Genomic DNA, 52,010 nt, shown 5'->3' with positions numbered 1-52,010 from the left:
GGGCGTCCGTCAGTACGAATCGTTCCATCCGAAGCTTGAATCATGTTCAAGCCGCGGGTGGAATCCTGAATCTCAACAGGCCTTAGCGCGTGGGGTCGGTGAGGAAGGGCATGATGTCCACGCCGTCTCCCGGAAAGACAGAGAAATGCGGATGGTTCTCGAAGAGGCGGGCGGCGGCCTCGACGGTCTCGGCCTCAACGACGATGTAGCCGCAGAAGGGGTTCACGGCATCGGCGATGCCGTCCTTAGTCACGCGCGTCGTCTTGCCGACCATGCCGCCACGATCTAGGAACGCTGCGGCATTCCTCTCCTCCCAGTCCGTCCACTGCTTTAACCCGACGGTGTCGATCGCGTCCTGCTCGGGCTTGGGCAGGCTGCGAAAGCGGGCGAGGTCTTCGGGCTTCATGGTGTAGACGGCGAGAAAGCGGGGCATGCGGCGCGCTCTTTGTACTGGCAGAAAGGCATTCGAGCCTAGACTCCCTACTGGCCGAAGTCACTCCGCATTCGCGCCCTGTAAGTGCCCGCCGCCTATCTGCATCAGACCGGGATGTCCGCTTCGGAGGCGCGAAGCGCTCAAGCTGGGCGCGCGGTTTTGACGAAGCTCAGGCCAATCAGGAGTTTGAAAGACTAGCCATTCCAGGAGAAGCGGAACAGGTTTGAGCGATCTTGTCCGCGACCACGAGTACCTCTGTGACCGAGGAATAGTGACGAGATGTTTCCGAGTCAGCTTAACCGTTAGGTGCATCCGTTTTGCTAATGGTGACGTCGTACTGTCTCATTGTGAATCACCCTTTCAAATGCCTTGGAAACCGGCTCTCGCCATCCAGTAGTTCCACGCCCGCGTCAATGGCATCTCGCCGAGCAACATTGCGGCTGTCTTCCGGATCTCGCCGGGTGAAAGGTACTTCGGCTCCCCGAAGGGTAGGGTGTCGAGGATGAGCTGCGCGTTGTCACGCATATAGATGGATATCATGCAGATGGCCCTCAAATCGTGTGCTGCGCATACCGCACCATGGCCGCGGAGAAGGGCGGTCTGGCCGCTCCTAAGCGTGCGCGCCAGGGAATGCCCCATTTCGAGCGTGTCGACGAGCATGTTCGTGTCATCGAATTCAGGCCGGCTATCCCACACGGGCACGTCGGCTCCCATGACGGAGCCCATGTGGAATGCAGGTCGCAGCGCAATGTCCGTCAGCGAGAACGGAATAACGGAATGTGCGTGATGATGCGAAACCGCATTCACATCAGGCCTGGCCATATATATTGCGCCGTGGATATAGCGCTCGGCATAGGGTTTGCGCTGGTCGTCGGCAACCGGTGCGCCGTCAAGTTCGAACTCCATGATGTCGTCGTGCACGACGATTTCCGGGCTGCAAGAGCGTGACAGTAGGAAACGACCGGGATTGGTGGGGTGACGCACGCTGACGTGTCCGAAGCCGTCGATCACATTTTCCCTGGCCAAGATCCGATTTGCCAAGACCAAATCCCGTACGGCGTATTCCCGCAGTGTATTTTCGCTCATATCGTTCTTCTCCCTCGGCAATGATCCATGGTCCACAATCACACGGTGCAGGCCGCATGCATGATGGCTCGCGTCACGATCGAAAGGCCGAACGACGCCGACATGTCTCGTCCAGCAGCTTCAGGTCCAGAAACTGTCCTCCCGAGAACGCGTCGAGAGCCTGCTTCGGCGTTTCATCAACTTGTGCTCGAAACAGAGATTAGCAATCTAATGATTTGCGATATATCCCGGTTTCTAAGGAGTGTCGAGGGTGCTCGGACAGAAGGCTCCTTTGTTGACAAGGCCTCGGCTCAACCTTAGTGTCAAGAAAGTTAGTAATCTAATGATTACTCTGGGAGGAGTTCATGAAGAGATTGATCACTGGCGCCTTCGCAGGCGCAGCCTTCGTTTTGGCTACGCTGACGCCGGCATCGGCGCAAACCTACAATCTGACTTTGTGCGGTGCGAGCCCGGGCGGCCTGTGGAGCCTTCTCGGGGCGGGCATCGATGCGGCCGTAAAGAAATCGTTCCCGGGTTCGACGGTGACTTACCAAACCTCGGGCGGGGGGCTCGCCAATGTCGGGCTGCTCGACCAGAAGACTTGCGATCTTGCGATCATCCATGACGCCGAGGCGAAGCTGGCGCTTGGCGGCAAGCCGCCGTTCAAGCAGCCCATCGACAGCATGGCGACGATTGCCCAGATCTACACCTGGGCGCCGATGCAGGCGATCATCAACGCTGACTACGCCAAGGAGCATAATGTCAAAACGCTGGAGGACATTGCGGACCAGAAACTGCCGATCCGCATCGCCCTCAACCGGCGAGGCAACGTCGTCAGCTCGGTGGGCGAATCCATGCTCAATGCAATCGATGCCAGCCCCGATCAGATCAAGTCGTGGGGCGGCGACGTGCAGTTCGCGGCTTCCAGCGAGCAGGGCGACTTGATGCGCGACCGTCGCATCGACATGATCCTCAATTCGTTGTTCGTGAACCACAGCTCGATCCGCGAACTCGCGTCGTCGATCGATGTCGATCTGCTTCCGATCAGCGAGGAAAACGCCCAGAAGGTGATCGATGAATGGGACATCAAGCCTTACACGATCAAGAACGAAGCCTATGACTGGACCAGTCAGGACGTGCTGACGGTGACCGTCTCGGCACAGCTTTTCGTGCGCAAGGACGCCGACGAGCAGATGGTGCACGACATCACCAAGGCGCTCGTCGACAATGTCGAACAACTGCAGGACGTTCACAAGGCGATGGCCCCGCTCACTGTCGAGCTGATGGCCGGTGCCGAGACCGTTCCGTACCATCAGGCCGCCCAGAAGATCTACGAGGGTGCCGGCTACTGACGGCTGCGAGTGCCGGCCCGGGCGGGTGACCGCCCGCCGGCCCAGTTTCAAGAAATTGCAGAACTGCAAGGGATCGGCATCGCGCCCATGATAAATATCTTCTTCGACACCGGGGTACGCCGCTCTCCCGATGGACTGATTGGTCACCTCGTCAAGGCCTTTGCGGCCGCCACCGCCGTCTGGACGGTCTATGCGGCCGCGTTCTCTCGCGCCGACTCGCTGACCCTCATCATGACGTTCCTGTCGTTGATGCTCGTCCTAACCTTCGTGCTCGTCGGGCCGACGGCAAATTCCGACCGGGACCATATCCCGTTCCACGACTGGATCCTGGCACTGCTTGCCGCGGTGACCGGCATTTATTTCGTCTCGCAGGCCGGTGTCATCGCCCAGCGCATTACCTTGCTAGACCCACTGTCGACCTACGACATCATCTTCGCCACGCTGATCCTTGCGCTGACGATCGAGGCGATGCGGCGCACGGTCGGTGTCGGGTTGACGCTGATCGTCATCATATTCCTTACCTATAATCTGTTCGGCGACCGCATCGGCGGGGTGCTCGGACATGGTCTGATCACCTATCGGCACTTCCTCGACATCACGGTCTTCACGACCGACGGGCTGTTCGGCGTTCCGCTGCGCGTGGCTGCGACATATGCATTCCTCTTCGTCCTGTTCGGGACGACGCTGGCTAAAGCGGGCGGATCGGCCTTCTTCTTCAACATCGCGGCCTATCTGACCGGGCGCTCGCCGGGTGGTCCGGCCAAGATCGCCGTCATCTCTTCGGGACTCTACGGAACCATCTCGGGCAGTCCTACCTCCGACGTCGTGACGACGGGCGCGGTGACCATCCCAATGATGAAGCGGATGGGATATCGGCCGGCATTCGCCGGTGCCGTGGAAGTCGCGGCCTCGACCGGCGGCAGTCTGCTTCCGCCGGTGATGGGCGCAGCGGCGTTCATCATGGCCGAATATACCGGCATCGATTATGTCGACATCGCGTTTGCAGCCCTTATTCCGGCGCTGCTCTACTACGTGCCGATCTACCTGCAGGTGCATCTGCGCGCCAAGCGCAACAACCTCGCGCCGGTCGACCGCTCGCAGATACCGACACTTGGCACCACGCTGCGCGAGGGAGGGCTCTTCATCGTGCCGCTTGCCGCGATCACCTGGGCACTCATGGATGGCTACACGCCGACCTATGCGGCCGTCTACGGCGTCGCAGCGGTTCTGCTTGTATCGATGTTTCGCAAGTCGACGCGACTCGGCCCGCGCGCGATTTACGACATCCTGGCCGAGACGAGCCTTCGCACCGTTCCTGTCGCAGGCGCCTGCGCGGCGGCCGGCCTCGTCATCGGTGGCATCACGATGACGGGTCTCGCGTCGAAATTCTCGGCCCTCGTCTTCCTGCTGTCGGGTGCCGACCTGTTCTCATCGCTCACCATCGCGGCGATCCTGACGACACTGCTGGGCATGGGCATGCCAACGCCGAGCGCCTATATCCTGGCGGCAGTTCTGATCTCGCCGGTCATGCGCTCTCTCGGGGTGGAGGACCTGCCCGGACACCTGTTCCTGCTCTATTTCGCCGTCATGTCGGCGCTGACGCCGCCGGTCGCGGTCGCAGCCTACGCGGCAAGCGCGATTGCGGACGCCAATCCGCTGAAGATTGCGGCGCAGTCGGTAAAGATCGCAATCGGTGCCTTCCTGATCCCGTTCTGTTTTGTCTACAATCATGGGCTCCTATTGGAGGGGAGCGTGTGGGAGATCGTCTTCGCCACGGTCAACGCGGTTTGCGGTCTCGTCATGGTAGCAATCGCGGCGGAAGGGTACTGGAACACTCATATTCCGGCCCTGCCTCGGCTTGCATTTCTTGCGTCGGGCCTGCTGTTCCTCGTAGTCGGCTACGTCCCTCTGGCAGCGGCGCTCGCAGTGGCGGCGATGGGCGTCGCAATTATGAAGTTCCAGGGGAATGGCCAGACCAACGGCCATGCACTGCCGGGCAAGGCAGAGGCTGGCGAATAGTCGAGCCCGCAGTTACGCTCGGCAAGGAGTCGAGATGCAATTCAAGGGTGAAGGGGTGGCGTAGCGATGGGCGCGACGGAATCCCGCAAGGAGAGGGACGCAGTGCTCCCGTTCGACGAGAGTGTCGGCTACCAGATCCGACAGACCCACCGCCTGTTGCAGCGCTATCTCCAAGAGAAGATCGGGCCGCATGGCGTGACGCCTGGAATGTGGTACTTCCTGCGTGCACTGTGGCACCAAGACGGAATGACCCAGAGCGAACTATCCCTTGTGGTCGGCACAATGGAGCCGACCACGCTGACGGCAATCAAGTCGATGGAACGTTCCGGCCTCGTCACGCGGATCAAGAACGTCGACGACAGGCGCAAGATCAATGTTTACCTGACTGAAAAGGGGAAGGCACTCAGGGCCGAGCTGATGCCGCTCGCAAAGGAAGTCGTCGAGGATTCCGTGCAGGGGTTTTCGGAGCGGGAGAGACTGGCGTTTCTTGAGTTCCTCAAGGCGATCCAGGACAATCTGATGACCCGCATGAGTGAACAGGTCGGGAGACCCGAATAGGCAGGCAGGGCGTCAGGCGAGCTTCTTGAGAAAAGCCTCGACTGACATCACCTCGCGCATTGGGTATTTCTCGGCGTCCGCGTCGGGTTCCGTGCTGTAGCGCAGGCCCTGTCCGTCCCAGAACCACCAATAGGCGACCCCGCCCTGTTTGTCGTGGATCGGCATGCGGAACGTCGGGAAGGCGGCGTGTTCCTCTGGAATGCTGGTCCTGGCGACCCGCTCGCCTTCGATCCTCCTCTTCTCGATCGCTCCGCCGAGCGGGATCATGGCGACGAAGGCGCTTTGCGAACGTGCCAGCATGTCGAACTCGGTGGGTCGTTTGCCGTGCAGGCCGGGCAGGGCGCGCACGACCTCCGGGTAGGAGGGGTGATTGTGCGTCACCTGCACGTAGGAGAACCCGCCGGGGGTGCGGATTTCGACGATATCGCCTGGGGAGAACTTCATCGGATATTATTCCTTCGCCTGACGGCTCAAAGGCTGTAGGCCTCGACCGTCGCCGGGTGGAACAGTTCGTCGACCTCCACCTTGCGCGGCGAGAGACCTTGTTTGGCGTGGTAGCCGAGGAAGGTCTCGATGACATGGCGATTGAGCGCCAGCCCGTAGGGCCAGAAGTCGGTGCCCATCAGCGCGCGTGTCCGGGCGAGGTTGTCTTCCACGAAAGGCATTGTGACCTTGGTGGCCGATGTGTCCGATAGCGCCGTTTCGGCGAGAGTCTTTGCATGCGCAAAGGCCTTCAGGAGTGCACCCGGCAGCCAGGGATGCTGCGTTGCGAGCGAACGGCGCACGCCTAGCACATGCATGATCGGGAAAATCTTCGTCTTTCGGTAATAGGCCTCGGCTTCAGCGATCGTGTCGGCAAACAGGCGGCCAATTTGTGGATGGCCCTCGTCGAAACAGCGCGGTGCGCGCGGCCCGACGAAGCCGTCGATCTCGCCGTCGATGAGCATCTGATTGAGCGTTTTACCTTCCGGTGCTTCGGAGACGTGGATTTCCGGCGGAAGCTCGACCTTGATCTTCTCCGGTCGACCGGGCGTGTCCATGCCGCCGCGTACCCATTCGATCTGCGACGGCTTCACGCCGAATTCGTCCTCGAGAATACCCCGGAACCAGACATTGGCCGAGAGCTGGTATTCAGCGATGCCGATGCGCCGCCCCACAAGATCGGCCGGTGCATCGATGCCGTGATCCTTTCGCACGTAGATCGAGGTGTGGCGGAAGGCACGTGACAGGAACACGGGGATGGCGATGTAATGCGGCTCTCCGCGAGCAACCGAGATCGAGTAGGACGAGAGCGACAATTCGCTGATGTCGAACGCTTGGTGGCGGAAGGCGCGGAAAAACATCTCCTCCGGCGACATGAGCAGGCAGGTCGGGTCGACACCGTCGATGTGCACCCGGCCGTCGCTGATCGCGCGCGTGCGGTCGTAATCGCCCATTGCCAGCGATAGCTTCAGTTCACTCATCGCGTCGTTTCCTTCAGTCCGGTCTGGTGTTTCAGCGCGACTGGCTGGCCACTCTTCGCAGCGGACAGGATCGCGAGGCAGAGTTCGATGCTGGCGAGGCCCCATGCCCCGGTCTGCGGCGGCGATACGTCGCCGCGAACGGTGGCGACGATCGCGTCCGTGACGGCTGCACGGGGAAACTTCATGTCCGGTGCCGCAACGAATCCGCGCTGTGTGTCGCCATAAACATGCACGCCCTTCGGGCTGAGCCTGAGATCGGCCTTGTCACATGAAACGATAATCGGCCCGAAATGCTCATGGCGCGTCGCCGTCTTCGGTGTGTCGCCGGAGCCGTAGGTGCGCGTCGATTTCAGCCGCGCCTCCTCTTCGGGCGAGGCGACTGTGGCGAGCTTGCGGCGCGCGTCGCCGTAGGCATTCGGATCTTTCTCGTTGCCGAGTTCCCCGGTCCAGCCCATCCATTCGTCGCTGTCGAAATGGGCGTAGCCCGAATAGGTGAGCGAGGCGAAGGTGCCCCCGGAAAACGAGACCAGCGCCGAATAGGCACCCTCGGTCGGGCGGTCGGGATCCCATTTGCCGGTCATCGCTAAGACGCTTGTGCCCATGCCGCCGGCCAGCAGGCGTACGATGTCGATCTGATGGATGCCCTGTGAGAAAAGCACGCCGCCGCCCAACTCGGTACGCAGTTCCTCTGGGCGCCGGGGCCTGTAGAGGAAGTCGGTATAGTTCAGGGCATGGATCATGCGCACCGCGCCGTACTCTCCGCTTTCAATCAGGCGGCGCGCCACGCCGACCGGCGCGTCGAAACTGTGGCTCGGCCCGACGATGAGATGTACGCCAGCCTCGCGGCAGGCCGCGACCATGCGAACGCCGTCCTCGAGCGTTATGGCCAGCGGTTTGTCGACGATGACGTGCTTGCCGGCTTTTGCCGCAGCAATCACATGCTCGCAATGAAGTTGATGGGGTGTGGCCACGTAGACGATTTCTACGGCCGGATCCCGGCACAGGCGTTCGACGTCCTCGTAGACGTTGCCGCCGAACTCGTTGCGAAACGCCGAACGGGACGTCTCGCGCGGGGCGCAGGCGGCGACAAGGCGCAGGCGCGGATCGGACCTGAACGCCGGCAGCATCAGAACGAATCCGCGTCCGAGACCGATGACGCCGACACCGACAGGGGCAGTGTCACAGGTCAATGACAAGGTCTCCGCTGCGCGCGCGCGAAACGCAGATCATGATGTGGGCGTCCTTCTCCTCGTTCATCAGCACCATGTCGCGATGGTCTGCATCGCCGGAAACGAGACGGGTCTTGCATGTGCCGCAGGTGCCGCTTTCGCACGAACTGACCGTTGGCACACCGCTGTCGCGCACGGCCTCCAGAATCGAGCGGTTGGCAGGAACGGTGACAGTCGTACCGGATTTTGCCAGTTTCACGTCGAAGGCCACATCGTCGGAGCGAACCACGTCGATCGGCTTGAAATCCTCGAAATTGACTCGGCCCTCGGGCCAGTGGCCCGAGATCGCCTTGATCTCTTCCATAAGCGGCTTCGGCCCGCAGCAATAGACGTGCATGTTCTGCGGTTCGGCGAAATGATCCCAGAAGTCGTAGATCTTTTCGGGATCGCCGTCGTCGTGATGAACGAGGAGACGATCACCATATTCCGCCGTCATCTCGCCCAGATAGGCCGCATCTTCGGCGCTGCGCGTGCAGTAGATGAGCTCGAAGGGCTTGCCCCGATCCGCAAGATGGCGGGCCATGGCGTAGATCGGCGTGACTCCGATGCCGCCGGCGATCAGCAGGTATTTCTGCGCGTCCTTGAGCGGGAATTCGTTTTCCGGCGTTTCAACGAGGAGCTCGATGCCTTCCATGGCCCCGTCATGCATCGACTGCGATCCGCCACGCGATTGAGGCTCCTTTTTGACCGCGATTACATAGCGCCCGGGCTGTTCGCCAGGTCCGACAAGGGAATAGCGCCGTTTTGCGCCAGATGGCGTCTGCACCGTCACATGTGCGCCGGGATCGTAGGACGGCAACGTCCTGCCGTCCTTCGGCACGAGAGTGAATTCGGTGATTGTCGGGGTCAGCTTGCGGCGCCCTTCGACCGTCAACCTAATCGTTTCTCTGGTTTCGTTCATCGACTGCGCTGCGCTCCTCCTCGTGTCGCAGGTGTGTACTTAGAAAACTAACTATTTTGTGTCAACGGCTGGACGCATCTCGGAAGATGCCTTAATCATGCTTAGATTGCTAATTATACGGCCTCGAGGAGGAATCATGCTTACGCCAGAAGAGAATGACATTCTCACGCGTGTCGGCCCCGACAGGCCAATGGGGCGATTGATGCGCCAGCACTGGACGCCTGTCTGTCTCGTAGAGGAGGTCGCGGAGCCCGACTGCAAGCCGCTGCGGGTTGAGATTCTTGGTGAAAGCTACGTGGCCTTTCGGGATACGAAGGGGCGTGTCGGACTACTCGACGAACTCTGCCCGCATCGTCGTGCCTCGCTCGTGTTCGGCAGAAATGAAGAATGCGGGCTGCGCTGCCTCTATCATGGCTGGAAGATGGACGTGGACGGCAACGTAGTGGCAATGTCATCGGAGCCCGAAGGCAGTCCACTGATGAACAAGGTCAAGGCACGCGCCTATTCCGTTCGCGAATGGGGTGGCTTCGTTTGGGCGTGGCTCGGAGACAAGGAGCGGATGCCTGAATTTGATCCGCCTGCCTTCGCTCCGGCGGCAGACACGCCGGTTTCAATCCTCAAGATCCGTGTGCCGGCCAATTGGGCGCAGATCCACGAGGGGCAGATCGACAGCGCACACTCCTCGTCTCTACATTCCTCTGATATGAAGCCGGCCCGCGTTGAGGGAGCATCGGCCGATGACAAGGCTTGGTACAGACCGTCTACGGACAAGGCGCCGAGAATGCAGACCGAAACCACCAGCTATGGTTTCCACTATGCGGCCATCCGAAAGCCGATCAAGAATGCCGGCACGCATCATTATCTTCGGATCACGGAATACGTGGCGCCCTACTATTCGCTGATACCGCCCAACAACAACTACAGGGTCGCCAGCGTCATTGTGCCAATCAACGATGTGGAGACAGCCTTTCATTTCATTGCCTGGGGCGGTCCGAACGTACCGAGCACCGAGGAGTGGCGTCGCTTCAACCACGCCGTGCCGGGCGAGGACGTCGACCACAAATGGCGACCCAAACGCAATCTCGATAATGACTTCCTGCAGGACAGGGAGGCCATGAAAGCGGGAAATTTTACAGGTGTGAAGGGGATTCCGAACCAGGACATCGTTATGTGGGTAAGCATGGGTCCGATTGTCGATCGGACGAGCGATGTTCTTGGCGCATCGGATCTGGCAATCGTCGAGTTTCGACGTCTCATGGTTGATGCCGCACGCAAGGTAGCAGAAGGCGGTAGGGCGATCGGCACCGAGGAGCGTCGCGTTCCGCAGGCACACATTGCTTCACGCGAAGGAGTCTATTCCAAGGAGATAGACTGGCGCACGCTGGTGGACGCCTCGAGGCCGATTGCTGCCGAGTAGCCGGGAGGGCTGGCAGTCAATTGGGGGCGCTCTTCCTTGTGCATTTGATGTCAAGCTCGGCACATCGTTCGTGCCAGGGACTTCCCGATTTCGGAAGGCGCGTCACGTTCGGGCGATGCGCGACGGCAAGAGTGGGGCTCCTCGATGCGGCAGATAAACTTCGAGAGGAAGTTGGAATGGGGTGTTTGCGGAATGAAGGCGACCCTACTTTGCACGGCTCCCGAGCTTGGGCGCATCTCAAATGTGAGCACATCGGTTCCCTGAACTTGCACTCGAAATTCCCTGTTCAAATCGAAAGGGAATTTTTGGCTAATTACTTGAATTTAAATCGATAATCGTAGAATCGTTCCCGATTGTTTCACTTAAATGCTGATTGGTTTCCTTGTTTTTGGGGCTCTATCAGGGAATTTGACCGGAGACGGGCTTGCTCCAGACTGCCTGCACCACCAATAAATTCTCCTTTACTTCATAAATAAAATCAAAGACTTAACGATATATGGAAATGTGGCTACAGGAAATGTAGCCGCCATGTAGCCACCAGATTGAGCAGGCTGACCTTCGGCCCGAAAATCGGAATCGATTTTTCGGCAAGCACGATGCATGGATTCAAAGAGTTAGAACTTCATGCTGAACCGGGCGCCCAGAGTTTGCTCGCGCTCGGTGTTCTCCAGCAGGTCTGTCGACAGATTGTAGCTGGTGGCAAGCGTCGCCTCGTCGCTCACTGTCCAGTCGACCCCGGCGGTAAGGTTGAGCCGCGCCGCCGTCTCGGCGATTGCGCCATGGCCATCGCCGATGTCGTCTGCCCCGGCAAGGCGGGCCCCGAACCTTGTCCGGGCCCGCGACCATTCCATTCGCGCATCGGCATGGGGGCGGAAGCGTCCGGCGGAATGGGTGAACGGGCGCTCGCCGCTCACACCGGCCGTGATGCTCGCCCGGTAGGTTTGGCGCGCGGGACCGGCGCAGCCATCGGCAACGCTCCGTGTGGAGCGGTCGAATGCGGACCATGACAGGCGCGACTGGCCATAGGGCCTGATCGTCAGGCGGCGGTGCCGGAAGCTGCGACTGTAGCCGGTCCCGGCGAAAACCTGCTTGCCGCCGCGCCGGCCGCCGCCGGTCGCGCCGTCATAGGCGGTCGAATGATCCATCGTCGCCGCTCCGAGCGCCAGGTCGAGATAGCTGTCGCGGCCGGTGAAGATCGTGCCGTAGGCGGTATCGGAAAGATAGCGCGTGCCGAGCGAGCCGGTCTCGCCGAACGCCGTGCGTCCGAACCCGAAACCGACGGCGTTGCCGAGAAGAAGATGCGGTCCGACCCGGACATCGCTGCCGGCGAGCACCCCGTTGGAATACAGCGTCGAGGCGCGGGCATTCTCGTGCCGCGCGCCGTCGACCGTCAGATCGCCGGCAAACCAGACCGCCAGGCGATCGGTTCTGCGTTCCTTCTCCGGGGCGATATGGTTTGCCGTGTCGAACACGGCGCCATCGCCGGCACCGGTGAAACGCACCGCGAGCGAGCTGGCATGGGCGTTGCGGCCGTTGGGGCGCGCGCTGCGCGTTTGTCTGAGGCGCGCCGCGACCAGGCCGAGCTGGCGCGTCCGGGCGTTCGCGGCATCATCTTTCTGGCGGGTGAAGGCGGCGATGCGGTCGGCTGCAAGCGGCTCGATGGACGCCACGTCCTGGGCCGCGGCCTGGCCGGCCTGCGCCAGCACGCCGAGGGCCGCGCCAAGCGCGAGAGCGTAATGTCGGAGCACGTTCGATCGGCACATGTTGCGGCACGTTGCGGAAAGGAAACCCCGCGCGGCCAAGCCCCCGCCCGGGCACCATTCCGTCACTGGAAGGAGAACAGAACTGATTTCCGCTCAATAACAGAAGATATCCGTGTGTTACAATCAATTGATTGTAACATTTGCCCGACCATCCGCCGGTGCGCTCGCGCCGTGCCGGATCACTCGTACCCCGGCAGCACGCGCTTGTATTCGAACCCGCCGAACTGAATGGTCGAGGGGTCCGGAGCCGCCATTTCGCGTTCGCGCTCGTCACTGCACCAGAAGCTTGGCCATCCCGCGTCCAGGCAGTCGATCGAGACGAACAGGTTGCCCAGCCGATCGGAGGACGTGATGCGGAATATGCCGTGGTCGACGCGCCGAACGGTGGATCCGTCGTTGGCGGCCCAGGTCCAGGTCGTGCCGGGATCGGGCAAAGAGGAGGTAATGAGACGGTGTGCGAACGGCGTCGGTCCGGTGCTGCCGATCTGTTCGGCCCGGTAGCGCATCATGGCGGTAACGTAGTGGCCGATGACCGTCGTCTTGCCGGAGTAAAGGGCGGGGATTCCCTGTTGCCGCCCGTCCAGCATCGAGATGCGGACTGCGTCCAGCGCCTCTGTTGCGCCCAACATTGGTGTTGCGGCCATTGCGAACAAGGCCGCCAAGACAAGCCGTCGCACCCGGTCCCTCCCGACGCGCTCACGAAGCGAAGCCATATTATGCCGCCAGCATGTCCCGCTCAAACGGAATCGTTTGAGCGAAAGGCACATGCTCAAACTTAATGATCTGGCGCGCATATCCTTGCTTCAAACATTTCCATTTGAAGCGAACGCGCGCCAGGCAGCGCAACATCAATGTCGCCGACGTATCGGCCGTTCGTTCCTGATCTGCCACTTTCCACGGTCGGGCGACATCGGAAGCGATCCGGGACAGGCGGCACGGTTGGCGGTTGCCTGGTCGGCGCATGCCTGATATGCGGCAGTCCGTCATTATCGACCACGTCACGCAGGCTCGACACATGGAACCGAAGCAGTCAGACCGATAGGCCGCAACAACCCTTGCCTTTGTTGTTGCGGCAGTCTGCACGGTTCCGATCTCATTTCATGAGGGCGCAGACCGCCGCCAAATGTCATTCATTTGAGCGGATGCTTTGTCATGCCTACTTACAATCCACGACCGTGGACCTGCAGCCTGCCGGCGGCCTTGATGCTTCTGGCACCCTTCAACATTCTCGCCTCGCTCGGCATGGACATATACCTGCCGGTTGTTCCCGCGATGCCGGCAATCCTCCAGACCACGCCGACCGTGGTCCAGTTGACCCTTAGCCTCTACATGATCATGCTCGGTGCCGGGCAGGTCCTGTTCGGCCCGCTCTCCGACAGGGTCGGCCGTCGCCCTGTGCTGATCGGCGGCGCACTGCTGTTTGCGCTGTCCTCGTTTGCCCTGGCAGCGACCTCGTCGGCACATTTGTTCGTGGTGCTGCGGCTGGTCCAGGCGGCAGGCGCCTCGGCAACACTGGTCGCCCTGTTTGCAGCCATACGCGATGTTTACGCGGAAAGGCCGGAGAGCACCGTCATCTACAGCCTGATGAACGCGATGTTGGCATTTGTGCCAGCGCTCGGTCCGATTGCCGGCGCGCTCATTGCCGATGCGTTCGGATGGCGCTTCATCTTCATCGCTCTGGGCGTTCCGGCTTTGGTGTCGCTCGGCTTCGCGCTGCCCGCTTGGCACGAAACGCGGCAGGTCAATGAAACACGTCGCGGAGCGTCGTTCGCTCCGATGCTGAAGAGCCTTTCCTTCTGGACCTACACTTTGGGCTTCGGCGCGGCCATGGGGACGTTCTTCGTGTTCTTCTCGACGGCGCCGCGCATCCTGATCGGCGGCGCCGGCTTCTCGCAACTCGGCTTCAGCCTGGCATTCGCGACCGTCGCTTTGGTCATGATCGCCACGACACGCTTTGCAAAGCGCTTTGTGGAGTGTTGGGGTATTGCCGGAAGCCTCGTGCGCGGCATGGCGCTCCTCATCCTGGGTGCCTGCGTGCTGTTGTTCGGCCAGTTCTGGCTTACGCCATCGTTCTGGTCGTTCATCGTGCCGATGTGGCCGATGGCGGTGGGTATCGTGTTCGCGGTCTCCGTCACGGCCAACGGCGCCCTGCGGGAGTTCGGCGACATCGCCGGGACCGCCGTGGCCCTGCATTTTTGCGTCCAGAGCATCATCGTCGGTGCTGTCGGCACCGGCTTCGTTCTGGCACTCGGCGGCGATACGGCCTGGCCGCTGATCGCCTATTCTGCCGTCATGGCGACATTTACGCTTGCAGCCCTGTGGTGGCTTCGTGCCCGAGCGACGCGCCTGCAGGCAGCATAGCAACGCGGCTTGGCAGAGCGGCCCGCAATGCCCGGGCCATTTTCTCTGCAGCACGAAAGGTGGACGCGACGGCAACGTTGCCTGAGCCCGCCGCCCCGTTGCCTGGACGGTCGGCGCCGTCGCGTCCGGTCTGCCGCTTAGGGGAAGGGCCACGCTGGACCAAATGAAAAAACATGTCGATGTGAAATAGAACCCCGGCGCGGCGGAGAAGCAGGTTCGATATGCCGCATAAACAAGGAGATGACTCCCCTTTTCGGCGCTTTCCGGACAAAAAAAGGCCGGGCGATGAGCCCGGCCAGGTTGAAGGTACAAACCTCCAGAGGGGAACACGCCGAGCGCAATGGGAGGAGCGCGCCCGACGCATTATTGAAATAGGTATCCCGGCCGCCCGCTTCAACATGCCGGGTGATGGCAAAGACGGCGATTTGGTTGGTCCAGATCTTGCCTGCCGTGACGCCGATGTCAGTCCGACTTGCGGAACTGCTGTATGCCCCAGGCCAGATAGCCGGCATCGGCCGCCTTCACCCAGTTCTCCAGCCCGATCACCATCTTGTCGAGATACTCGGCCGAGGCGCCGGAGTCGCGCAGCTTCTGATAGTTGGCGAGGAGTTCCTGGCGCACCCGGTCGTAGTGCTGGCGCAACTGCTTGGTCATCTCGTCCTGCGCCACGATCTCGAAGCCCTGCGCACGAGCAGCTTCGCGATAGAAGCGGAAGGAGCCGAGGCTGTTGAGCTGGAGACGGTCGTAGACCGGCTGCAGTACGCCGGTCGGCACGTCGTCGGCCTGCATCGGGTCGGTGAAGATGAAGTGGCCGCCCGGCTTGAGCACCCGCATGACCTCGCCCAGCACGCGTTCGCGCTGGTCGGAGTGCAGGATGGCATCCTGGCTCCACACCACGTCATAGCTGCCGTCGGGCTCGGGAATGTCCTCGAACACGCCGTGAATGACACGGATCTTGTCGGCCAGCCCGGCACGGCGGTTCCTGTGCCGGTTGGTGTCGTTCTGGATCTCGGAAATGTTGAGGCAGGCCGCCGAGCAGCCGTATTTCTGCACCATGCGGCGCATCGAGCCGCCGTAACCGGCGCCGATGTCGAGCACGCTGGCATTCGCGTCGAGAGCGGGCAGCATCGAAATCATGCGCTCGACCGTTTCGGCGCTGGCAGCGCGAATATCGGAGGTCTCGTCGTAGATGCCGATATGCAGGTCTTCGCCGCCCCAGATGGTGCTGTAGAAGGTGTCGGCGTCGTCACCGTCATAATAGTCCTCGGTGACGTCGCGGATATCGTTGTCGCCCTCGTTGCGGGTGCCGCCCCAGCGCTCCATGTGCATCGCCGACTTTTCGGCAACGTGAACGAAGAAGTCTGGGTCGTCGTCGGCATAGGTTTCCTGGAAGTCGCCATAGGTGCGCACGCGCTGGAAGCCGGCTTCCGAAAGCAGCTGACGCACATAGTTCCTGCGGATCGGGCACATGTTGAGCGTATAGCTCGACCCGTCCGGGAAGGAATATTTGAAGCGCACGAGGCTGTCGTCGATATGTTCCGGCTCGGCGGTGACCTGATCGCCGCAATAGTAATACATGTGCTTCGACTTGAAGCCCTCGTCGAGCATCGTGTCGTAGTTGCGCTGGTCGAGGATCAGGATGCCGTCATGCTTGAGCGCGGCGTAGAACTCGGCGAGCGCGCGCCGCCGGTCGGCCTCGGTGTGCAGATGGGTGAACGAATTGCCCAGGCAGATGATCGCGTCGTACTTGCCCTGAATGTCGCGATTGAGCCAGCGCCAGTCGGTCTGAACGGTCTTCAGGATGAGGCCGCGCGACTGGCCGTTCTGAAAGGCCTGCGTCAGCATGGCGGCCGAACCGTCGGCCGAGGTGACGTTGAAGCCGGCCTCATTCAGCCTCACCGAGTGGAAGCCGGTGCCGCAGGCGACATCGAGCACGGTCTCCTTGCCGCGCGCCCGCAGAACGTCGATGAAGAACTGGCCTTCGCTTTCGGCGCGGGCGGCCCAGTCGATCAGTTCGTCCCATTTCTCCGCAAAGGACGTGATGTATTCACCGCGGTAGAGGTCCGTTTCCCGGTCCGCGAGCGGATCATCACCGTAGGCCTGCCTTTCAAGTTCGAGTTCAGGATTGGCCTGTTTGAGTGCTGCTTCTGACATGTCGCTCTCCGGTTTCCCCTATTCTTTGAACGTCAATTGACTGCAGCGCGAGCGCAGCCGCGATATGCGCGGTCCCCGGTGGGGCCGCGGCAAATAAATCTTTGCTACTGAACCGATTGCGCTTGAGCGTGCCATCAATGGCTGTGCGCACCGGCGCCAACTCGTTCGGCTTCGCCGAGCGGCGGCGATCGATTTCAGGACGCCGCGAGTTGGCAGGCCGCAAATGATCCGCCCGAAAGGTCTTGCCCCTCGAGGGCGGTGCGGCCGTTTTGATGCGGTGCAGGATATCGTTCAAAAGCGACATTGCAAGGTGAATATACGACATTGATCATCGACCCGCCCCTCATTGCGCCGTATCCCGCTGGTATGGTTTGGAAAATCAGGTCGGTCCGGATGCGTGATTCGCTCCTGTCGGCATCGTCGGCGCGATCTGCGCCTGTCGCGGGTGCGAACGCCGGCGTGCCCTTTTCGGCAATGCGGCGCTCAGAGGCTGCGCGCATTCAAACGATGCCGAACACCCGGCCGCTGCCCGCCTCGCGGTAGAGATCGATTCGCGCGCCGTTCCAGTGATAGTCGAGATGGCGGCCCTGCACCTGGTTGGCGGCGAAGCGGACACGCTTGACAAGCCGCCCGCGTTGGCTGCACCTTGACGGCTCACCTGGGGGGTCCCGTCAAGGGGCTGAGATATTGCTGGGTGTGGCCAAAGCACGATGCGAGGCCATGCAGCGCAGTGACCCGATGAACCTGATCCAGTTCATACTGGCGTAGGGATGGTGTTGCTTCGCGGGCCCAGAAGCCCAAGTCAGATCAAATCAGCGAAGCTCTTCCTCCTTCAGACCACAGGAACTGGGTCTCCATTGCCAATGAAGCAAAAGGAGGCTCTGACCCATGGATGCTTTTGCCCCGACCGTGACCACCGGTCCCCTTCCCGCATCGCGTAAAACCTACAAGCAGGGGACACTGCACCCCGATATCCGCGTGCCCATGCGCGAGATCGCGGTGCATCCGAGCGCCGGCGAACCGCCCGTCACCGTCTATGATTCGTCCGGTCCCTACACCGATCCCGATGCGCTGATCCAGATCGACAAGGGTCTGCCGCGCCTGCGCGAGGCCTGGATCAGGGCGCGCGGAGATGTGGAAGACTATCAGGGCCGGGATGTGAAACCCGCCGACAACGGTTTTGTCTCCGGCGATCGCCTGACGCCGGAATTTCCCGCACGCAACCGGCCATTGAAAGCCAGGAACGGCAAGGCCGTCACGCAGCTTGCCTATGCCCGCGCCGGCATCGTCACGCCGGAAATGGAATTCATCGCCATCCGCGAAAATCTCGGCCGCGCGGCCGCAAATGCCGAGCTGGAGCGCGATGGCGAGAGCTTCGGCGCTGTTATCCCCGACTTCGTGACGCCGGAATTCGTGCGCGACGAGGTGGCGCGCGGTCGCGCCATCATCCCCGCCAACATCAACCACCCGGAGAGCGAGCCGATGATCATTGGCCGCAATTTCCTGGTCAAGATCAACGCCAATATCGGCAATTCCGCCGTCACCTCCTCCATGGCCGAGGAGGTGGAAAAGATGGTGTGGGCGACGCGCTGGGGCGGCGATACGGTGATGGACCTGTCCACCGGCCGCAACATTCACAACATCCGCGAATGGATCATCCGCAATTCGCCCGTGCCCATTGGCACCGTGCCGATCTACCAGGCGCTGGAGAAGGTGAACGGCATCGCCGAGGACCTTAACTGGGAGGTTTTCCGCGACACGCTGATCGAGCAGGCCGAGCAGGGCGTCGATTATTTCACCATCCATGCCGGCGTGCGCCTGCATTACATCCCGCTCACCGTCGACCGGGTGACCGGCATCGTCTCACGCGGCGGCTCGATCATGGCCAAATGGTGCCTGCACCACCACAAGGAAAGCTTCCTCTACGAGCATTTCGAGGAAATCTGCGACATCTGTCGCGCCTATGACGTCTCCTTCTCGCTCGGCGACGGCTTGCGCCCCGGCTCCATCGCTGACGCCAACGACGCGGCGCAGTTTGCCGAACTTGAGACGCTGGGGGAGCTGACGCAGATCGCCTGGAAGAAGGATTGCCAGGTGATGATCGAGGGCCCCGGCCATGTGCCGATGCACAAGATCATGGAGAACATGGACAAGCAGCTCGAGATCTGCGGCGAAGCGCCCTTCTACACGCTCGGACCGCTGACGACGGACATCGCGCCCGGCTACGACCACATCACGAGCGGTATCGGCGCGGCGATGATTGGCTGGTTCGGCACGGCGATGCTCTGCTATGTCACGCCGAAGGAGCATCTCGGCCTGCCCGACCGCGACGACGTGAAGACCGGCGTCATCACCTACAAGATCGCCGCCCACGCGGCTGACCTCGCCAAGGGGCACCCGGCGGCAAAGATCAGGGACGATGCGTTGTCGCGGGCGCGCTTCGAGTTTCGCTGGGAGGACCAGTTCAATCTGTCGCTCGACCCCGAGACGGCGCGCAACTTCCACGACCAAACCCTGCCCAAGGAGGCGCACAAGGTTGCGCATTTCTGCTCCATGTGCGGCCCGAAATTCTGCTCCATGCGCATTTCCCACGACATCCGCGCCGAGGCACAGAAGGAGGGCATGGAAAAGATGGCGCAGAAGTTCCGCGAGGGCGGCGATCTCTATGTGCCGGTGGAAGAAGCGCGGGAAGACGCGGGCTGAGCCATGCAGGTCTTCATTCGCGGCGCGGGCGTGGCTGGGCTCACGCTCGCCCATGAACTGACTGTGCGGGGCGCAAGCGTAACCGTCGCCGACATTCGGACCGCCATTGCCGGCAACGCTTCGTGGTTGGCCGGCGGCATGCTGGCGCCGTGGTGCGAGCGCGAAAGTGCCGAGGAAGCTGTGCTGACGCTCGGCCGCGCGGCAGCGGACTGGTGGGACGGCGCCCTGCCGGGTCATGTCGTGCGCAACGGCACGCTGATGGTGGCTCCGGCGCGCGATGCGGCCGAGCTTTCGCGCTTCGCCGCGCGCACCGGCGGCTTCCAATGGCTGGAGGGCACGCAGGTGGCGGAACTGGAGCCCGATCTTGCCGGCCGTTTCCGCCAAGCCCTGTTCTTTGCCGGCGAAGCGCATCTCGACCCGCGCGTGGCCTTGCTTGCCCTTTATGACAGGCTGGAAGCCGCCGGCGTGCGTTTCGCCTCCGGGCGTCAGGCCGCAGACGTGCTGGAAAGAGACGGTAACTGGGACATCGTGGCCGACTGCACGGGGATGGCATCCAGGCAGGCGGGTTTGCGCGGCGTGCGCGGGGAAATGCTGATCCTGCACGCACCCGATGTCACTCTCTCGCGGCCTGTCAGGCTCCTGCATCCGCGCTTTCCCGTCTATGTCGTGCCGCGCGCCGATCACCATTTCATGGTTGGCGCGACGATGATCGAGAGCGAGGATCGCGGACCGGTCACGGCGCGCTCGATGATGGAACTCCTGAACGCCGCCTACAGCCTGCATCCGGCCTTTGGCGAGGCCAGGATCGTGGAGACGGGCGTCGGCATCCGCCCCGCCTATGCCGACAATCTGCCGCGTATGAGGCGCGATGGACGCCGGCTGACGATCAATGGGCTCTACCGGCACGGTTTTCTGCTGGCGCCGGCCATGGCCAGGCAGGCAGCCGCGACGATCTTGCGGGATAGACTGGAGGTTCTTCATGAAACTCACCGTTAATGGCGAGGAACGCGCCGTTTCGGCCGACACGCTGGCCGCGCTGCTCGAGGAACTCGACTACGAAGGCGGCTGGCTGGCCACGGCGCGCAATGGCGAGGTCGTGCATCGCGATGCACGCGGCCGTTGCCGCCTTGCCGAAGGCGACCGCGTCGAAATCCTTTCGCCGATGCAGGGAGGCTGAGCGATGCTGACGCTCTACGGCAAGGACTATTCATCACGTCTGCTGCTCGGCACGGCGCAATATCCCTCGCCAACGATCATGGCCGAGGCGGTCGCGGCGGCCGGGCCTGCAATGGTCACTGTATCGCTGCGCCGGGAGACGGCGGGCGGCAAGACGGGCGGGGAATTCTGGTCGCTGATCAATGGGCTGGGCGTTGATGTCCTGCCCAATACAGCCGGCTGCCACACGGCCAAGGAAGCGGTCACCACCGCGCAGATGGCGCGCGAGATCTTCGCCACAAACCGCATCAAGCTCGAGGTGATCGGCAATCCCGACACGCTCCAGCCCGATGTCTTCGGCCTCGTCGAGGCGGCGGAAATCCTGGCCGCAGACGGCTTCGAGGTCTTTCCCTATACGACGGAGGACCTCGTCGTGGCCGAGCGGCTGCTCGACGCCGGCTGCCGCGTCCTCATGCCCTGGTGCGCGCCGATCGGCTCGGCCAGGGGGCCGCTCAGTATCGACGCGCTGCGCTCCCTGCGCGGCTATTTTCCCGACACGCCGCTGATCGTCGATGCCGGTATTGGGCGCCCCTCGCATGCGGCGATCGTCATGGAACTGGGCTTTGACGCGGTGCTTCTCAACACGGCGGTCGCCAAGGCCGGCGATCCGGTGAAGATGGCTGCTGCCTTTGCCGATGCCGTCAGGGCGGGCCATTCGGCCTTCGAGGCCGGCATGCTGGAGCCGCGCGACATGGCGGTTCCCTCCACTCCGGTATTCGGAAAGGCGGTGTTTTCGTGAAGCTCGACCCCTTCTATCTCATCGTCGACAGCGCCGACTGGATCGCGCGGCTCGTCCCGCTCGGTGTCAGGCTCGTGCAGCTTCGCATCAAGGAAGCGCCGGAGGCGGCGCTGCGCGAGGAAATCCGGCGCGCCAACGCGATCTGCGCGGAGCATCGCTGCCAGCTCATCGTCAACGACCATTGGCGGCTGGCGATCGAGGAAGGCTGCGACTTCGTTCATCTCGGTCAGCAGGATCTCGCCGCGGCCGACCTGTCCGCGATCCGCGATGCCGGTTTGAAGCTCGGCCTGAGCACCCATGACGAGGCGGAACTCGAAACGGCGCTGGCGGCCAAGCCCGACTATGTCGCGCTCGGCCCGATCTACCCGACCATCCTGAAGACAATGAAATGGGCGCCGCAGGGGCTGAAACGCCTCGCAGCCTGGCGCGAGACGGTCGGCGCACTGCCGCTGGTCGCAATCGGCGGGCTTAACCCCGAGCGCCTGCCCGGTGTCTTCCAACACGGGGCGGACAGCGCCGCGGTGGTGACCGACATCACGCTCAACGACGATCCGGAGGCGCGCACACGTGAGTGGATCGCCGCGAGCGCGCAATGGCGATGATCGAAGACACCCATGTGCTTGTCGTCGCCGGCTCGGATTCCTCGGGCGGCGCCGGCATTGCGCGCGACATCGAGACGATCGCGGCCTTCGGCCTGCGCGCCTGTTTGTCCGTAACCGCGCTCACCGTGCAGACACATGAGCGTATCGAGCGCATCGAGCTCGCCCCACCCGACCTGGTGACCGCGCAGATGCGCGCCGCGCTCGGCGCCAATCGCATCGGGGCGGTCAAGATCGGCATGCTGGGCTCCGGCGGCACGGTGAAGGCCGTTGCCGCCACGCTGGCCGAGCACCCCCATATTCCGGTCGTCCTCGACCCGGTCCTTGCCGCCACTTCCGGCCGGCCGCTTCTGCCGGAGCGCGATATCGTGCTCATGCGCCAGCGCCTGATGCCGCTGTGCACGCTGGTGACGCCGAACCTTCCCGAACTCGCTCTATTGACTGGCTCTGCCATTCCATCCGATCGGGCGGACGTGGAGGCGCAGGCGCGCCGCCTGCTCGAGACGGGCTGCGTCGGCGTTCTGGTCAAGGGCGGGCACGCCGACGATGCCGAAGCCGCCGACCTGCTCGTACGCCCCGGCCGGCCTGCCCAATGGTTCAAGGCACCGCGGGTCGCATCCGGCCTGCGCGGCACGGGCTGCATGCTGGCCAGCGCCATCGCCGCCGGCCTGGCGGATGGCGCGTCGCTGGAAGACGGCGTCCGGCAGGCCAAGGCGCACGTCCTGCAGCGCCTGCGCGAAGCGGCGGCCTAACCCGCCCTGCCGGCCGCCGGGTCCGGTTGCGCGGACCCGCCATGCGGACTGTCCGGCTCTTCGATGCGATGCCAGGCGACATAGAGTGCGGGCAGGAAAAGCAGCGTCAGAAGCGTCGCTCCGGCGAGCCCGCCGGCGATCGTGAAGGCCATCGGACCCCAGAACACGTCCTGCATGATCGGCACCATGCCGAGAATCGCAGCCGCTGCCGTCAGCAGGATCGGCCGCAGGCGATGCATCGTCGCGTCGATGACGGCTGTCCAGTCATCATCGCCGGCCGCCCGGTCGCGCTCGATCTGGTCGACGAGGATGACCGAGTTGCGGATGATCATCCCGGCGAGCGCGATCAGACCGAGGATCGCCACGAAGCCGAGCGGCGAACCGGTCAGGAGCAATATGGCGACGACGCCGATCAACCCGAAAGGCGCGACCGAAATGACCATGAACAGCCCCTGGAAACTCTGGAGCTGGATCATCAGAACGATCAGCATCAGCCCGACCATCAGCGGCATCTTGTCGAGCAGCGACTGATTGCTCTGGGCGCTCTTTTCCACCGTGCCGCCTTCCTCGATCGCCGCGCCCGCCGGCAGGTCCTGGCGGATTGCGTCGATGTCGTTTGACAGCAGCCGGAAAACGGTCGGCGCCTCGAGGCCCGGCGCCGGATCGGCCTGCACCGTGATCGTCGGCAGCCGGTCACGGCGCCACAGATAGGCGTCGTCGAGCGTATATTCGAGGTCGGCGAGCTCGGCCAGCGGCACTGACGCGCCGGTCGCCAGGCTGATCTGGAGATTGCGCAACGTATCGAGCGACAGGCGTTCGCTCGCTCCGGCGCGTGCAACCACGTCGATGAGATAGATCGAGTCGCGCAGCTGCGTCACCGTCGTGCCGCTGAAGACCGAATAGAGCAATTGCGACAGCGCTTGCGAACTCAGTCCGAGCTGTCTTGCACGGTCCTGGTCGACGACCAGGCGCACGGTCTTGTTCTTCTCGCTCCAGTCGAGATTGACCCCTTGGGCGGCGGGCGACTGGCGCAGGAGATCGGCCACGCGCGCCGCGGCCGCGCGCGTTTCCTCGGGCGTGGCCGCACTTACCCGGTACTGAACGGGCCAGCCGACCGGCGGCCCGAGTTCGAGCAGCGAGACGCGCGAGACGACGTCGTCGAAGCCGTCGGCAAAGGCCTTTTCCAGCTTGGCCTTGAGGCGGTCGCGCGCGTCGAGATCCTTTGCCACGACGACGAACTGGGTGAGAAAATCATTGTCGAGCTGGATGTCGAGCGGCAGGTAGAAGCGCACCGTGCCGCCGCCGATCGTCGCCGAGTAGCGTTCGACGTCCGCGTCGCCGTCGAGCAGTTTTTCCACCGCATCGGCCTGCGTCGCCGAAGCCTCGATGGAGGCGTTTTTCGGCAGCGTCAGGGTAACCAGCAGCTCCGGTCGGTCGGATGCGGGGAAGAACTGGCGTTGCATGTAACCCTGCCCGTAGAGCGCCAGGGCGAACAGGGCCAGAGCGGCGGCGATGGTCACGTATCGATGGCGCATGCATGCCGTCAGAACACGCCTGAAAGCATTGCGTCCGCGCTGGATCGGCCCTTCGCCGTCCCGCCGGCGTGCGGCGAACTGCGACGGCAGGACCGTGACGCCGATAACCGGCGCAAAGATGACGGCAACGAACCAGGAGGACAGGAGCGCCATCGTCATGACGGCGAAGAGCGAGAAGCAATACTGGCCGACCATGCTGTCGGCAAAACCGACGGGCAGGAAGCCGAGCAGCGTGACCAGCGTCCCGGTGAGCATGGGAAAAGCCGTCGATACATAGGCGAAGGTCGCCGCTTTCAGCTTCTCCATTCCCTCCTCGATCTTCGAGATCATCATCTCGATCGTGATCATGGCGTCGTCGACCAGCAGGCCGAGCGCGATGATGAGCGCCCCGAGCGAAACGCGCTGCAGGCTGATGCCGAAGACATGCATGCCGATGAAGACGATGGACAGGACGAGCGGGATCGACAGCGCCACCACCAGGCCGGCGCGCAGCCCGAGGCTCAGGAAGCTGACCGCCAGGACGATGACGATCGCCTCGAACAGCGCTTCGGTGAAACTGCCGATCGCCTGGCGCACGACCTGCGGTTGGTCGGAGACCAGAACCATGTCGACACCGATAGGAAATTGCTGCTGCAGGCGTTCGGCGGCCTCCCTCAGCCCGCGGCCGAACTCCAGGTTGTTGCCGCCGGAGCGCATGGAAACGGCAATGCCTATTGCCGGCTTTCCGTTGACGCGGAACATCTTCTCCGGCGGGTCGACATAGCCGCGTTCAATCGTGGCGATCTCCGTCAGCGGATAGAACCGGTTGTTGACGAAGAGATTGACCGCCGCCACGCCCTTCTCGCTCGGGAAGGCGCCGGAAACCTCCAGCAGGACGTTTTCATTCTTGGTGGAAAGGACGCCGGCCGGGGCCACCGCGTTCTGCGCCGCGACTGCCTCCAGAACTTCGTTGAAATTGAGCCCCAGCGCGGACAGCTTTGCCGGCGAAAAGGACAGGTACACCTTCTCGTCCTGTGCGCCGAATATGTCGACCTTGCCGACGTCGCGAACGCGCAGGAACGCCGATCGCGCCTGCTCGGCGAAGTCGCGCGCCTCGCGCTGCGTGTAGCCGTCCACCGTCAGCCCGTAGATGATGCCGTAGACATCGTCGAACTCGTCGTTGAAATACGGTCCCATCACGCCGTCGGGCAGCGTGTTTTCGGTGTCGGAAACCTTCTTGCGCACCTGGTACCAGATCCAGGGAATCTGCCCGGCATCGGTCGATTCCAGAAGATTGACGAAGACCACCGAGACGCCCGGCTTGGTGTAGCTCTTGATGTAGTCGAGATGAGGCGTTTCCTGCAGCTTCTTCTCGATGCGGTCCGTCACCTCGCTCATCGTATCGGCGGTGGTCGCGCCGGGCCACACCGTCTGGACGACCATGGTCGGGATCGCGAAATCCGGATCCTCCTGCCGTCCGAGATTGAAATAGGATAGCACCCCGCCGACGAGGCAGATCAGCATGAAGAAGAAGACCAGGGTACGGTGCCTGACCGCCCAATCGGACAGGTTGAAGCCGTTCATTGGACGGCGACCTTCTGCACCGAGACGTGCTGGCCCTCGGCGAGCGAATTGACGCCGGCGACCACCACGAGATCGCCCTTCTCGATGCCGCCTTTTATGATCACGCCGTCCGTCTCGTAGCGCAGCACGTCGACGGGGCGCCTGGCCACGGTGCCGTCCGCCTCCGACGCCACCCAAACGGCCGGCGTATCGCCGGTCTGCAGCAGCGCCGATGTCGGTATGCGGACGAACAGGCCGCCGGGGACTTCGGCACGGCCGACGACGATCGCGCCGAGCCGCATGTCGTCTGGTGCGTCCGGCAGCGAAACCTTGACATTGTAGGTGCCGGTCGTCGGGTCGGCGTCGGGCGCGATCTCACGGATCTCGCCCCGTGTCATTTCCGACGGCTTGCCCTGCAGCCACACCGAGACCGGCATGCCCGTATGGGCGTAGGGGACATGACGGGGCGCCACGGCGAACACCGCCTCGCGCTCGCCATGGCGGGCAAGCTGCACCACCATCTGGCCGGCCGAGACGACCTGGCCGACATCGGCTCCGGTCTGCGTGATCACGCCGTCGGTCGGCGCGACGAGCTGGGTGTATTTGAGCTGATCCTGGGCCAGTTTCAGATTGGCCTCGGCGCTTTCCAGGCTCGCCTGCGCGCCCTGCAGGGCCTGGAGCGCCGATTCATATTGCTGGCGCGTCGTGAAGCCGTCATCGAGCAGCTTCTTCATCCGCGCTTCCTGCGGCGTGGCCTGATCGACGCCGGCGCGGGCCGACGTGACCTGTGCCGCAGCTGCCGTTAGCCTGTTTTGGTAATCCGTCGGGTCGATGCGCGCCAGCAGATCGCCTGTCTTGACGACATCGCCTGTGTCGATCCTGCGCTCGATCAGGCGGCCGGTAACGAGAAATCCGACGTCCGATGTGGTGCGCGCCTCGATCCGGCCTGTGCCCTCGACGGAGGCCAGCGGCGATTCTGCGGGGTTGATCTCCATGACGCGGACCGCCCGCGGCGGCGCCGGGGCGGCCTCTTCCTGTTCACTGCAGCCTGCTGCCACAAGCAATCCGGAAAGGGTGAGGATCAGTGCGAAGCCGGCCGATCGCAGAGGGAAACCGAGAACCATTTGTGACTACCCTCATTCGGCGCTTCGAAAAAGCGCCGCGCGGCCTCATCGATGATTCCCCTACGATAGGAAATGTTTCACGATTTCGGTCTTTTGATCAACCCTGTTGCCCACCGTGGTGTCCGATGCGCTAGCGCGCGTTCGCTTCAAACGGAAACGTTTGAAGCAAAGATATGCGCGCCAGATCAATATGTTGGAACATGTACCTTTCGCTCAAACGATTCCGTTTGAGCGGGACATGTTCTAACCGCCCCGCAGGCGGCGGGCCAGTTGGTCGCCGAGCCGCATGGCGAGCGCGACGGCGGGCAGCGTCGGATTGGCCTGGCCGGCAGTGGGAAAGACGGAACTTCCGGCGACGTAAAGGTTCTTCACGTCATGGACGCGGCAATGGGCATCGACGACCCCCTCGCGCGGGCTGGCCGACATGCGCGTCAGGCCGATCTGGTGATAGCCGTCGACGGCCTGCTCGAAGACCTGCCGGGCGCGTTGTTCCGGCGGGCTCAGATAGTCGAGACGGCCGAGCCCGTTGCGGCGCAGCCAGCCATCGAGCAGGGCGTGCGACGCAACCACCGATTCGATGTCGTTCGGCGCGAAACGGTAATCGACCCGCAGCCGCGGCCGCGCGGCGTCTGCGGCTTCCTCGTCCAGCCGTACCCTGTTTGCCGGGTCCGGCGATTGCTCGGCGTGGTAGCGCAGCAGATAGGTGCTTTTCGGATTGACCAGCGCATACATCCTGTTGCCGAAGCGGTGGCGCAGGAAATCGCCGAGCACCCGCGCGCCATCGGCCAGAAGCATGGGATCGCGGCGCACATTGTCCCAATGCCTGACGCGCCCTGGCGCGACATGGGCAAAGGACGGCGCCAGGCCCTTGCCCCAGCGGGCGTGGAGGCCGAGCGCCGACAGGCCGAGATAGGCCAGGGACAGCGCCCCGCTGCCATGGGCGGGATCGGCAATGGAGACGCTGTCCATCCAGAACGCCGCATTGAGCAGCCCGTCGCGCATCTGAGCACCGGACGTCACCGACAGACGCCTGCGCTCATAGGCGCTGCGCCCGCTGCGGGTGTACCACAGGCTTTTGGCGAGGGCCGGGTCGTTGATGTGAATCCTGGCCAGGTAACCGGTCAGGTGGCCGGTGTAGAAGCGCCCGAGCGGACCGTCGAGACCTGCGAACTTGCGCGGCCAGCGGCGCTGGGTGGCCATCAGAAGCCGCGCGTTCTCGAGACCGCCGCCGGCCAGCACGAAGCACCGTGCCTTGACGCGAAGCGGACCCGAAGGGCGTGTCACGGCGATCTCGGTGACCTCGTCGCCATCGGCGTCGAGCGCGATCGCGTCGGCGCTGCACCGGGTATGGACGCTGATATGCCGCGACGACCTGAGTGCCTTGCCGTGGAGGCGGCCGAGATCGGGGACCATGCTCCAGAATTCGAGGCCGCTGGCGCGGATATCGTCCAGCTCGCGGCGGTGCGGCGGCAGGGGCGGGGCTGCAGGATCGCCGCATCCCAGAAAGCGCAGCGCGTCTCCATAGTAGGCAGAAACGTCGCCGTGGCTGAGCGGCCAGCCCGAATGAGGGACGTGCTGGCGCGGTTCGAAATCGATGTCGTCGAAGGGAACGCAGCGACCGCCCCACAGCCGCGACGTGCCGCCCACGCCGCGCGACGCGATGCGTCCGGCATCGGCGTGATGGTCGCCCGGGGCCTCGATCAGGCCCGGCCCGGCCGAAGCCTGCGCCTTCTCCGGTCCGCCCGCCTCCAGGACGGTCACGGAAAGCCCGTGGCCGGCACATTGGAAGGCAAGCGCCAGTCCGGTTGGCCCGGCGCCGATAATGCAGACATCCGTTGCGGCAGGAAGATCCGCCTCCTCGCCGTGGATCATGCGGCAGGTCGCGGCGTGACGGTGGAGTTTTCAAGCTGGCTCGGACTCTGCCGAGCCGCCATGCCGCGATGACCGGACATTGGGGATTTCCTTATTGTGTTCCAAGCGGCAAGCGCAATGGATGGTGCAAGACTTCGCCCCGAATGCCCATCATGATGCTGTAATGCGGCGCAGCCGGCTTGAAAAGATCTCGGCCAGCATCGGCATCGGTCGCGGCCGTTGCGCACCGGCGCGCAGGCCTTTCAGCATCAGGACCATCGGCCGTTCGAGGAACTCGTAGGAGGCAATGCCGATTGCCGTTCCCGCGAGGATTGCAATGGCGATGGCCGCTGGTGCCGGGACGGCGAGCAGGGCGGCCACCTTGAAGACCACGGACATCGCCAGCGTATGCCACAGATAGATGGAGTAGGAGCAGTCGCCGAGATAGCCGAGCAGCGCCAGACGCGGCGCACTGCCGGCCCTTTCAAGCATGAGCGCGCCGACCATCAGCATTGCCCCGAGCGGCCCCAGGACGAAAGGATGAAGACCCTTGAGGGTTGCCCCGACGAAGGCGAAGCCGCAAAGACCCGCAATGACGAGGCCGATGCCGAGTGCTCGCGAGGACGACACGCTTTTGAGCCACCAGGCCCCGACCAGCATGCCGAGACCGAATTCGAGCAGGATCGGATCTGTATAGGCCGACAGCACCGCGCCTTGCGGTTGGAAGAGGGCGCCCGCCGCAACACATGCGCAAAGCATGCCAATGAGCGAGGCGAGGCGAAGCCGCGGCTGCAGGAACAATATGCCGGCAAATAATATATAGAAAAACATTTCGTAGTTGAGCGTCCATCCCTGCACCAGCACCGGCCAGGGCTGGCCGGTGCTGGGCGAGAGGTGAGGAACGAACAGATAGGACGAGACGACGTGCTCGAGCGTCAGCGTCATGCGTGGAAACAGCCCGGCCAGGCCGCCCAGCACCATCACCGTCGTGGCGACCCAGTAGAGCGGTACGATGCGCTCGATGCGATCGCGCATGAAGCGGCCGGGCGTTATCGGCCGGTCGGCGGCGATGACCCACATGATGAAACCGCTGATGACGAAGAAGATGTCGACGCCTGCCGCACCGATGATGAAATGCGTGCCGCCCTTTTCGGCGGCGTGGAAACCGACGACCGAAAGGGCGGCCACGGCACGCAGATGCTGGATCGTTTGCAGCTTTTTCATATCATCGCGCCGCTTTGATCGTCGTCATCGTGGCACCGCCATGCCCGGTGCGGGCCGCCGCGTCCGTTCCGGTTGGGCGCCGGATGCACGGGTCAGCAGACGCGGCGCGGCGATGAGCCCGGCGGCGTAGTAGAGGAGGAAGGCCCCGATCGAATAGGGATTGACCATGTCGAGCTCGAAAAAGGACCGCACGAGAAGCATCACCGTGACGCCGAACAGGGTGAACGAGGACGACCGGTCGATGCCCGTCAGCAGGCGGCCGAAATATCCGGCCAGGACCTTCGCCAATGCAAGGCTGAACAGAAAGACGCCGACAAGGCCCAGTTCGACATACATGGCGATATAGGTGTTGTGGAAATGAAAGCCGGTGCGCGAGCGGATATAGAATTCCTCCCACAGCCGTTCGGCTTCGGCAAAGCCGTGGACCCAATAAGCCTGGTAGCCCACGCCGAAGATCGGCGTACGGGCGCCCGCTTCCATGCCCTGCGCCCACAGATAGGTGCGGCCGGTCAGCGTCGTGTCCTTGCCAAAGGCGCCGAGGACGAAATCGAGCAGACCGATTTGAAAGGCGGCCACGCCGGCCATGAGCGCCAGCAGCGAGCCCAGGAGCAGGAGCGCCAGCCTGGCCCTGGCGCGGAATAGCAGTAGACCGGCAAGACCGACGAGGCTGGCCAGTGTGAGTACGGTGGCGATGATCGACGTCGCCGACTGCGAGGCGATCAGGCTGTAGGCCGATAGGATGCCGGAGATCGGTACGAATGCGCGCCATGCCCCGCGCTCGCGTGTCACGAAGGTGGCGATGAGGGCGAAATAGACCCCCAGTGAGGCGAAGAAGCCGAGCTGGTTCTTGGAGGTGAAGGCGCCGACGAAGGAATAGCTGCCGTCGAACGGGTCGTGGTGGTAACGCCCGAAGGCCAGCGAATAGATGAGCACGACAAACACGCCGCACAGCGTTCCGAGCGTCACAGTGCGCACGCTCATGGTGCGCGCCGCGATCAGGGCGCAGACGATGTGCGACATGAACTGGATGGCGGCCCGGGCGGTAACGCTCGGCGCGGCCGACCAGAATATGGAAAGGCATGCGAAAAGCCCGAAGGCCAGGATCCAGTAATAGCGGGCGTAATTGCCGAGCACCTTGCGGTAGTCGACCAGCACCAGTGGCAGCCACAGGGCGTAGTAGAGCAGGATCGATACCTGTCCGAAGATCGCGGAATAGGCAAAGACGAAGACCGACACGGCGATCGCGGGGATGCCGTAGAGCGCGTTGCGCTCCGGGTCGATCAGGGCAGCCTTGGCAATCCTCATCCCGGGTCCTGACGATTTCTGGCGCGGCCGGTGCGGCCGTTACTGCACGGGAACGGGGAGAATATCGACCTTGACGACGTCGCCGGGATGCACGGATGCGTTCTCGTCGACCTCGGTTTCGACCGTCTCGCCATCCTCGTTGCGCACGAGAAGGTAGCGCATCGGCGCTTCCTCATCGCCCGCGCTGACCGCCGCTTCCGGTGAATTTGCCAGGGCCTCGCCCATCAGGTCGCGGTACATCGCCATCTTGCGGTCGACCTGGTCGATCTCCGCCTCGGCCTGCTGGCGCTGCTGGACGATTTCCGTTTCGCGTTCGCTTTGCAGGTCGGCCGCGTCCTGTGTCGCCTCGCTGAAATCCTGCCTGGCGCGCAACATGGCGGTCTCCATGTCCAGCACCTTGCTGCGCAGATCGGCCGCCGTCCGCTCGATCGAAAGCACGCGCGAATTCACCACCAGCCCACGATCGGCCAGATTGCCGATGCCTTCGAGTTCCTTGGTGGCCAATTCGATCTGGCGGTTCTGCTCGACGATCTTCTTCTGCAGCGACTCGATCTCCTTGGTCAGCAACTCCTTCAGGTCGTCGATTGCGTCCAGCCGCACCTGCAGCCGGTTCAGGCGCGCCTTCTTGAACGCGGTTTCGTCGGCCATCAGCGTGTCGGCATTGGGCGCGCTCGTCACCTCCTCCGGCCAGGCGATCTCCTCGCTGCCGCTACCCTCGGCGATCAGCCGGGCGCGGCGGGCCAGGAGACCGTTGCGCCGCGACACCAGCACTTCGTAATTGCCGCGCGCGCTGATGAAATCGCGCTCGAAGCGCTGGCCCGTTTCGCTGCCACGGCGGATGCCGCCGGCCAGACTAACCGCCTTGAGAACGGTCAAGCCGGGATCAAAGGCGTACCGCCCGGGGGTCTCGACGTCGCCGGAAACGAAGATCGGCCGGAACTCGGCGATCTCCACCGACGCGTCCGGCTCGTCCATCAGGGCGAATTTCTGGCGCAGCTTTTCGCTGATCTCGGCCGCGAGCTCGGCAGTCGTGCGGCCCGATGCCGGCAACCGGCCGACGAAGGGCAGGGAGATATCGCCGGACGGCCCGACGACATAATCGCCGCTGATCGAGGTCCAGTCGCGCACCGCGGCCTCGGCCGTCTGCCATTCGACGACACGAACGCGCAGCTTGTCCTGCGGCCCGAGCGTGTATTCCTGGGCGTGGGCCGACACGCCGGCAAGCGTCATGGCGAGGAGGGCGATCATGGCGAAGGCGGCACGGATGAGTCTCCTGGCCCTGGCGGCCGGACCGGCCGCGCAGGCGTCCTGCCGGCCCGCCGGCATTGAACGAGGCGGTCTCAATAGCTGCCCCTCGAGGTGACGACTGCCGGAAAGGTTTTCGCGATGATCTTCAGGTCGATGAAAAATGACCAGTTCTCCACATATTGCCGGTCGAACGCGACGCGCGTGCCGTAGGACACGTCGTTGCGGCCGCTGATTTGCCACAGACCCGTGAGGCCGGGGCGCGATTGCAGGTAGTAAGTGGCGGCCGGTCCATAGAGATCGAGTTCGTCCTTCACCACGGGACGCGGGCCGACGATGCTCATCTCGCCGCGCAATATGTTGAACAATTGCGGCAGTTCATCGAGGCTGAGCTTGCGCAGGACGGCGCCGACACGCGTCACGCGCGGATCGTTCTGCAGCTTGCGCGTTTCGCGCCATTCCTGGCGGCTTTCGGGGTACATGGCGAAGTGCTGGTTCAGGACCTCGTCGCCGTTTTCCACCATGGTGCGGAATTTCAGGCAGCGAAAGGCCCGCCCGTTGCGGCCTATGCGCGGGTGTCCATAAAAGACCGCGCCGCCGTCGTGCAGCTTCACCAGCAGGGCCAGCATGGCCAGCAGCGGGCTCAGCAGGATGACACCCGCCATTGCGCCTCCAACGTCGAAGCTGCGTTTCACGATACCGCCGGTGGGCGGGCCCGCCTCGCCGACCGTGCCCTGGCGGGGGCGTAGCGCAAGGTTGGCCAGTATCGTGGCGTATCTCATATCTCTCGCTCCGTCATGGCGCTCAAGGGTGATGGAATTGCTGCAGCGCAACACGCACTTGGTATAGCGTTGATTGTATCAGTCGTGTGATGAAATTCGGGCGGATACCTTTGAAGTGTTCATATTTTGTAACATTGTGACACAATACGATCTTTGTCAAAAATATATCATGCTATACAATTTTGTTACTAGTTGGCACAATTAATGTGCATCTGTGTATATAAATTAATCAGAATTAGACGTTGTTGTGAGGAATAGCGATTAATATTTAAACATCGGATAAATTTGTAGTATAATTCTCAAAGAATATATCATATTAGAATCAAGTAATTTTAATGAGTCATCTCGCTCGGAGTGGAGTTGTTGCATTGCGCTTCAATTTTCGTGCTTGTCAAATATGTCTCACCTTGTCCTTGTTGGGTTTGGAGACCTGTTTCGTCAGCACGGTTGCACGGGAAATCATCATTGCCTATATTTGAAAGTTGAGGGCTGTATAGGGCGATCTTTTCGCTCGAGGATAAGTCTGCCGATTGTGTTTGCGGTCGCGCAGCATTTTCTCGGGCGGAACTTCCGGGGGCGGGAGGTATTGGGCAATGGCTGCAATCTTGCAAGCGGCGAGTGGGGCGGGTTGAATGTCCATCCCACTGTTTTTGCGTGGATTTCTGGCCGTTCTGGCCGTCTTTGCCTTGACCACCTATATCGCCACCCAATCGCTCTGGACAACGCTCGTTCAGACCCTGATCTGCGCCGTGCTGATCCAGTTCGGCTATTTCGTCGCCGTCCTTTTCATGATCTGGCGTTCGGGAACCAGGCCCGGAGGAGACGACGCCGACGAGAATGCGGAAGGCGTCGGCGATGAGGAGCCGGCCGGCACGGAAATCGCCCGTCTCCCGACCGCATCGCGCTCCCGGCAATCCTGATACTCGGTGTTTCGTCCCGGCATTTGACAGCGACCCGGCTTGAAATCCGCCGCGGCGGCGTCCAGCTTATGGCCGCAATTCTGGGGCTTGCTTGGAAATCCGGTTCCGCGGGCGGCGGGCCGATTCACAAATGATCGAGGTTGATTTGGTATCCCGGGAGAGCAACGGCGTTTGCGCCATCATCGCCGCGAGGAATGCGGCCCAGACGATCGGGCGGGCGGTTGCCTCGGCGCTCGTCCAGCCGGAAGTCGTCGAAGTGGTCGTCGTGGACGACGGCTCGGACGACGATACCGGTTCCGCCGCGCTGGGTGCCGACGACGGCACCGGGCGGCTCAACGTTCTGCGACTGGACACGAATCGCGGCCCGGCCTTTGCGCGCAATCATGCGATTGCCAATTCGGCAGCGCCCCTGATCGCCATCCTGGACGCCGACGACTTCTTCCTGCGCGGCCGTTTCGCGCCTCTTTTGGCGACGGACGACTGGGACCTCGTGGCCGACAACATCGTTTTCATAGACGCCGCGATTGCGACGGACGGAAGGGAGTTCCAGGTGCGGCCCTTCGAGCCCAATCCGCGCTACCTCGACTTTGCGGCCTTCATCGAGGGCAATATATCCCGCCGCGGGCATCAGCGTGGAGAGATCGGCTTTCTGAAACCTGTGATGCGCCGCGCGTTCCTGCAACGTCACGGAATTCGCTACCGCGAGGAATTGCGTCTTGGCGAGGATTACGAACTTTACGCGCGCGCGCTCGCCAATGGCGCCCGCTACCGGGTCATCCAGGATTGCGGTTATGCGGCCGTTGTCCGTCCCGATTCGCTCAGCGGCCAGCATCGGACCATCGATCTCAAGCGCCTCTACGAGGCCGACCGCCTGATCCTGAAGATGCCGGGCCTGTCCGCGGAGGCGATCGCCGCCTTGCGCCGCCACGAGCGGCAAACCCGCGATCGCTTCGAACTGCGCGACTTTCTCGACGCCAAGGCGCGCGCCGGGCTTGGCGGGGCGGCGCTGCATGCTTTGCTGCGGCCGGCGGCATGGCCGGCCATCATTGGAGGCGTTGCGGGCGACAAGGTCGAGGCCCTGCGCCGGCGCGGGCCCGGCGTGGCAAATTCCGGGCCGCAAGGGCTGCGCTATCTGATGGCCGACGACGGCGCTCAGAAGTAGTCCTGGCGGATGTCGGCGAGGATTTCGCGAAGCCGGGTCTTGCGCGCCTGCAGAACGGCATCGGCGCTCAGTTGCGGTTCGGCTTCACGCGCCTGGCGCAGCGCCCGCACCGCCGGTGCGGCCAGCAGCTGCTTTGCCATCCCGCGCAGTCCCGTGCCGACCTCGTCCGTGCGCGCCAGCACCGTCGTGTCGCCGTCCGGCCGCGCCTCGGCGGGCCGCGGCGCGAAGCTCTTGCCTTCGTACGACACGCCCCAGAAGCGCGCGCCCTTGGTGATCGCCTCGGCGCGCGAGGACACCGGCACCGGTCGCGGCCTGTAGGTCACGCCCAGGGTCGCTGCCCAGTCGTTCCATTTGAAGCTGTTGATTTCGCTCGACGTGCTCACCGCCACCCACGGCACCCGAAAGGCGTCGGCCAGAATGGCGGCATGCATCGATTCGGCGACGACCAGCCGTGACTGCGCGATGGCGCGGATGACCGCCTTCGCATCGCCGCGCGGATCGACATAGGTCAGCCCCGCCGCCTCGCAGACAGCCGGCCAGACCCCGCCGACGGTCGACTTCCAGTGCGGCAGGAAGATCGCGTCGTGGATCTTGGCCAAACCCTGGAATTCAGGCATGTCGGCGACCATGACGGCGGGATCGATCACGCCGAGCTCGCGGTCGATACCGATTCGTTCCGCCGTCAGCGGGCCGCGCACGCAGCGTATGTCCCACGCCCCGGCATCGGAAATGTCGGGCGGCGCGCCGTAGCCGAAGCCGCTGCCGACGACGAGCTTGCGGCCACCCGGCGCAAGCAGATCCCGGTTGAGCACGGTGCCGACGCCGACGAGCAGCACGTCGCGATGAACCTCGCGAAATCCCGGCAGCAGATAATCCCACAGCCAGAGATTAAGATCGTCGCCGAAATTGCCGTGCGCGGATTCCCAGTAGTACGGCTTCATGCGCTCTCGCTCTTCGACTTCATTCGCGACTAAATCCGGCTCGATTTCGGCGACAATTTGCCTGCCGCGAGCGCCATTGCGCTGCCCACCAGCTTGGGGTCGCGCCAGGCCCATCTGGCCAGGAGCCCCCACTGCGGCATGCGCCGGTTGCGCACCAGTCCGGCCTGGCTCCACAGGGCCTGTTTGCGCGCCGTCTGCTTGTAGGATTCGATGGATGCGAGATGTTCGGGGTTCTGCGTGCCGCGCGAGGCCAGCCTGTCGAGCGCGGTCCAGGTGTTGAATTGCTGCTTGATAAAGAGCGGCGACTGGTTGTCGATCGAGTGGAAGATGTTCATGCCTTCGCCGCGATAGGCGCCGGCACTGTCGCACAGCACCACCCGTCCGGCCTGGCGCACGCAATCATAAAAGAACAGCACGTCCTCGGCCGCCAGGCGCAGCGCCGCCTCGAAGCGGACCGCGCGGAACAGCTTCTCCCCGATCACCATGCAGGACAGGTGCATGAAGCTCCAGTTCTTCAGCATCTCTCCCGCCAGGTCGGGCACTTCTATGACCAGGGGATCTTGGGACAATTCGGTTGCAGGCGTGTTCCTGGCCACATCGGCGATGGCGAAATGATAGTAAAATGCGTCTCCGCCCTGGATGGAGTCCCAGTAGCAGTCGGCCCCGAACCGGTCCATGCAGTGGGCCGCATGGCTGAGGTGATCTGATGCCCATTCGTCGTCCGAATCCAGAAATGCAACATAGCGCGTGCCGTCGGGCACCGCGTCGAGGCCGGTATTGCGCGCGCCGCCCGGTCCCTTGTTCGGCTGTCTGATGACGGTGACGCGTTCGCGTTGCGCCGCGGCCAGTCCCTCGAGTTCACCGTCGATCGGCAGCGGTGAGGCGTCGTCGACAACGATCACCGAGAAATCCTGCAGGCTCTGTGCAAAGACGGACTGGAGTGCGCGGGCCAGGATTCCGGGCTGTTTTTGATAATATGGAATGATGACGCAGAAGATTGCCATGCTCACACCTTTAGATCGGCTCACCCGTTCACGGAATCGGTTCGCCGATCCAACTCTTTGATTTCACGCAATTCCGAACGAAGAACCGGTTTCCACTCCTCCTGGAATTGCTCTAGCCGTGCAGTGTGACTGCAGCGTGATTTCGCCACGTTTCGTGTAGTCACCGTCGTCACGCCCGCAAATGATAGCAATGCCCTCTCGCAACACAACAGGGCCGTTTCATGGCTTCGCACATGGCGGCGGTGTCTGCGTGCGCTCCTTCGACGTCACGGCCGCGCGGCCATTGCCGTACGATTCCTCATCGATCATAGTCGTGACGAGGTTGCTCGGCGCTGCCGCGAGGACCGTCATCTGATGCGGCAGACCGGCGAAGCGGACGTAAAGGGTGGATATCATGAGCTTGTTCAGCTTTCGCATCAGGCGGGCCGAGCGTGACGAGGAGACCGACCGGGCTCGGTTCGCGCGTCTGCAGCACGTGTTGGACGAGATCGGCGAAGAAATGGCCGGAGAAATAGACGGCCTGCAAAAGCGCTACGAGGATGCGTCGTCCGATGCCGCCTACGCCCAGCAGGCGCTGGAGGAGGGCCGCGCCGGCGGCGAGGTCTCGCCGCGCATCGACGACCTGACCGACACGATCGAACGCTATTTCAAACGCATCGCGCTACTGAAAAGCGAGGTCGATTTTGTCAATCGGCTGCGCGAAGATGTGAACGCGTTCACCGACGCAAACCGTATCGGCGCTGCACAAAAACCGTCCACGGATGCATCGCCGCGTTAAAGCACAATCATAAAACGTGACCCGGCCGAGCCGGCGAAATTCCGTTTCCGTCACATTCTGATCCCCGGCCTGCCTTACCCATTCACGCCATCGCTTCCAGATCGAAGCGGCTCATGTGGGAGGCATGAGGAATATCAGAGGTGACGGCTAACATGTCTTCCATCCTATCGATTGTACGACGTCTTGATTGTGCCTGCGTGGGCGCTGCCTTGATCGCCGCGGCTGCCGTTTCGGGCCCCGGCGCAGCGCGCGCCGATGCGTCTTCCGCGTCCGGCCAGTCCTTCCTCGAAACGTTCGACGGCCTCGACAAGGAGCGCTGGTATGTTTCGAACGGATGGTCGAACGGCGCGCACCAGAATTGCACCTGGTCGCGCGACCGGATCGGTCTGGAAGACGGGGTATTGAAGCTCGGTTTCGCCAAACAGCAGACCGGCGATCTCCCTTACGCCTGCGCCGAGATCCAGACGCGGCAGCGCTACGGCTATGGAACCTACGAGGCGCGCATCAAGGCGGTCGGCGCGTCGGGATTCAACACCGGCTTTTTCACCTTTATCGGCCCGGTCGACAAGCAGCCGCATGACGAGATCGATTTCGAGGTGCTGGGCAAGGATCCGAGCCAGGTCCAGCTCAACCAGTATGTCGATGGCAAGGGCGGCAACGAGAAGCTGACGCCGGTTCCCGGCGGGGCCGATGCCGGCTTCAACGACTATGCCTTCGTGTGGGAGGAAGACCGCATCACCTGGTACATCAACGGCGAGCGGGTTCACGTGGCCGATGATCCGACCAAGCTGCCGAGCCACGCATCGAAGATTTTCCTCAGTCTTTGGAGCAGCGACACGATGACGGCCTGGATGGGGCCGTTCGCCGAGCCCGAAGGCCCGCTCGCGGCAGAGGTCGACCGCATTTCCTTCACCGCGCCGGGCGACGACTGCCTGTTTGCGGAATCGGTCGCCTGCCGCGCGGATTGAACATATCGCCAAGGTTGAAAGCCGACATGCTAATGTTTCGCTGCAGCATAACATATTGCAATGCAAAAAGACCTGCCCTAACCTCGCCCTCCGGGGGGCAGGCCATGACGGTTTGCCTATGCTGAACGTGCTCTATCTCGTTCATGATCTATCCGACCCGGCCGTCCGCCGCCGGCTGGTCATGCTGCAGACCGGTGGTGCGAACGTCACCATTGCGGGCTTCCGGCGTGGCGTATCCGTTGCGGAATTGCGCGGCGTTGCGCCAATCGAGATCGGCACGACGCAGGACGGGCGCTTCGCTCAGCGGCTGCGCGCCGTCGGCCGGGCCGCATGCAGCCTCGGCGGCAAGCTGCGCGCGATGCCGCGGCCCGACATCATCGTCGCGCGCACGCTGGAAATGCTGGCGCTGGCAAATCGCGCCAACGCCATCTTCGGCGGCGATGTGCCGATCGTCTATGAATGCCTGGACATCCATCGCCTGATGCTGCGTTCCGACATGGTCGGCGGCGCTCTACGCCAGGCCGAGCGGCGCTTCGCCGGCAATGTCGTGCTGCTGATGACAAGTTCGCCGGCGTTCGTTCGCGAATATTTCGACCGTATCCAGCCGCTCGACCTGCCGCTCCTGCTGATGGAAAACAAGGTTCTCGACCTTCGCAGCGACGCGCTTCAGCCCGCCGACGGTCGACCCGCGCCGCAGGCCGGTGAGCCGTGGCGCATCGGCTGGTTCGGCGCGCTGCGCTGCCGCAAGTCGCTGGCGCTTCTGGCCGAGTTCTCGCGCCGCCATGAAGGCCGCTTCGAGATCGTGCTGCGCGGTCGCCCGGCCTATTCCGAGTTCGAGGATTTCGACCGTTTCGTTGCCGCCGAGCCGTACCTGCGCTTCGAGGGCCCCTACCGCAATCCCGAGGATCTGGCGGCGATCTATGGCGAGGTGCATTTCGCCTGGGCCGTCGATTTCTTCGAGGAAGGGCTGAATTCCGACTGGCTGCTGCCCAACCGGCTCTATGAAGGGTGCCGCCACGGCGCCATCCCGATCGCCATGGAGCGGACCGAGACGGGCCGGGTCCTGGCCGAACGCGGCCTGGGGCTTCGGCTCTCCGGGGCGTCGCAGGAAGACCTGTCGGAGCGCCTCGGTCGCATGGATGCCGACACCTATGAGGGCATGCGCCGATCACTGGCGGCGCAGGATCCGGCAAGCTGGGTTCACCGGCGCGAGGATTGCCGCGCATTCGTCGCGCGGCTCGAGGATATCTGCGCGTCCGGAGCCGACGGCGCGCGTGAGATGCTGGCTGCATGAGGTTTTGAGGACAATGAAGGCGGACAGGATCACGGATAAGGCCGACCGGCGCTGCATGGCGGTCATTCCCTGCCTCGACGAGGCGGCCCATATCGGCAAACTGCTCGACCGGCTGGCGCCGTCGGCACAGCGGCTCGACATGACGATCGTCGTCGTCGACGGGGGCAGTACCGATGCAACCTGCGAGATCGTCCGATCGATCGCGGCGAACGATGGGCGCGTCGTGCTGCTGGAAAATCCGAAACGCATTCAGAGCGCCGCCGTCAATCTGGCGGTGGAGACATACGGCGCGGGCTTCGACGTCTTCATTCGCATCGACGCCCATGGGGATTACCCCGACGACTATTGCGACAGGCTCGTCGAGGATGCCGAACGCACCGGCGCCGATTCGGTCGTCGTCGCCATGAACACGGAAGGCCGCAGCCTGTTCCAGAAGGCGACGGCGCTCGCCCAGAACTCGAAGCTCGGCAATGGCGGCTCCAGCCATCGCGCCGGGGCGCGCGGCCACTGGACCGACCACGGCCACCATGCGCTGATGCGTAACGCGCCGTTCAAAGCCGTCGGCGGCTACGACGAGACATTCACCCACAACGAGGATGCCGAACTGGATCACCGGCTCACCACGGCCGGCTACCGCATCTGGATGACGGACAGGACGGTCATGACCTATTTTCCACGTGCCACCGCAAGCGGCCTCTTTCGCCAGTATTTCGGCTACGGGAAGGGCCGGGCGCGAAACCTGATCAAGCATCGCACATGGCCGAAGGTGCGCCAGGCGCTGCCGCTGGCGATCATGCCGCTGGTGGGGGGCACGTCGCTCGCCCTGATCCACTGGTGGGCGCTGCTGCCGGCGGCGGCCTGGGCCGGGCTGTGCGTCGGCTACGGCGTCATCCTCGGCATCGGCCAGCGCAATCCGCATGCCTCGCTCGCCGGAGTTCCGGCGATGATCATGCATCTGGCGTGGTCGGCCGGGTTCTGGACGCAACTCGTCGTCCGGCGCAAGCGCAGGAAGATCTCGCCATGACCGGCTCCCTCACAGGCGGGCCGGCCAGGCGCATCGACGTCTGCGTCTGCACGTTTCGCCGCGCGCAGCTCGTCGAGACGATCCGGTCGCTTGCCGCGCTCGAACTGCCGCCGGATGTCGAGCTCGGCATTGTCGTGGCCGACAACGACATGACGCCGAGCGCGCGTGAGCGCGTTGCGGCCTTGGCGGAGACGGTGCCCCATCCGATCCGCTACGTGCACGCCCCGGCCGGCAATATCTCGATTGCCCGCAATGCCTGCCTCGACCATTGCACCGGCGATTTTGCCGCCTTTATCGACGATGACGAGACCGCTTCGCCGGCCTGGCTCGCGGCCTTGCTGGCGACGGCCGAGGAGACCGGCGTCGCCGCCGTGCTCGGTCCGGTCAGGGCGCATTACGATGTGGCCGCGCCGCGCTGGATGCGCGATGGCGACTTCCACTCCACCGCTCCGGTCTGGGTCGGCGGCGAAATCCGCACCGGCTACACGTGCAATGTGCTGTTGCGGCTCACCTCTCCGGCCCTCGCGCGCCGGCGGTTCGATCTGGCGCTCGGCCAGTCGGGCGGCGAGGACACGGATTTCTTCAGCCGGCTCCATGAGGCGGGCGGCAAGATCGCCTTTGCGCCGGATGCCTGGGTTGAGGAAGTCGTTCCCGCATCAAGGGCAAGCTTTGCCTGGCTGGCCAGGCGCCGCTTCAGAATGGGCCAGACGCATGGCCGCCAGCTTTGCCGCGGGCGCGGCATGGCCGGCCGCGTCATGCAATGGGCTTTGGCGGGCGGCAAGGCGGGCTACTGTTTTGCGGCTGCGGTGCCGTTTGTCGTGATGCCGGCCCGGCGCAACCGCCATCTGCTGCGCGGCCTGCTCCATGTCGGCGCGATGAGCGGGCTGGCCGGCATGCGCGAAATCCGCCAATACGGGCAGGTGCTGCAGGGAGGCGCGAGCGGCCATGCAGCCTGATGTCAGCTTCATCATAGCGGCCTACAACGCCGAGGCGACGCTCGCCCGTGCCATCGACAGCGCGCTGGCCCAGCGCGGCGTCACGGTCGAGGTGATCGTGGCCGACGATGTCTCGTCCGACCGCACCGCCGCAATTGCCGCATCCTATGCCGATCGGGGCGTGAAACTGGTGCGCTTGCCGGCGAATGCTGGCCCGGGCGGCGCGCGCAATGCCGCGCTTTCCGTGGCCGGCGGACGGTGGCTGGCCGTTCTCGACGCCGACGATACGGTCAATCCGGAGCGCATGGCGCGTCTCATCGAGCGCGCCGAAGAAGCGAATGCCGAGATCGTCGTCGACAATCTGGAGGTGGTCGACGATGCGGCCGGCGCGACGACGACGATGTTCGACGAGGCCCGGCTGCAGGCGGTTCGCGAGATCTGCCTGGCCGATTATGCCCGCTCCAACATGGTTTTCCGCTCGACCTTCAATTACGGCTACATGAAGCCGGTATTCGAGCGCGCCTTCATCGAGCGGCACGCGATCCGCTACGACGAGAGCCTGCGCATCGGAGAGGATTTCATCTTCCTGGCCTCGGCCCTTGCCGCGGGCGCACGCTGCGTTGTCGAGCCGGCGTCCGGATATGTCTACCATGTGCGCGCCGGCTCGATCTCGCGCGTTCTCCGGCCGCATCATGTCGAGGCGATGATGGCGGGCGACGCCGCCTTTCTGCGCCGCTTCCGGCTCGACAAGCAAGCGCGCGCCGCCTTTGCCGAGCGCCGCCGCAGCCTGCGCGAAGCCGCCGCCTTCCTGGCACTGGTGCAGCATCTCAAGGCCGGCCAACCGTTGCGCGCGCTGGCGGCCGCCGCGCGCCGCCCGGCCGCGCTTATCCATCTTCGCATGCCGATCGGCGCCAGGTTGCGCCGGCTCGGATTTACGCCGCCAGCCATCCGCCACGGCTGAAGGCAGGCCACAAACACACGTCTTTTGGGCGGGACCACAGGCGTCAACAAGAGGGAAACCGATGAAGCGAATTCGAAAAGCGGTGATACCGGTTGCCGGTCTCGGCACGCGATTTCTGCCCGCCACCAAGGCGGTGCCGAAGGAGATGCTGACGATCGTCGATCGTCCGGTGGTGCAATATGCGGTGGACGAAGCGCTCGAAGCGGGCGTCGAGCACATCGTCTTCGTGACTGGGCGCAACAAGCATGTGATCGAGGACTATTTCGACATCCAGCCCGAACTGTTCGACACGCTCAGCCAGTCCGGCAAGGTCGAGCAGCTTGCCAAGCTGCAGACCATGCAGCCGCGCCCCGGCACGATCAGCTTCACCCGCCAGCAGGCGCCGAACGGCCTTGGTCACGCGGTCTGGTGTGCGCGCGATATCATCGGCGACGAGCCCTTTGCGCTCTTGTTGCCCGACATGGTGTCCTTCGGCGACCGTGGCTGCCTGGCCGGGGCCGTCGAGCTCTACGAGCAGTCGGGCGGCAATGTCATCTCGGTGGAGCAGTGCGACCCCGCCGAGACGCACAAATACGGCATCGTCGGCAAGGGCAACGCCGTCGGCGGCGGTTTTTCCGTCACCGAAATGGTCGAGAAGCCCGCTCCCGCCGCCGCGCCCTCGAACTACTACATCAACGGCCGCTACGTGCTGCAGCCGGAGATCTTCGACGTTCTCAGCACGCAGAAGCGCGGCGCCGGCAACGAGATCCAGCTGACCGACGCCATGGTCGGCCTGTCGTCCACGCAGGACTTCTTCGCCGCACCGTTCGACGGGCGCATGTTCGACTGCGGCTCCAAGGAAGGCTTCATCGAGGCCAATGTCGCCTTCGCGCTGGCCCGTGACGACATCAACGGGCGGGTATTCGAGCCGATCGAGCAGATGGTCGCGGCGCATCAGCGTCGCGGGAAAGCCGCCTGAGACAGCGGCAGCGCCGCCGCAGACCCCGTAAGAATGCGGGGCCCGCGATGCGGCTTTGCCGGCCCGCATCGCAACCCTGCCGCTGGCGGAAGGGAAGACACAATGCATCGAGAGGAAATGGGCGCCCCGCGCCGACGCTGACATGCACCAGAGAACGATCCCTTTGAACAGCACGATATCGTCCGCGCCGGAAGAGGCCGACCAATTCATTGACCTGGACCGGTTGTTTGCGATCGTCCGGCGGCAATGGAAGCTGGTCGCCCTGGGGGCTGTTCTGGGCATGGCCCTGGGCGTGACCTATCTCCTCTTCACGCCGCCGATCTACACGGCGGCGACACGTATCCTGATCGACGAAAATCTCGCCAAGCTGGCGCAGGACGACGAAACAATGGCCTCGCGCCTGCAGGCCGACTCGATGATCCTGAGCGAGGTCGAGATCCTGAAATCGGCCCGCCTGGCTAGCGTGGTCGTCGACGCCGAGGGACTGGACGAAAACGAGGCCTTTCTCAACCCGCCACAGGCTCCGCTTGCCTGGGCGAAGGATCAGGTCAAATCGCTGCTCGGGCTTGTCAGCGCCGATCGGGAGCTGACGGCGGAGCAGCAGCAGGCGGCCGATAAGGGCCGCGCCGTTGCTCTCTTGCAGAATGCGCTTCATGTCGAGCGTGTCGGCCGCAGCTTCGTCATCAATCTCGCTTTCTCATCCAACGACCCGGTACTGGCCGGCTCCATCACGCGGGCCTATGCCGATGCCTATCTTTCCGACCAGCTCGAGGCGAACTTCGACGCCACCGAGCGCGCCACGGTCTGGATGCAGGGGCGGCTCGACCATCTGCAGGAGAGCTCCCAGGCGGCGGCGCTCGAGGTCGAGCGTTTTCGCGCCGAGCACGGATTGACCGCCGCACGCGGCGAATTGTTGAGCGAGCAGCAGCTGTCCGATCTCAACAGCCAGCTTGTTCTGGCGCGGGCCGAAACGGCGAATGCCCGGGCGCGCTACGAACAGTACAAATCGATCATCGACAGCGGTCCCGAAAACGCGGTCGAGAACGCCACCATTCCCGCCGACCGCGCCAACAGCGCTGCGCTTGCCAACATGAAGGAGCGCTATCTCGCCGTCACCAAGCGCGAGCAGGACATCGTCGACCGGTTCGACGCCGATCACCCTCAGGCCGTGAGCCTGCGGCGCGAGCAGCAGGAGCTGACGAAGCAGATCTACCAGGAACTCAGCCGTCTCACCGAGAGCTACCGCAACGAGTACGAGGTCGCCAGGGCCCGCGAGCAGTCGCTCGCGGCGAGCCTCGGCGAAATGGCCGGAGACTCCTCCGAGGACGGTCAGGCGCTGGTCAAGTTGCGCGAATTGGAGCAGAAGGCGACGGCCCTCGCCACGCTCTATCAGAACTTTCTTGCCCGCTACGAGGAAACCTCCCAGCAGCGCACATTCCCCATCGCCAAGGCGCGCGTGATCTCGGCCGCGACAAATCCGACGGTGCCGTCGAGCCCGCGCAAATCGCTCAGCCTGGCCTTCTCGCTCGTTCTGGGGCTGTTTGCCGGGGCCGGTGTCGCCGCGCTCCAGGAGTTCCGGGAACGCTTCTTCCGCACCGCCGAGGACGTCCGCTCGGCGCTCGACGCGAATTTTCTCGGCCATCTGCCGCTCGTCCCGAATGCGCCGGATGTCACCCGGCGCGCCGCCGCACCGGCCGACGCCGCGCAGGGGCTGCCGGCGCCTTGGCTGTTGCAGGTGGCGGTCAATGCGCCGGGCTCGTCCTTCGCCGAGACTTTGCGCAATGCCAAGCTGGCCGCGGACGTCGTGCTGCACAATCAGCCGTGCAAGGTCATCGCGTTTGCGTCGGTGCTGCCGCATGAGGGCAAGACGACGGTCGCGGCCAATTTCGCCGGGCTGCTTGCGGCCAGCGGCGCGCGCACGCTGCTGGTCGACGGCGATCTGCGCAATCCGGGATTGAGCCGGGCCTATGCCCTGACGGCCGAAACGGGTCTCGTCGACGCGGTCCTGGGCGAGCAGCGCTGGCAAAGCCTGGTCAAGGTCGATCGCAAGACGCGGCTGGCGATCCTGCCGGCGGCGTCGCGCAGGCGCCTGTCGCATACGAGCGAGCTGATATCGGGTTCCGGCATGCGCGACCTGCTGGAGGATGCGCGCAATTCCTTCCATTACGTGGTGGTCGATCTTCCACCGCTCGCGCCGGTGATCGACGCCAAGGCATTCGCCCCGCTGGCCGATGGCTTCGTGCTGGTCGCCGAATGGGGGCAGACGCCGCGCGCCCTCGTGCGCTCCTCCCTGCAGGACGAGCCGCAGATCGCGGCCAAACTGCTGGGGGTCATGCTCAACAAGACCGACATGAAGAAGCTTACGCGCTACGGCGTGCCGGGCGGTTTCGAGCAATATCTGGATCGCTACTCCGGCTACTACACGGAGACGGTCGATCTCAACGCCAAGGGCTGACGGGTGCGAGGGGCGTCAGGTGGTGATGAAACGCGCTTTCTTGTTCCACAGCCGGGCACAGGTCAGCCGGCCCGTCGAAAAGGCTGCCGTATCGAGGTTGAGCCGTCTGCCTTCGAGCGTCGGCCGGGCAACGGGCGTGTGGCCATGCACGACATAACGCTCGAGCAGGGCCGCGTGATCGAAAAAGGCGGAACGAATGGTCACGAGATCGTTGTCGGACTGTCCGGCAAGCGGCAGGCCCGGGCGGATGCCGGCATGGACGAAAAGAAACTTCGGGGATTCCAGCAGCACCGGCAGACCACGCAGGAAGGCCAGATGCGCGGCGGGAATGGATTGCCTGACGGCGTCTTCCACCTGCCGGCGGAATCTGGCCCGCCCCAGCCCGGAGACATCGATCCCGTAGGAGGCGAGCGTTGCTTCGCCGCCCATGGCCAGCCACGCCGACAATTCACACCGCCCTTCCAGGAAGTCGAGCATCATCAGATCGTGATTGCCGGCCAGGCAGACGCGTTCGAAGCCCAACGGCGGCGGTTCCGTCAGATGGTCGAGGACCTGCGCGGAGGCCGGGCCGCGATCGACATAATCGCCCAGCATGACGATCAGCCTGGGACACGGCGGCAATTGTTCGGCATCGGTGCCGATCAGGCGTTCCAGCGCCAGCAATTCGTCCAGACAGCCATGCACGTCGCCGACGGCGTAGACGGCGCTGCTGCTCGTGTCGAGGCGCAGCCGTGGGCGTCGGGGGCGTGCAGTCCGGCCGCCTCGTCCGAGGAGACGCCGGAGGGTCTTGGCGGGATCAAATCGTTTCGCGTTCACCTGGCGGTGTTCTCACGTGTTTGTCCGGCAAAGCAAGAGGCAATCGTGCGGCGGCGCCGCCAGGCCGGACCGACGGCTTGTCGGGCACGCCGGCGAGAGGAAGCGATGCGGAGGCCAGCTTGACATTGACACATCAGACAGAGGCAGCCGGCGGCCGCGTTGCGCCCGTTTCGCAAGCCGTTTCCGAACGCGTGAAGATCGCGCGGGTGCTGTGCATCTTCTTCATGACCTTCGTCCACGTGCAGGCGGGTATCGCGGAGAACGTGTATGCCCGCGACGCCGGCGCCTTCGATATCGTCTATTTCATCCTGACGCGCATGATCGGGCTGAGTTCGGTTTCGCTCTTGAGCATCGTGTCCGGCTATTTCATCGTCTCCAGTCTCCTGAAGACCGGCACGCGGCGGCTTATCGTCTCGAAGGTGAAGACGCTGATCGTGCCGCTCGTGTCGTGGAACCTCGCCATGCTCGTGCTGCTTCTTGCCTATGCGGCCCTGAGCGGCAATGTGCGCGACCTGCCGCGGCCCGACGTCATGGGCATCGTCAACGCCCTGTTCGGCGTGACCGAATGGCCGCTCGTCGTGCCCTTGTGGTTCCTGCGTGATCTGTTCGTGTGCTGCCTTGCCGCCCCGGCTCTCTATTTCGGCCTGCGCCGGCTGCCGCTGGTCGCATGGGCCGCGCTGCTTGCCTTTGCCGTCTTCGGCCAGGACTGGCACATCATGGAAAGGCCGCAGCTCCTGCTGTTCTTCGCCGCCGGCATGCAACTGCGCATCGGCGGGTGGCAGGAAGCGCGCATGGATCGCGTCAGTGCGCTGCTGACAATCGGGCTTTGCGTCATGGTGGCGGTCTTCCTCACCATCCGCATCGAGCGCATCTCGCTTGCCGGGATGGAGACGCTGCGGCTGGGGCTCGACACGCTCCTGCGCATCACCATGGCGGCGGGTTTCTGGCGGCTGACGGCAATCATTCGCGGCACGGGCAGCGCGCCGCTGTTCTACAGGCTCGAGCCCGATGTCTTCGTCCTGTTCTGCAGCCACGCGATCTTGTTCAATTTCGCCGGCATCGTCTTCCGCCGCTTTTTCGGCAATTACGGCTCGGACCTCTTCCCCATCACCTTCTTCACCCTGCCGGTTCTGGCGGTCGTCGCCGCCGTCATCGGGCTTCAGCTGATCAGGTCGTCCAACGTGCTGCTCTTTTTCTTCAACGCCGGCCACACCGTGCCGCCGTGGAAAAGCCGCCCGGCGCTGCAGCAGGCCGGATGACGCTGCTGCGACCCTCCACAGGCCCTATGACGGTCTGGAAAAGACATAGGCCAGCCCGCCCAGCATCAGGAGGCCGACAGGGATCGCGGCGGCCGGGCCGGGGCTGGTTCCAAGCATGAACCAGGCAAATCCGAAACTGGTGCCGGCGAGCGCCATCAGTTTCGCCTTGCGAGGGATGGCACCGCGCAGCCGCCATTCACGCAGGACCGGTCCAAATCGCCGGTGCTCGAGCAGCCAGCTTTCCAGCCGTTGCGAGGAACGCGCAAAGCAGGCCGCCGCCAGGATGAGAAACGGTGTCGTCGGCAGCACCGGCAGGAAGGCGCCGACGAAGCCGAGCCCAACGAATACGAGGCCGAGGGCGAGGAAGACGGCCCGCATCATGGCCGCTCATGTCCTGACATGTTCGGGCCGAAAGCCGATACCGATCAGCCGTCCGGCCAGATGCGGCAGGAGCCGCGAGCCGGCGATGGCGCGCAGGAAGGCCGGCGGGCGGGATCGCGACGCTTCCTCGCCGTCGGGTTTGCGCTTGCGCCGCATCATGCGCTGCACCTTCTGCGTCGCCCTGGTGGGGAAGCTGCGCCGCGCCTGCACCGCGCGCAAATGCGCCGTCGTCAGTTGGCCTTCGGCAAGCGGCGCGGCGAGGATATTGGCCGCGGCGACCGCGTCCTGAATGGCCAGATTCACGCCGACCCCGCCGATCGGCGACATGGCGTGGGCGGCGTCGCCGATGCACAGCACGCCGGGTTTCCACCATTGCCGCAGGCGATCCATCCGCACTTCCAGGAGATGCACCTGGTCCCAGGTGGTGATCTCGTCGAAGCGCCAGGCGGGCAGCGGCGCGCGTTCGGCGAGCCGGGCGCGCAGCGCGGCGAGACCTTCGGCCTTCGTCTCGGCGAAACCGGCCTTGGCTATGACATGGCCGAGCTGCCAGTAATCGCCCCGATCGATCATGACCAGGCCCTGGCTCGGTCCGGCATGGCTCATCGGCAGTTGCGGATCGTCCTTGGCCCGCGACAGCTGCATCCACAAGACGTCGACCGGGGAGCCAAGGTCCTCGGCCTCGAGACCGGCCGCCCGGCGCACCACGGATTGGCGTCCGTCGGCGCCGACGGTCAGCGTGGCGGCAAGCGTCTCTTCGCGGCCGTCGCCATGCTGCAGCCGCACGCCGGCAATTCGACCGTCCGCCTCGACGAGGCCGGTCGTCTCGCAATTCATGACCATGCGGAAGGTCGGAAAGGCACGCGCCTTGCCGGCCAGGAAGGACAGAAAATCCCATTGCGGCATGAAGACGATATATTTGCAGCGCGTCGGCAGGCGCGAGAAATCGGCGATCGTCGCCGAGCGGCCGGCGATCTCGGCATGCAGGCTCGGCGCCTTCTGGTGCGGCATTTCGAGGAATTCGCCGAGGAAGCCCAGCTCGCTCATCACTTCGAGGGTCGAGGGGTGGATCGTGTCACCGCGAAAATCGCGCAGGAAATCGACATGTTTTTCGACCACGGTCGTCTCGACGCCGGCGCGGGCGAGAAGCAGCCCGAGCATGAGCCCGGCCGGCCCCGCCCCAACGATGCAGCAATCCTGTCCTGCCACAGTGTGCGCCTTCGTTCTCGCCCGTCACCGCTGCCGCAGCGTGTCGGGATTTCCAGACCGGCCATCCTGGCACAGATGGGCGGCGGCGCCAGCCCGCACAAGCGATGCGGGAGATTGTGCCGCATGCGGCAGCTGTGGAGACGAAGGTCCCGTCGGCTCCGTCCTCGCGGGGCAACGCCCGAATGCGCCTCGATGCGCGAGGCGTGCGAATCTCCGGCGCTGATGGACCTCAGGCCCACTCGCCCTTGCGGAACACCGCAACGCGGCTGCCGTCCGATCGGATGCCGTCGATGTCGATCTCGCCGGAGCCGATCATCCAGTCGATATGGATGAGGCTCTTGTTGCCGCCCCGTTCGGCGATCTGGCCGGGCGTCATCTTGTCGCCGTCCACGAAACACTTGGCGTAGCACTGGCCGAGCGCGATGTGGCAGGAGGCGTTCTCGTCGAAAAGCGTGTTGTAGTAGAGAATGCCGCTCTTCGAGATCGGCGACGAATGTGGCACGAGCGCCACCTCGCCGAGCCGGCGTGCGCCCTCGTCGGTGTCCAGCACCTTGTGCAGAACCTCCTGGCCACGCGCGGCGTTCGCCTCCACGATACGGCCAGCCTCGAAGCGCACCGCGATCTGGTCGATCAGGGTGCCCTGGTAGGAAAGCGGCTTGGTGCTCGCGACATGGCCGTCCACCTTCAGCGCGTGCGGTGTCGTGAACACCTCCTCGGTCGGAATGTTGGGATTGCAGACAATGCCGTTCTTGGCGCTCGAGGCGCCGCCCTGCCACAGATGGCCGTCGGCCAAGCCTACCGTCAAATCCGTTCCCGGGCCGCGAAAGTGGAGGGCCTGGAAGCGCTCGCCATTGAGCCATTGCGTTCTTTCGCGCAGCGCCTTGTTGTGGGCATCCCATGCGGCAACCGGATCATCCATGTCGACCCGCGAGGCGGCGAATATGGCATTGGCGAGCTTGGCGACCGCCGCGCCTGTCTCGTCGGCGGGGAATACCAGCTCAGCCCATGCGGTGCCGGGATATGCCACGATGTTCCAGTTGATGTCGAAGCCGGCGATCTTCTCGAGCGCCGGCTCATAGGCAATGGAGTTGGCCTTGTTGGCGCGCGAAACCTTCTCCGGATCCTCGCCGGCAAGGAGCATCGGATTGTCTCCGCCGATGGCGAGACGGGCCGTGTTGGCCGAGAACGCCTTGGCCATCCCCTCATAGAGCCAGGCCGGCGCCCGGTCGAAGCTTGCATCCGCAGCGCAGCGGAAACGGGAAAGCGTGGTCTCCTCGTCGGAGAGGATCGGCGTGACGAGCCCCGCGCCCGCTTCATAGGCGTGCCGGGCGATCCGGCGCACGAGCGGCAAGGCGGCGGCCGGCGCGGTGAGCATCAGGTCCTGGCCCGGTTGCAGCCGCAGCCCGACCTTTACCGCCACCTCGGCCAGCCTGTCGAGCTTCACCGGGTCGATCGCCGCTTCGTCGGGGTGAAGATGGTCGGTCATGGGTTCAATCCCGTGATGCTGATCTGCGGATAAGGGGCCGATTTGTCCTTCCCGAGAGAAGGGTGACAGTTCATTCCGGAGACATGGGTAACACTTCTTGGCCTTTGCGAGGAGAGCAAAGGTGCCTTGGC

45 protein-coding genes and 1 riboswitch are annotated in these 52,010 nt (G+C 63.8%); of the genes, 22 read left to right on the top strand and 23 right to left on the bottom strand.

All coding sequences use genetic code 11. The annotated features are described in order from the left end of the window. Window positions 1-82: 82 nt before the first annotated feature. Window positions 83-433: a hypothetical protein gene (locus tag GM909_RS22980; RefSeq protein ID WP_157019547.1), complete on the bottom strand. Its 351-nt coding sequence runs from the start codon at window positions 431-433 to the stop codon at window positions 83-85. A 360-nt stretch (window positions 434-793) separates the two neighbouring features. After that, on the bottom strand, window positions 794-1,519 hold the full coding sequence (locus tag GM909_RS22975) for a class II aldolase/adducin family protein (RefSeq protein ID WP_157019546.1): 726 nt from the start codon (window positions 1,517-1,519) through the stop codon (window positions 794-796). A 344-nt stretch (window positions 1,520-1,863) separates the two neighbouring features. Here GM909_RS22975 and GM909_RS22970 point away from each other — a divergent pair, with 344 nt between their 5' ends. The 3 genes from GM909_RS22970 to GM909_RS22960 all read left to right on the top strand — a co-directional run bounded on the left by GM909_RS22970 (window position 1,864) and on the right by GM909_RS22960 (window position 5,427). Next, entirely contained in the window at window positions 1,864-2,850 is a 987-nt protein-coding gene (locus tag GM909_RS22970; protein ID WP_157019545.1) for a TAXI family TRAP transporter solute-binding subunit, read from the top strand. Between the two features lie 87 nt (window positions 2,851-2,937). Beyond that, window positions 2,938-4,869, top strand: coding sequence for a TRAP transporter permease (locus tag GM909_RS22965; protein WP_157019544.1), 1,932 nt, complete (start codon window positions 2,938-2,940; stop codon window positions 4,867-4,869). A 66-nt stretch (window positions 4,870-4,935) separates the two neighbouring features. Continuing rightward, on the top strand, window positions 4,936-5,427 hold the full coding sequence (locus tag GM909_RS22960) for a MarR family winged helix-turn-helix transcriptional regulator (RefSeq protein ID WP_157019543.1): 492 nt from the start codon (window positions 4,936-4,938) through the stop codon (window positions 5,425-5,427). Window positions 5,428-5,439: 12 nt separating this feature from the next. Here the strand turns inward: GM909_RS22960 and GM909_RS22955 are convergent, their stop codons facing one another. Genes GM909_RS22955 through GM909_RS22940 form a run of 4 tightly spaced genes read right to left on the bottom strand, consistent with a single transcriptional unit; the run spans window position 5,440 to window position 9,020 of the window. Further along, window positions 5,440-5,871 carry a hypothetical protein gene (locus GM909_RS22955; RefSeq protein ID WP_157019542.1) on the bottom strand — a complete coding sequence of 144 codons (432 nt, stop codon included), beginning with the start codon at window positions 5,869-5,871 and terminating at the stop codon, window positions 5,440-5,442. A gap of 26 nt (window positions 5,872-5,897) precedes the next feature. Beyond that, window positions 5,898-6,890 (bottom strand): ABC transporter substrate-binding protein, encoded by a 993-nt coding sequence (locus GM909_RS22950; RefSeq protein WP_198174369.1) that lies wholly within the window; start codon window positions 6,888-6,890, stop codon window positions 5,898-5,900. Then, window positions 6,887-8,080 carry a Gfo/Idh/MocA family oxidoreductase gene (locus GM909_RS22945; protein ID WP_157019541.1) on the bottom strand — a complete coding sequence of 398 codons (1,194 nt, stop codon included), beginning with the start codon at window positions 8,078-8,080 and terminating at the stop codon, window positions 6,887-6,889. Before GM909_RS22945 ends, GM909_RS22950 begins: the two co-directional genes overlap by 4 nt. Further along, the gene (locus GM909_RS22940; protein ID WP_157019540.1) at window positions 8,070-9,020 is read right to left on the bottom strand and encodes a PDR/VanB family oxidoreductase; all 951 of its coding nucleotides are present in this window, start codon (window positions 9,018-9,020) and stop codon (window positions 8,070-8,072) included. Before GM909_RS22940 ends, GM909_RS22945 begins: the two co-directional genes overlap by 11 nt. A gap of 136 nt (window positions 9,021-9,156) precedes the next feature. On the opposite strand from GM909_RS22940, the gene GM909_RS22935 reads away from it, so the two are divergent. After that, window positions 9,157-10,437: a Rieske 2Fe-2S domain-containing protein gene (locus GM909_RS22935; protein WP_157019539.1), complete on the top strand. Its 1,281-nt coding sequence runs from the start codon at window positions 9,157-9,159 to the stop codon at window positions 10,435-10,437. Between the two features lie 614 nt (window positions 10,438-11,051). Here GM909_RS22935 and GM909_RS22930 read toward each other — a convergent pair. Then, entirely contained in the window at window positions 11,052-12,185 is a 1,134-nt protein-coding gene (locus GM909_RS22930; RefSeq protein ID WP_157019538.1) for an autotransporter outer membrane beta-barrel domain-containing protein, read from the bottom strand. A gap of 194 nt (window positions 12,186-12,379) precedes the next feature. After that, the gene (locus GM909_RS22925; protein ID WP_157019537.1) at window positions 12,380-12,829 is read right to left on the bottom strand and encodes a hypothetical protein; all 450 of its coding nucleotides are present in this window, start codon (window positions 12,827-12,829) and stop codon (window positions 12,380-12,382) included. Window positions 12,830-13,352: 523 nt separating this feature from the next. Here GM909_RS22925 and cml point away from each other — a divergent pair. Further along, window positions 13,353-14,561: a CmlA/FloR family chloramphenicol efflux MFS transporter gene (gene cml, locus GM909_RS22920; protein WP_157019536.1), complete on the top strand. Its 1,209-nt coding sequence runs from the start codon at window positions 13,353-13,355 to the stop codon at window positions 14,559-14,561. Window positions 14,562-15,023: 462 nt separating this feature from the next. On the opposite strand, the gene GM909_RS22915 is transcribed toward cml, so the two are convergent. Together GM909_RS22915 and GM909_RS22910 are read right to left on the bottom strand one after the other, a co-directional pair. Beyond that, window positions 15,024-16,715, bottom strand: coding sequence for a glycine/sarcosine N-methyltransferase (locus tag GM909_RS22915; protein ID WP_157019535.1), 1,692 nt, complete (start codon window positions 16,713-16,715; stop codon window positions 15,024-15,026). Next, a complete protein-coding gene (locus tag GM909_RS22910) occupies window positions 16,681-17,040 on the bottom strand; it encodes a hypothetical protein (RefSeq protein ID WP_157019534.1) in 360 nt (119 codons plus the stop codon). Before GM909_RS22910 ends, GM909_RS22915 begins: the two co-directional genes overlap by 35 nt. A gap of 324 nt (window positions 17,041-17,364) precedes the next feature. Beyond that, window positions 17,365-17,504, top strand: a riboswitch (TPP riboswitch). Window positions 17,505-17,603: 99 nt separating this feature from the next. On the opposite strand from GM909_RS22910, the gene thiC reads away from it, so the two are divergent. From thiC to thiD, 6 genes are read left to right on the top strand one after another with little or no spacing between them, the layout of a single operon-like run. Beyond that, entirely contained in the window at window positions 17,604-19,418 is a 1,815-nt protein-coding gene (gene thiC / locus GM909_RS22905) for a phosphomethylpyrimidine synthase ThiC (RefSeq protein ID WP_157019533.1), read from the top strand. A 3-nt stretch (window positions 19,419-19,421) separates the two neighbouring features. Beyond that, window positions 19,422-20,414 carry a glycine oxidase ThiO gene (gene thiO, locus GM909_RS22900; RefSeq protein ID WP_157019532.1) on the top strand — a complete coding sequence of 331 codons (993 nt, stop codon included), beginning with the start codon at window positions 19,422-19,424 and terminating at the stop codon, window positions 20,412-20,414. Continuing rightward, window positions 20,398-20,595, top strand: a complete 198-nt coding sequence (gene thiS, locus GM909_RS22895; RefSeq protein ID WP_157019531.1) for a sulfur carrier protein ThiS — start codon at window positions 20,398-20,400, stop codon at window positions 20,593-20,595. The genes thiO and thiS overlap by 17 nt, the downstream gene beginning before the upstream one ends. A 3-nt stretch (window positions 20,596-20,598) precedes the next feature. Continuing rightward, window positions 20,599-21,372 (top strand): thiazole synthase, encoded by a 774-nt coding sequence (locus GM909_RS22890; protein WP_157019530.1) that lies wholly within the window; start codon window positions 20,599-20,601, stop codon window positions 21,370-21,372. Further along, entirely contained in the window at window positions 21,369-21,974 is a 606-nt protein-coding gene (locus GM909_RS22885; protein ID WP_157019529.1) for a thiamine phosphate synthase, read from the top strand. The genes GM909_RS22890 and GM909_RS22885 overlap by 4 nt, the downstream gene beginning before the upstream one ends. Beyond that, window positions 21,965-22,723 (top strand): bifunctional hydroxymethylpyrimidine kinase/phosphomethylpyrimidine kinase, encoded by a 759-nt coding sequence (gene thiD, locus GM909_RS22880; protein WP_157019528.1) that lies wholly within the window; start codon window positions 21,965-21,967, stop codon window positions 22,721-22,723. The genes GM909_RS22885 and thiD overlap by 10 nt, the downstream gene beginning before the upstream one ends. On the opposite strand, the gene GM909_RS22875 is transcribed toward thiD, so the two are convergent. The 7 genes from GM909_RS22875 to GM909_RS22845 all read right to left on the bottom strand — a co-directional run bounded on the left by GM909_RS22875 (window position 22,720) and on the right by GM909_RS22845 (window position 33,331). Then, a complete protein-coding gene (locus GM909_RS22875; protein ID WP_157019527.1) occupies window positions 22,720-25,821 on the bottom strand; it encodes an efflux RND transporter permease subunit in 3,102 nt (1,033 codons plus the stop codon). The genes thiD and GM909_RS22875 overlap by 4 nt on opposite strands. Beyond that, the gene (locus tag GM909_RS22870; RefSeq protein ID WP_157019526.1) at window positions 25,818-26,924 is read right to left on the bottom strand and encodes an efflux RND transporter periplasmic adaptor subunit; all 1,107 of its coding nucleotides are present in this window, start codon (window positions 26,922-26,924) and stop codon (window positions 25,818-25,820) included. Before GM909_RS22870 ends, GM909_RS22875 begins: the two co-directional genes overlap by 4 nt. Before the next feature lie 243 nt (window positions 26,925-27,167). Continuing rightward, entirely contained in the window at window positions 27,168-28,796 is a 1,629-nt protein-coding gene (locus GM909_RS22865; RefSeq protein WP_157019525.1) for an FAD-dependent oxidoreductase, read from the bottom strand. A 150-nt stretch (window positions 28,797-28,946) separates the two neighbouring features. Continuing rightward, entirely contained in the window at window positions 28,947-29,999 is a 1,053-nt protein-coding gene (locus GM909_RS22860; RefSeq protein WP_157019524.1) for an acyltransferase family protein, read from the bottom strand. 24 nt (window positions 30,000-30,023) lie between these two features. Further along, window positions 30,024-31,304: an O-antigen ligase family protein gene (locus GM909_RS22855; protein WP_157019523.1), complete on the bottom strand. Its 1,281-nt coding sequence runs from the start codon at window positions 31,302-31,304 to the stop codon at window positions 30,024-30,026. 39 nt (window positions 31,305-31,343) lie between these two features. Continuing rightward, window positions 31,344-32,630, bottom strand: a complete 1,287-nt coding sequence (locus tag GM909_RS22850) for a polysaccharide biosynthesis/export family protein (protein WP_235912034.1) — start codon at window positions 32,628-32,630, stop codon at window positions 31,344-31,346. A gap of 14 nt (window positions 32,631-32,644) precedes the next feature. Then, complete coding sequence (locus tag GM909_RS22845; RefSeq protein WP_157019522.1) at window positions 32,645-33,331, bottom strand: sugar transferase; 687 nt, start codon at window positions 33,329-33,331, stop codon at window positions 32,645-32,647. 632 nt (window positions 33,332-33,963) lie between these two features. Between GM909_RS22845 and GM909_RS26415 the strand changes: the two genes are divergently transcribed. Both GM909_RS26415 and GM909_RS22835 read left to right on the top strand, forming a co-directional pair. Continuing rightward, window positions 33,964-34,251, top strand: coding sequence for an exopolysaccharide production repressor protein (locus tag GM909_RS26415; RefSeq protein ID WP_157019521.1), 288 nt, complete (start codon window positions 33,964-33,966; stop codon window positions 34,249-34,251). A gap of 130 nt (window positions 34,252-34,381) precedes the next feature. Next, a complete protein-coding gene (locus GM909_RS22835; protein WP_157019520.1) occupies window positions 34,382-35,413 on the top strand; it encodes a glycosyltransferase in 1,032 nt (343 codons plus the stop codon). Here GM909_RS22835 and GM909_RS22830 read toward each other — a convergent pair. Both GM909_RS22830 and GM909_RS22825 read right to left on the bottom strand, forming a co-directional pair. Continuing rightward, window positions 35,404-36,354, bottom strand: coding sequence for a polysaccharide pyruvyl transferase family protein (locus GM909_RS22830; RefSeq protein ID WP_157019519.1), 951 nt, complete (start codon window positions 36,352-36,354; stop codon window positions 35,404-35,406). The two genes, GM909_RS22835 and GM909_RS22830, sit on opposite strands and share 10 nt — an antisense overlap. A gap of 29 nt (window positions 36,355-36,383) precedes the next feature. Then, the gene (locus tag GM909_RS22825) at window positions 36,384-37,358 is read right to left on the bottom strand and encodes a glycosyltransferase family 2 protein (protein WP_157019518.1); all 975 of its coding nucleotides are present in this window, start codon (window positions 37,356-37,358) and stop codon (window positions 36,384-36,386) included. Between the two features lie 478 nt (window positions 37,359-37,836). Between GM909_RS22825 and GM909_RS22820 the strand changes: the two genes are divergently transcribed. The 8 genes from GM909_RS22820 (at window position 37,837) to GM909_RS22790 (ending at window position 46,731) form a co-directional block, all read left to right on the top strand. Then, window positions 37,837-38,136: a hypothetical protein gene (locus GM909_RS22820; RefSeq protein WP_157019517.1), complete on the top strand. Its 300-nt coding sequence runs from the start codon at window positions 37,837-37,839 to the stop codon at window positions 38,134-38,136. Window positions 38,137-38,288: 152 nt separating this feature from the next. Next, window positions 38,289-39,104, top strand: coding sequence for an endo-1,3-1,4-beta-glycanase ExoK (gene exoK / locus GM909_RS22815; protein ID WP_157019516.1), 816 nt, complete (start codon window positions 38,289-38,291; stop codon window positions 39,102-39,104). A gap of 118 nt (window positions 39,105-39,222) precedes the next feature. Next, a complete protein-coding gene (locus GM909_RS25870; protein WP_198174368.1) occupies window positions 39,223-40,398 on the top strand; it encodes a glycosyltransferase family protein in 1,176 nt (391 codons plus the stop codon). 13 nt (window positions 40,399-40,411) lie between these two features. Further along, on the top strand, window positions 40,412-41,422 hold the full coding sequence (locus GM909_RS25865) for a glycosyltransferase family 2 protein (protein WP_198174367.1): 1,011 nt from the start codon (window positions 40,412-40,414) through the stop codon (window positions 41,420-41,422). Next, entirely contained in the window at window positions 41,419-42,378 is a 960-nt protein-coding gene (locus GM909_RS22805) for a glycosyltransferase (RefSeq protein WP_157019515.1), read from the top strand. Before GM909_RS25865 ends, GM909_RS22805 begins: the two co-directional genes overlap by 4 nt. Beyond that, window positions 42,368-43,318, top strand: coding sequence for a glycosyltransferase family 2 protein (locus GM909_RS22800; RefSeq protein WP_157019514.1), 951 nt, complete (start codon window positions 42,368-42,370; stop codon window positions 43,316-43,318). Before GM909_RS22805 ends, GM909_RS22800 begins: the two co-directional genes overlap by 11 nt. A gap of 61 nt (window positions 43,319-43,379) precedes the next feature. Next, entirely contained in the window at window positions 43,380-44,276 is an 897-nt protein-coding gene (locus GM909_RS22795; RefSeq protein ID WP_157019513.1) for a UTP--glucose-1-phosphate uridylyltransferase, read from the top strand. 142 nt (window positions 44,277-44,418) lie between these two features. Continuing rightward, on the top strand, window positions 44,419-46,731 hold the full coding sequence (locus tag GM909_RS22790; RefSeq protein WP_157019512.1) for a polysaccharide biosynthesis tyrosine autokinase: 2,313 nt from the start codon (window positions 44,419-44,421) through the stop codon (window positions 46,729-46,731). Between the two features lie 15 nt (window positions 46,732-46,746). On the opposite strand, the gene GM909_RS22785 is transcribed toward GM909_RS22790, so the two are convergent. Continuing rightward, on the bottom strand, window positions 46,747-47,547 hold the full coding sequence (locus GM909_RS22785) for a metallophosphoesterase family protein (RefSeq protein WP_157019511.1): 801 nt from the start codon (window positions 47,545-47,547) through the stop codon (window positions 46,747-46,749). A gap of 119 nt (window positions 47,548-47,666) precedes the next feature. Here GM909_RS22785 and GM909_RS22780 point away from each other — a divergent pair, with 119 nt between their 5' ends. Next, window positions 47,667-48,806, top strand: a complete 1,140-nt coding sequence (locus tag GM909_RS22780) for an acyltransferase family protein (RefSeq protein WP_235912032.1) — start codon at window positions 47,667-47,669, stop codon at window positions 48,804-48,806. A gap of 24 nt (window positions 48,807-48,830) precedes the next feature. Here the strand turns inward: GM909_RS22780 and GM909_RS22775 are convergent, their stop codons facing one another. The 3 genes from GM909_RS22775 to GM909_RS22765 all read right to left on the bottom strand — a co-directional run bounded on the left by GM909_RS22775 (window position 48,831) and on the right by GM909_RS22765 (window position 51,879). After that, window positions 48,831-49,184 carry a YbaN family protein gene (locus GM909_RS22775; protein WP_157019548.1) on the bottom strand — a complete coding sequence of 118 codons (354 nt, stop codon included), beginning with the start codon at window positions 49,182-49,184 and terminating at the stop codon, window positions 48,831-48,833. 9 nt (window positions 49,185-49,193) lie between these two features. Further along, window positions 49,194-50,393, bottom strand: a complete 1,200-nt coding sequence (locus tag GM909_RS22770; RefSeq protein WP_157019510.1) for an FAD-dependent oxidoreductase — start codon at window positions 50,391-50,393, stop codon at window positions 49,194-49,196. 229 nt (window positions 50,394-50,622) lie between these two features. Beyond that, entirely contained in the window at window positions 50,623-51,879 is a 1,257-nt protein-coding gene (locus GM909_RS22765) for an aminopeptidase (protein ID WP_157019509.1), read from the bottom strand. Window positions 51,880-52,010: the final 131 nt, after the last annotated feature.

It is taken from the genome of Mesorhizobium xinjiangense (genome assembly GCF_009749525.1).
Taxonomy (GTDB): domain Bacteria; phylum Pseudomonadota; class Alphaproteobacteria; order Rhizobiales; family Rhizobiaceae; genus Mangrovimarina; species Mangrovimarina xinjiangensis.
This window is presented reverse-complemented; position numbering and strand designations above follow the sequence as displayed.

What these genes read in the sequence shown, in the direction of transcription:
- thiO (WP_157019532.1), top strand. Translation starts at nt 19,422, where the DNA reads ATGCAGGTCTTCATTCGCGGCGCGGGCGTGGCTGGGCTCACGCTCGCC.
- GM909_RS22935 (WP_157019539.1), top strand. Translation starts at nt 9,157, where the DNA reads ATGCTTACGCCAGAAGAGAATGACATTCTCACGCGTGTCGGCCCCGAC.
- GM909_RS22940 (WP_157019540.1), bottom strand. Translation starts at nt 9,020, where the DNA reads ATGAACGAAACCAGAGAAACGATTAGGTTGACGGTCGAAGGGCGCCGC.
- GM909_RS22800 (WP_157019514.1), top strand. Translation starts at nt 42,368, where the DNA reads ATGCAGCCTGATGTCAGCTTCATCATAGCGGCCTACAACGCCGAGGCG.
- thiS (WP_157019531.1), top strand. Translation starts at nt 20,398, where the DNA reads ATGAAACTCACCGTTAATGGCGAGGAACGCGCCGTTTCGGCCGACACG.
- GM909_RS22975 (WP_157019546.1), bottom strand. Translation starts at nt 1,519, where the DNA reads ATGAGCGAAAATACACTGCGGGAATACGCCGTACGGGATTTGGTCTTG.
- GM909_RS22805 (WP_157019515.1), top strand. Translation starts at nt 41,419, where the DNA reads ATGACCGGCTCCCTCACAGGCGGGCCGGCCAGGCGCATCGACGTCTGC.
- exoK (WP_157019516.1), top strand. Translation starts at nt 38,289, where the DNA reads ATGTCTTCCATCCTATCGATTGTACGACGTCTTGATTGTGCCTGCGTG.
- GM909_RS22970 (WP_157019545.1), top strand. Translation starts at nt 1,864, where the DNA reads ATGAAGAGATTGATCACTGGCGCCTTCGCAGGCGCAGCCTTCGTTTTG.
- GM909_RS25870 (WP_198174368.1), top strand. Translation starts at nt 39,223, where the DNA reads ATGCTGAACGTGCTCTATCTCGTTCATGATCTATCCGACCCGGCCGTC.
- GM909_RS22790 (WP_157019512.1), top strand. Translation starts at nt 44,419, where the DNA reads ATGCACCAGAGAACGATCCCTTTGAACAGCACGATATCGTCCGCGCCG.
- GM909_RS22955 (WP_157019542.1), bottom strand. Translation starts at nt 5,871, where the DNA reads ATGAAGTTCTCCCCAGGCGATATCGTCGAAATCCGCACCCCCGGCGGG.
- GM909_RS22950 (WP_198174369.1), bottom strand. Translation starts at nt 6,890, where the DNA reads ATGAGTGAACTGAAGCTATCGCTGGCAATGGGCGATTACGACCGCACG.
- GM909_RS22965 (WP_157019544.1), top strand. Translation starts at nt 2,938, where the DNA reads ATGATAAATATCTTCTTCGACACCGGGGTACGCCGCTCTCCCGATGGA.
- GM909_RS22960 (WP_157019543.1), top strand. Translation starts at nt 4,936, where the DNA reads ATGGGCGCGACGGAATCCCGCAAGGAGAGGGACGCAGTGCTCCCGTTC.
- GM909_RS22765 (WP_157019509.1), bottom strand. Translation starts at nt 51,879, where the DNA reads ATGACCGACCATCTTCACCCCGACGAAGCGGCGATCGACCCGGTGAAG.
- GM909_RS22890 (WP_157019530.1), top strand. Translation starts at nt 20,599, where the DNA reads ATGCTGACGCTCTACGGCAAGGACTATTCATCACGTCTGCTGCTCGGC.
- GM909_RS22830 (WP_157019519.1), bottom strand. Translation starts at nt 36,354, where the DNA reads ATGAAGCCGTACTACTGGGAATCCGCGCACGGCAATTTCGGCGACGAT.
- GM909_RS22865 (WP_157019525.1), bottom strand. Translation starts at nt 28,796, where the DNA reads ATGATCCACGGCGAGGAGGCGGATCTTCCTGCCGCAACGGATGTCTGC.
- cml (WP_157019536.1), top strand. Translation starts at nt 13,353, where the DNA reads ATGCCTACTTACAATCCACGACCGTGGACCTGCAGCCTGCCGGCGGCC.
- GM909_RS22910 (WP_157019534.1), bottom strand. Translation starts at nt 17,040, where the DNA reads ATGTCGTATATTCACCTTGCAATGTCGCTTTTGAACGATATCCTGCAC.
- GM909_RS22915 (WP_157019535.1), bottom strand. Translation starts at nt 16,715, where the DNA reads ATGTCAGAAGCAGCACTCAAACAGGCCAATCCTGAACTCGAACTTGAA.
- GM909_RS22850 (WP_235912034.1), bottom strand. Translation starts at nt 32,630, where the DNA reads ATGCCGGCGGGCCGGCAGGACGCCTGCGCGGCCGGTCCGGCCGCCAGG.
- GM909_RS25865 (WP_198174367.1), top strand. Translation starts at nt 40,412, where the DNA reads ATGAAGGCGGACAGGATCACGGATAAGGCCGACCGGCGCTGCATGGCG.
- GM909_RS22980 (WP_157019547.1), bottom strand. Translation starts at nt 433, where the DNA reads ATGCCCCGCTTTCTCGCCGTCTACACCATGAAGCCCGAAGACCTCGCC.
- thiC (WP_157019533.1), top strand. Translation starts at nt 17,604, where the DNA reads ATGGATGCTTTTGCCCCGACCGTGACCACCGGTCCCCTTCCCGCATCG.
- GM909_RS22855 (WP_157019523.1), bottom strand. Translation starts at nt 31,304, where the DNA reads ATGAGGATTGCCAAGGCTGCCCTGATCGACCCGGAGCGCAACGCGCTC.
- GM909_RS26415 (WP_157019521.1), top strand. Translation starts at nt 33,964, where the DNA reads ATGTCCATCCCACTGTTTTTGCGTGGATTTCTGGCCGTTCTGGCCGTC.
- GM909_RS22875 (WP_157019527.1), bottom strand. Translation starts at nt 25,821, where the DNA reads ATGAACGGCTTCAACCTGTCCGATTGGGCGGTCAGGCACCGTACCCTG.
- GM909_RS22795 (WP_157019513.1), top strand. Translation starts at nt 43,380, where the DNA reads ATGAAGCGAATTCGAAAAGCGGTGATACCGGTTGCCGGTCTCGGCACG.
- GM909_RS22835 (WP_157019520.1), top strand. Translation starts at nt 34,382, where the DNA reads ATGATCGAGGTTGATTTGGTATCCCGGGAGAGCAACGGCGTTTGCGCC.
- thiD (WP_157019528.1), top strand. Translation starts at nt 21,965, where the DNA reads ATGGCGATGATCGAAGACACCCATGTGCTTGTCGTCGCCGGCTCGGAT.
- GM909_RS22825 (WP_157019518.1), bottom strand. Translation starts at nt 37,358, where the DNA reads ATGGCAATCTTCTGCGTCATCATTCCATATTATCAAAAACAGCCCGGA.
- GM909_RS22925 (WP_157019537.1), bottom strand. Translation starts at nt 12,829, where the DNA reads ATGTTGGGCGCAACAGAGGCGCTGGACGCAGTCCGCATCTCGATGCTG.
- GM909_RS22845 (WP_157019522.1), bottom strand. Translation starts at nt 33,331, where the DNA reads ATGAGATACGCCACGATACTGGCCAACCTTGCGCTACGCCCCCGCCAG.
- GM909_RS22860 (WP_157019524.1), bottom strand. Translation starts at nt 29,999, where the DNA reads ATGAAAAAGCTGCAAACGATCCAGCATCTGCGTGCCGTGGCCGCCCTT.
- GM909_RS22870 (WP_157019526.1), bottom strand. Translation starts at nt 26,924, where the DNA reads ATGGTTCTCGGTTTCCCTCTGCGATCGGCCGGCTTCGCACTGATCCTC.
- GM909_RS22775 (WP_157019548.1), bottom strand. Translation starts at nt 49,184, where the DNA reads ATGCGGGCCGTCTTCCTCGCCCTCGGCCTCGTATTCGTTGGGCTCGGC.